Here is a 57,671-nt window from a genome sequence, read left to right on the forward strand (position 1 = left end):
TTCTTTTCATCAACATTATAATTTTTAAGTAAATGTTGCTTCACAAAATTAGAAATGGTAATCACTTTCTCTCCCTTGAACATTATACTATTATAATATTTCTTCAAATCATTAGGAGCCTTATAAATACCATGAAAGGTTGTTAAAAACTTAGTATTCGTCCATTTTGCTGCTAGATATGAACTCCATGCCGGGGCTCTTGACCTTGTATGAACTATATCAACCTTATATTTTTTGATTATTTCGGCTATTAACCTAGCATTACTTAGAATTACAAAAGGGTTTTTACTACTACTATTCATTTGAATATGTAGTATTTCCTCATTATCTAACTCTTTAACTAAAGCACCACCAGCTGAAATTATAATCGGAGTATGACCAAGAACTTTAAGATATTTTGCAACTTCTATAGTCCCTCTTTCAACTCCTCCCGAAACTAGAGCAGGAACTACTTGCAAAATAGTATATTTATTGTATCGTTTACTTGAATTTAATGAAGGCATTATAATTTCATCTGTTTAAATAATTATTTAAAATGCACAAGCTTTATACTAGAACACAAGACAAATTTGTTGTCTATAATAATTATAGAATTGTTAATACAAATATTCCACCTGTAATTTTTTTACACGGCTTAATGTCAGGTATGCATTCATTTAAAGCTCTCTATTTAATAGATTATTGTAAAAAAAACAATTATAATTTTACTATTTTTGATAATTTTGGTCACGGTGATGCTGCGGGACAATTTACAGATCAAACTATTAGTAGTTGGTTAGAAGGAGTAGCTCTAGTTTTAGATGAATTAATTGATGATCAAGCTATAATAGTCGGCTCAAGCTTGGGAGGATGGCTTGCACTTCTTGCAGCTTTAAAGTTTCCAAATAAAGTTAAAGGACTTATCTGTTTAGCCCCTGCAGCTGATTTTACGGAAGATATTTGGCACAATCTATCGCCAACAGATCAATCTAGAATACAAAAAGAAAGTCTGCTAGAAATATCAGGTAGAAGTTGTGAACATAGATATCCTATTAGCTATAAATTAATAGCAGATGCAAAAAAGCATTTACTATTGACAAAGAACGAAATTGATATAAATACTCCGGTGCATTTAATCCATGGCATGTTAGATGAAGATGTACCTTATGATATTTCTCTTAAGCTGTTAGAAAAAATAACAAGTAAACAGATAATACTGAAATTAATTAAAGACGGAAAACATAACCTATCTAGAGAAGAAGATTTGAAAGTGATGACAAATTCTTTAGAGGAATTGATCCATGTCATTACAAGCGACTACAAGGAGCGTGGCAATCTCGTAAGCATGACTCCTGAGATTGCGAACGTACAAAACTTATAGTTTTTCCTCGCAATGACGGACAAGCTTAATACATATATTAAATAAAGAAAAAAATAATTATGTTTAGTAAAATAAATAAAATTCACGATTTTAAAGAAGTTATAAAAGCAATAGAAAAAGCAGATGGAACTTATCTAGTGCTTTTTGATGTTGATGAAGTAATAGTGATGGATTCAGATGAATCTAGATTAACGCATGATTACCGCAAAATATTAGTAAATGACATTGAAAAAAGGCTCTCTCGTAAAGAGTGTGAATTATTAATGAGCGTAGTTCTAAAGGACCGCAAAGCTAGGTTTGTGAATGATGATATTTTAACCATATTTGCTTTACTTCAAGAAAAAAATATTCCAGCAATGGGTCTTACAAAGCTTCCTACCGGTAAATTTGGCGTAATTGAAGATATGATAGAGTGGAGAGTACGAGAACTAACTGCATTAAAATTGAATCTTCAAGAATTATCACCTTTAAATGACGAAGTAATAATAAAAGATTTTAATGCCGGTTATGGTGATCCTATTTTAAAAGATGGGATAATTTACACCGCAGAATATGATAAGGGAGCTGTGCTTGAATATGTGTTGCAAAAAATAAATTATTCTCCGAAATCAATAATATTTGTAGATGATATAGAAGAAAATTTATTATCATTACAAAAGATATGTATTAAACTAAAAATTAATTACCAAGGGTTTGAGTTTATGGGCTCTGCAATAGTCCCTGAACCTGATCTTGACGAACAACTAGAAAAAATTAGATTTGAGATTCTAGAAAAAGAATATAAATGGTTAACGGATCACGAACTTAAAAAATTAAATAAATAATATTAATTATGCCTACAAAACTTATTATCCTTTTTGTCCTATTTTTTTCGCTTTCTACTATTGCAAGTAAAAAAATAGAAGAAAAAATTACAGGAGTAAAAGTTACTAAAGCAGAAACAGCTGAGCTTTATGAAGTCTTTCATATTGTAGGGCGATGCCAAAATAATAATAGCCGTGATTATTATGCTAATGCTGCTGGTACTGTTGAAAAAATTTCAGCTATGCAAGAACAAATAGTTAAAAAAGGTGATATATTACTAGTTATAGATAGAGATGTAGCGGAAACTACTAAATCAAAAGCCGAGGCTTTATTAAATACAAAGCAGGAAGAGTTCAATAGAAAAGATGCTTTATTTGCAAAGAAATATGTAAGTAGCCAAGAACATCAAAAATCGAAAAGCGAGCTTGAAGAGGCTAAATTTAATTAGTCTATCCGCCAAAAACACTTCAAATCCTGATCATTTGTAATGGGATAGAGTTTTGACAACAAATTGCTAAGATTTTCAATAAAAATTAATAAGTTATGTTAATTTTTACTGATACATTTCTGTGTTGGTCTAATTTTGATATGGAGCTATTGTTAACGATTTTTTATCGTTCATCTAGTTTTTGCATGATGATATTTTTGATTTATGTGGAGTTAGACACGATTTGTAAATGATTTGCAATGCATCGTAAATTCAAACCAATAGCAGAGATTATTGGATTGATAATATCTCCTATCATACCTTTCAAGAAGTTTCTACCCATCCGACCATATTGCTTTAACAGGAGTTTCGCACTTAGCAAATAATATGCTAATCTAGAGAAAAATAGTTTTAGATAAAAATGACAAGATCAAAATGTAGCAAAGATTTATATAAATCATTCTTACAAGCAAGTAGTGTAAGATATACTAGCAAAGCATTATCTGAAGTAAGTCCATTAGATCTATCGCACGATAGTGCAAGTCGATGGTTAAAGAGTAAGGATTTTCGCCCTAGCGAAATCTATAGCAAAGTGTCAAAATATATTGATCTGGAAGATCCTTGTTTATTAGTGGGAGATGACACCTTATTGTCAAAGCAATACAGTAAGAGGATCGAGCTTGTAAATTATCAATATTCTGGGGCTGTACATGATGTTATACCTGGTATAGGAATGGTAAACTTACTGCATTACAATACTCAAATTGATCAATCTACTCCTGTAGATTATAGAATATATGATAAAGAAACTGATGGTAAAACAAAGAACGAGCATTTTCGTGATATGCTTACTTTAGCTAAAGAAAGAGGTATCAAGCCTGATGCTATAGTTATGGATGCTTGGTATAGTGGTTTGGATAATTTAAAACATATACGTAATTTAGGTTGGATATGGGTTACCAACCTAAGAAAAAATAGAAAAGTTAATCGTAATGTTAGCTTGGAAACTTTAGAGATTCCCGATGAAGGGCTAAAAATTCACCTACGTGGATACGGTTGGGTTACGGTATTTAGTCTATCCGCCAAAAACACTTCAAATCCTGATCATTTGTAATGGGATAGAGTTTTGACAACAAATTGCTAAGATTTTCAATAAAAATTAATAAGTTATGTTAATTTTTACTGATACATTTCTGTGTTGGTCTAATTTTGATATGGAGCTATTGTTAACGATTTTTTATCGTTCATCTAGTTTTTGCATGATGATATTTTTGATTTATGTGGAGTTAGACACGATTTGTAAATGATTTGCAATGCATCGTAAATTCAAACCAATAGCAGAGATTATTGGATTGATAATATCTCCTATCATACCTTTCAAGAAGTTTCTACCCATCCGACCATATTGCTTTAAGTGACCTATTATTGGTTCTATGGCACTGCGTCTCTTGATCATAGACTTGTCCTCTTGTAACAACTTCTTCCGCGTTTTTGGGGTATATACCTTACTCTTCTCCTTTACATTGCTACCACTATACCCAAGATCAACAAATGATTTCTTTATCTTGATTCCAGTGACACTCTCTACTGCTTCAAAGCTCTGATGCAATGTATGACCATCATAAGGATTATTATGAAACGATTTTGCGGATAAAACAAAATTTCTACGACCACTTACTACTACCGCTACTTTATTGCCAAACTCATATGGCTTGTTGCGTTTTCCCTTTCCTATACACTCTACTTCAGGGGCATGAAAACTATATAATACTTTGTTATCTTCTTTATATTGCTTTTTAGCTTCTCTTTTTAAAACAGATTGGTTATGTATTTGTTTTATTTTTTGCAATACTTCTTGATTTTTGAGAGACAAGTTTAATTGCTTATTTTTGATCTCACGCTCACATACTCTAATCAAACGACCCAGTAATATTTTTAAATGCTTCATTATTTTCCAACGCTTCTTGGCTTTACTATGTTCTTTATATTTCCATAGCTTTACTATATCGCGTTTATAGGTTCTAGCGTATGTTTCATTCAAATGTATACCCAAACTGTTGCAAAGCTTTACTATGCTAAGCCTAGCTTTATCCATTAAATAAACATCGTGTGGGTGTTTGATATTCTTAATTTGTACAGTCGTATCAGCGATGATTAATTCCAAATCTTTTTTTTTAATTGTGTTAGTTTTTATCCCAACCCTGATCAACTCCGATAATATCTCATTATATCCAGCTTCACCTAATACACTACGAAACCGTCGTATACTAGTTTCCGAGATAGCTATGTCTTTTTCTATATATTCCCACCCGCAGAAATACTGCCAATACATATTCTCTTTTAGCTCTTCCTCTGATAATGAATCTGAAAAATTATACATTGCTTGTAGCATCGTTATGCCAAGCATCACTCTATGACATTTTCTATTTCTACCAAATTTCTTAATACAAACATTTTTTGATAACCACTCTTCGAGCCTAGACCAATTTATTAATTCTCTTAATTTATATAGCTTATTATTTGGGTTTAATTCTTCTTTTAATTTATAACCAAACAGTTTCCCTTGTTCTTGCGATTTGATAATGTTGTCTATTGGCATTGACTGAAATCCATAAGGTTTATGACCATATTTTATCATTTTCTTACGGATTGTTGTATTACTTCTTGTCTTAAAACCATATTATCTATAAGGCTTGTAGAGTTTTGGCGGACGGACTATTTAAGTTTGTGGCAAAAAATGGTCGCATTGATTACATAACAACTAATTTAGAGAATCCTACACGTGAGCAAATAGAGAAAATTGTTAAGGCGCGTTGGTCTATAGAAGTTTATCATCGAGAATTGAAACAAACTTGTGGTATTGAATGCTGTCAGGCACGCACGGGTCGAGCTCAAAGAAATCATATTTGCCTTGCTGTATTGGCCTGGCTTGATATGAACAAAAGGAGGATAAATGAAAACATTACTTTATATCAACAAACTTGGGAAGTTATAAAAACATCAATTCAGAACAACATTAAATGGCTTCTAACTAATACACAATTTTGCTAAGTGCGAAACTCCTGTTTAAGTGACCTATTATTGGTTCTATGGCACTGCGTCTCTTGATCATAGACTTGTCCTCTTGTAACAACTTCTTCCGCGTTTTTGGGGTATATACCTTACTCTTCTCCTTTACATTGCTACCACTATACCCAAGATCAACAAATGATTTCTTTATCTTGATTCCAGTGACACTCTCTACTGCTTCAAAGCTCTGATGCAATGTATGACCATCATAAGGATTATTATGAAACGATTTTGCGGATAAAACAAAATTTCTACGACCACTTACTACTACCGCTACTTTATTGCCAAACTCATATGGCTTGTTGCGTTTTCCCTTTCCTATACACTCTACTTCAGGGGCATGAAAACTATATAATACTTTGTTATCTTCTTTATATTGCTTTTTAGCTTCTCTTTTTAAAACAGATTGGTTATGTATTTGTTTTATTTTTTGCAATACTTCTTGATTTTTGAGAGACAAGTTTAATTGCTTATTTTTGATCTCACGCTCACATACTCTAATCAAACGACCCAGTAATATTTTTAAATGCTTCATTATTTTCCAACGCTTCTTGGCTTTACTATGTTCTTTATATTTCCATAGCTTTACTATATCGCGTTTATAGGTTCTAGCGTATGTTTCATTCAAATGTATACCCAAACTGTTGCAAAGCTTTACTATGCTAAGCCTAGCTTTATCCATTAAATAAACATCGTGTGGGTGTTTGATATTCTTAATTTGTACAGTCGTATCAGCGATGATTAATTCCAAATCTTTTTTTTTAATTGTGTTAGTTTTTATCCCAACCCTGATCAACTCCGATAATATCTCATTATATCCAGCTTCACCTAATACACTACGAAACCGTCGTATACTAGTTTCCGAGATAGCTATGTCTTTTTCTATATATTCCCACCCGCAGAAATACTGCCAATACATATTCTCTTTTAGCTCTTCCTCTGATAATGAATCTGAAAAATTATACATTGCTTGTAGCATCGTTATGCCAAGCATCACTCTATGACATTTTCTATTTCTACCAAATTTCTTAATACAGATAGTGGACTGAAAAATCAAGACAAAAAAATGAGTAGTATGTTTTCCTAATTTTTCGATTATCAGGCAGCAATTTGCTGATAATTTTGCATATAATTCAGATATACATTCATAGGCTTTTTATAACCAATACTTGAATGAAATCTGTGATAATTATATTTATTCAGATAATGATCAATCCCCTCTTTTAACTCTTTAACATTGTTAAAATCATTAATAAAGATACAATTATATTTTAAAGTTCTAAAAAACCTTTCTATTACTATATTATCAATACTTCTACCTTGGCCATTCATTGAAATTTGGATATCATGCTCCTTGAGAATATTTATGTGGTCATAACTGGTATATTGGCTACCTTGATCACTATTAAATATCTGTGGAGCGTTATACTTACTGAGAGCTTGTTTCAAGACATCAGTTACAAGAGATGCATCCATAGAATTTGACAGTTTATAGCTCAATATGGCCTTGCTATGCCAATCTATAATAGCTGCCATATACATAAAGCCACCATTAGTTCTAATGTAAGTAATGTCACCACTCCAAACCTCATTCACATTAGGCACATACACTTGCTTTGTTGAGCCAGATTTAGTCCAATATTGATCAAGTAAGTAGCTATAGATCTTATGCTCACTATCGTTTCGAGAAGTAGATTTTTTCTTATGTGGGTAAATAGCTTCTATACCCATCATCCTCATATATTTCAGTACTCGATCTTTACCGACAATAAAACCATCTTCTAGTAACTGTTGATGAATATAGCGATAACCAAATTCAGGATTATCTGTATATATTTCATCTATTCTATTTAAAATACTTAATTTATTTATACTCATCTCCTTGGATTTATAGTAGGCTGTAGATCGACTAATCTTTAATAGTTCACACTGTCTTGATTTTGAGAGTTGATTTAGCTTGGAGTGTACAAGACTCTTTTTATTTGATAAATCCAAGCTTTTGAGCTTTCCCACGGCCCAGTCCCTCTCAACTGTGATTCTACCAAGAGCTTTAGCAAGCTCATCATTTTGCTCTTGTAAATGATTTATTTGTTCTTGATATTCACTCAAAACTTTAGCTGGTTCAAAAGCTAATGCCGCATTACCTAAAAACTGTTTTTTCCAATTTTGAATTGTTTTAACACTTATTGCATATTTTGAAGCTAACTGACCAAGTGTCGACTCCTCTTTTATTAATTCTAATACTATCCCCGTTTTTTCTGAAGCACTGAAAATTTTTACTTTATTTTTCTTCATCTTTCCTCTTAAGTTTATTGCTATTTATTCTAACTTATTGCGGAAACACACTCCTTCATTTTTTTGTCCAATTTTTTTAGTCCATTATAACAAACATTTTTTGATAACCACTCTTCGAGCCTAGACCAATTTATTAATTCTCTTAATTTATATAGCTTATTATTTGGGTTTAATTCTTCTTTTAATTTATAACCAAACAGTTTCCCTTGTTCTTGCGATTTGATAATGTTGTCTATTGGCATTGACTGAAATCCATAAGGTTTATGACCATATTTTATCATTTTCTTACGGATTGTTGTATTACTTCTTGTCTTAAAACCATATTATCTATAAGGCTTGTAGAGTTTTGGCGGACGGACTAATTATACAATGGCTCTTAAAACCTACAATGACATGATAATTACTGCTCCTTTTAATGGTAAAATAGGTGTGATAAAACCTATGGTCGGTGATGGAGTAAAAATAGGTGATTATCTTTTTAGTATTACAGGAGCTGATAAATCACAAAGTGTTTTTATTGAGCTACCGGAATCTTTAAGTGGCAAGGTCCTCGCCAGTACAAAAGCAATAGTTAATGGCAAAATCCATAGTGAGGTTTTTGCTATTTCACACTATTTATCCAATAATGGTACTATAACCGCTAAAATTGCCTTACCAAATAATACAAACATCTTACATAATAGCTATGTGGATGTTAAGTTGATAATCAACCCGCATGAAAATTTAGCTGTACCAGAAAAATCTATACAACGTAATAATCAAGGTAATTTTGTCTATAAAATAGATGGTGATATAGCAAAGCAACTATATGTAAAAACTGGTTTACGAACTAATGGTTTAATCGAGATTATTTCCGATAACATCAAAGACAGCGATATAATCGTTACAGAGGGCATGCCTCAAATAAGCGATGGTGCAAAAGTAAAAATACTTAATGAGTAAATTACTTAGATCTGCTTCTTTTAAGCCATATACTTATTCTAGATATAGTTGCATGCATTCCATTATATTTTATAGAATAAATGGCTAACCTAATTAAACTTGGTATATTAGAAAAACCTAATAGTATTTTTTTTATACCACTAGAGTCGCTCCTTGTAACATTAACATCTTCTTTTAATGATTTTAATGTGGTTATAGCTTTTAACAATAAACCAACAGTTAGGGAGCTATATTTATTTAAATAAGGATGACTAATAATATAAGATGCTGTGTTTATTAAACTTTCTGCATGTTTTCTAGGATTTGACAAAGTATTAGTACTAGTTATTCTTACTTGTGATAATTCTTTATTAATACCACCTATCAGATTCTTACTTGCAATAGAAATCCATACACAAAAATCTTCACCATTTCTAATATTTTCAGGAAATAAATTTCGTCTAAATAAAGAAGTTTTAGCCATAACTGTCGGCACTGCGATTGGACAGTAATTAATAATCTGGGGAAAACATTGTCCAGAAAAAGTACCTGAATCCTCAGAAGAAAGATATTTGAGTTGCTCATCTACTGTTTGATAAGAAGTATGAGAAAATGATTTATCATTTTCTGCCATATACCTTAATTGAGTTTCTATTTTATCCGGCATAAATAAATCATCCGAATCAAGAAAAGCAATATATTCTCCGGTAGCTTTTTCAATTCCAAAATTACGAGCTGAACTAACGCCTTTATTTTCTCTGCGAAAATATTGTATTCTCTTATCTTTTTTACATGTTTCAATCAGTTTTGATACATCATTAGTTGATCCATCATCTATTACGAACACTTCAAAATTTTGATGAGTTTGAATTAGTACACTTTCTATAGCCTCTATAGTCCAATTTATCCTATTATATAAGGGAATAATCACAGTAACTTTTGTATTATTTAAATATTTATTTGCCATCTCTAAAGCTAATTGTTCTGATTTTTTATAGGGAGTACTGTATTTTAAAAAATTTATAGTATCGAATAGAAATGCTGCTATTGAGCCCCCACCCATGGTCAGCATTTCTTGCTCTGTTAATTCTTTTAAAAAACCCGTCCATAACACTTCACATTCTTCTAACTGGTTAGGAGCGATACGACTACTTTGATTTGGATGTTGACGACATTTTACAAGAATTTGAGAATCGAAATGAATTGTTGCTATCCGAAAAATCTTAAAAAATAAATCATAATCCTGAGTATGTTTTAGTGACTCATCAAATAACCCAATTTTTTGAAAATATATAGTCGGTATTAATAAAGTACAACCATATGCTAATCCACGTAAAAGAGCAAATAATGATATATTTAATTTTTCTTTTGGATATTTCTCATCAGGTTTTATAAAACGTAAAGAACGGGATTTGTCATCAATTAGCTCATAACCACCATAAATTATGGTATCTTTATTATCTAATTCATTTAATATATTAATTTGATGTTCAATTTTACTAGGATAATATAGATCATCATGACTAAGCCAAGAAAAATACTCACCTTTCATATTTTTTATGCCGACATTTAAAGCCGAAGCACATCCACCATTTTCTTTAGAAAAATAACGTATTTGATCACCATATGATAATGCGACTTCTTCCGTTTTCCCATTATCTTTTGAGCCATCATTAACAACTATAATTTCAATATTTTTATATGTTTGGGCTAAAGCACTATCTATTGCCTCACGCATATAATTTGCCCCGTTATATACCGGAATAATAATGGAAACTAACGGGAAATATGTATTTTGCTTCATTTAACTCTAATTATCTAATTTCAAAAATTTTAAAAATCTATCTTCCATACATTCTAAAGTAAAATCTTGTAAAAAACAATCATGCCCATTTTTAGCAAATTTTTTATAAGAATCTCTATCGGTTATTGCCTTTTCAAGCTCATATATTATTTTATCAGTAACAAGAGCATTACATAAATACCCTGCATTATTGTTTGCTATGTATTTACTGGGGGAGGAATAGTCAGGAGCATGACAAAAAACTGGTCTACCGGCTGCAAAATATGTAACTAATTTTCCTGGAAAACTAGTAGATGATTCTTTATAAAATTCTTCTGAAAACCAATATGGAAGATATAAAAGATCTGAATCTGATAACAAAGTGATAGCTTCCTCTTGCGGACGCCATCCTAAATATTCAAAATTTTCCGATTTTTGTGTAGAAACTTCAGAACGTCCAATAATACGGACTAAAATACGCTTTTCCCCTATTATCCAATTAGCCTCATTTAACGCATTAATAAAACTCATCCATGCATCTTGAGCATATAACTGCCCTGCTATTGCAATTATAAACACATCTCTATCTTCATGTGAAGCAGTAGCAGGAGGTTTAACTAATTCTTTAGCTAAACTAGCAATTATCGGTATAGTTGGTATATTATATTTAGCTTCATACTCCTTAGACATCCCCCAAGAGGCGGTAGCACAACAAGTACTATATTTGAGTACTTCATCAAATTCTTCTAAGAATCTTTTGCTGGTATATTTATCAATATAATGACTGCGTAACCGCCATTCAAAATGATCCCATACCTGCGTATATAAAGGAACTGAGAGTTTTTTAGCTAAAGGACGTGCTAGCCTAACTATAGTTTGACCTTGCAATATAACCCATATAGTATCAACGTTATGTTTTTTGGCAAAATTAATAATCTTAGGAAGCACAAAATATTTTACTTTTAAGGCACGAAGTAGCTCAATACCATAAGAAATTAAAGTTTTTATTTTCTTTCCTTTAAATCCTGTAACTGATTCGCTAGGTTTGAATAATTTTAAATGAGGAATCTTATCTAATTCTTCTGGTATTTTAAATTCTAAAGACGAATGTGAAACTGTACATATAACAATTTGATTTAGGGGTAGAAATTTTACTAAAGGTTTTAATACCAACCCTGCAGTATAATTATCGCAAGGAGGAATATCGGTTAAAAGTAAAATCTTCATTTATTCAGAACTTCCTTATAAATATCTACTAAGTTCTTTACATGCATATCTTGATTATAGTGTAATTCAGCTGCCTTTCTTCCTTTACTACCTCGTTCTAAACGTTCTCCTTGATTATCAACTAAATGCTTTATTGCATTTGATAAAGCATTGCTATCACGCATTGGAACAGAAATGCCGATATCAGGGGCAAAAGTTACTTCAGGTAATGATGTTTCATCAAAAACTATTATTGGCTTACCGCATGCCATTGCTTCTATTGCCATAACGCCGAATGCTTCTGCAACGGAGGGCATCAAGAAAATATCGGAAGCAGCTACAACATCTCGGAGTAAAACATCATCATTAGTCCAACCATGTTCTATTATTTCAAATCTTCCTCTAAAGCGTTCTAACAAATTATGTCTACCAACTGTTAACAGACATATAGGTTTTGTAGTTTCCAACTTTTCTAACGCATCCATAATATAGCGGTAACCCTTAAAAGGAGTATCTTCTGAGCGGAAACAAATCACTATTTTCTCATCACTAATATTGAAACGCTCTCTTGCTTTTTTAGTATGATCAGAAGAGAAAAATTTTAAATCCAAACCGAAAGGTAAGTGATGAACCTTAACTTCTTTATCAAATAAAGGTGAAGTATCAACCATATTCTTCATCCATTTTGATGCTACAATTAAATTAAAATTGGATTTTTCATAGATTGTTCGTTTGTTATCAAATAAAGATCTACTATTATCTACTCTCATTGGAAATGGGGTTTTAAGATCAGGGCAAACACCGCAATTTTTTTCCCATCCGGTGCAACCCATTGGATAAACGCAACGTCCTGTCATTGCCCAAGGATCGTGCAAAGTCCAAACTGTTGGTTTTAACCTAGTTATTTCAGGTAGGTGATTTATGCTAAAAAACCGAGAATGAATAATATGAAGATGTATAAGATCAGCTTCCTGAAACTCAGGCATCTTTATCATTTGTAAAGCATTACGATATAAAATTGATTGTAAAGATAAAATATTTTCTGCTACATACAAAAAGTTATTTATCATATGATCTTTTTTGCTAAAAGATAACACCTCAGAGTTATTGGTATCTCTTTTCCAAATCAGATGTTTGGAATCTATGCCATATTCTTTTAAAAGGGGTGTAATCGCTAGACCATGAAAACGACTCCCTGGTGATTCATAACCATTTACTTGTAATATCTTCATTTTAAACTTGCTATAAAGTTAATAATATTTTCTAGTAAGATTTCTATCTTTATCAGTAAAATCATGCTTTTTCCATAAAGCTCTATGTGGCTCTTTTATAATATCATTAGCTTCATCACGTGGAGCTTTAGTATAATAATATAATAGATTTACGATATCACCTTCAGGAAAATTTAACGGATCAGGAAGAGCGTGATAACTCTTGTCATGGGTATCAAAGGCAACTAAACGATTAAAAAAGCGGTTCTACTCTTTTTATGCATTTATCACCATTTTCATCATATATACCAAATTCTCCACCCCACCCTTTTTTGCCAGTTAGGATTTAAATATAAAATAACATTCATACGACGATTAAGACCTGTTGCATCATGATAATTTCCATCAACATGCACATCTAACAAACCACCAGGCATTGTTATATTAAGCCCGCCACCAGTAAAATAAGGATCAGGAACAAGTTTCGGAATTTCAAAAAGCTCTGCAAGTGCATAAAGCATATCCGATGACTGAAGTTTTGACAAAAAATTTTTAATGATGCTCCTCGCAGCAGAGCTACGAGGTATCTATCCAAAAAGCTTTAACTGTTTTTGTTGAAATGCTTTATAAGAAGGTTTGCCTGAACCTCGATTCTGTACATAATTACGTAATCAGGAGTTTCGCACTTAGCAAAATTGTGTATTAGTTAGAAGCCATTTAATGTTGTTCTGAATTGATGTTTTTATAACTTCCCAAGTTTGTTGATATAAAGTAATGTTTTCATTTATCCTCCTTTTGTTCATATCAAGCCAGGCCAATACAGCAAGGCAAATATGATTTCTTTGAGCTCGACCCGTGCGTGCCTGACAGCATTCAATACCACAAGTTTGTTTCAATTCTCGATGATAAACTTCTATAGACCAACGCGCCTTAACAATTTTCTCTATTTGCTCACGTGTAGGATTCTCTAAATTAGTTGTTATGTAATCAATGCGACCATTTTTTGCCACAAACTTAAATACCGTAACCCAACCGTATCCACGTAGGTGAATTTTTAGCCCTTCATCGGGAATCTCTAAAGTTTCCAAGCTAACATTACGATTAACTTTTCTATTTTTTCTTAGGTTGGTAACCCATATCCAACCTAAATTACGTATATGTTTTAAATTATCCAAACCACTATACCAAGCATCCATAACTATAGCATCAGGCTTGATACCTCTTTCTTTAGCTAAAGTAAGCATATCACAAAAATGCTCGTTCTTTGTTTTACCATCAGTTTCTTTATCATATATTCTATAATCTACAGGAGTAGATTGATCAATTTGAGTATTGTAATGCAGTAAGTTTACCATTCCTATACCAGGTATAACATCATGTACAGCCCCAGAATATTGATAATTTACAAGCTCGATCCTCTTACTGTATTGCTTTGACAATAAGGTGTCATCTCCCACTAATAAACAAGGATCTTCCAGATCAATATATTTTGACACTTTGCTATAGATTTCGCTAGGGCGAAAATCCTTACTCTTTAACCATCGACTTGCACTATCGTGCGATAGATCTAATGGACTTACTTCAGATAATGCTTTGCTAGTATATCTTACACTACTTGCTTGTAAGAATGATTTATATAAATCTTTGCTACATTTTGATCTTGTCATTTTTATCTAAAACTATTTTTCTCTAGATTAGCATATTATTTGCTAAGTGCGAAACTCCTGGTAATTTCTGCTCATCACCATGTTTACCTACTGTGCTCATAAAATATCCTTTACTCCAAAACTCACTTCCCCATAATTTTTCTTTAAGATTTGGATATTTCTCAAACATTTTCTTAGAAGTAATACTTTTTATGATTTGAGTTATTTTTGTTGGGCTATACATTGGTATTGACTGTAATAAAAAATGTACGTGATCTTTATCTACTCCTATTTCTAAAAATCTAATTTCATAACGATCTTCTATGTGCTCACACATTTTACACAAATAATCATCTAGTTCTTGATTGAATATTACTCTTCTATACTTTGCCGGCGTTACTAAATGATATATTAGTACTGTGACATTATGACTCTTATGTATATAACTGCTTTCTTCCATTCAAGTAGTATATCACGAAGCAGAGCTTCGGGGAATTAAACCCTGAGAGATTAAAAGCTCGATTTCTCTCGCTTTATACTGGATCTAGTTCCCAAGCCACAGGATGACATCGAAGCAATTCTCAAACCACAAAATAAAATTTCAGCAATATCTAATCTTTTTTAGTGCTATCATCCTCTTTCATGCCGTCTTTGAAAGCTTTTAAACCTTTGGCAAGGTCGGACATAACTTGCGGTAATTTACCGGCACCAAATAATACAAAAATAATTAATAGAACTATTAATAAATGGCTGAAGCTCATTCCCATAGTATTTCTTGCTATATAAGTTAAAATTTTATTATATTATATATTATAAATCTAATCCAGAGCAAAAATGTTTACCAAAAAACAATTCTCAGAATTCTTTGTTACTTTCTTTTATATCGGAAAAATAAAATATTGCCCGGGCACTTTCGGCTCTCTTGCTGCTTTTCCTGTATGTTACGCTATAATGTATTTTGTTGTTGATAATAAACTAATTATTCCTTTTGCAAATCTTACGCTTAATGAAGCTCAGCTTGTCAGTGTGGTCATTATAGCCTCTGCTATATGTCTATTACTTCTAATACTTGGTACATATTTTACTAAAATATACTTAAACTATACGGATTCCAAAGACCCAAAAGAGGTAGTAATCGACGAAGTAGTAGGGCAGTTATTAACTGTTATTTTGGTATTTTTCTCAGCAGTTTTTGTTAACGAATCAAACGTGATAAAACATTTAAGTACTTTAAAAGTTAGTATAATATTGCTTTTTATATTACCTTTCTGTTTATTTCGTCTTTTTGATATATTAAAGCCTTGGCCCATTAATTGGCTTGATAAAAATATTAAAGGTAGCCTTGGGGTTATGGTTGATGACCTAGCTGCTGCAATTTTTGCTGCAGTAACACAATATGCGATTGTATTTGTGTTAATTGATAAAACCTGTTGAAGCTTTATGTTAAGTATGTTATAAATGATGCTCCTCGCAGCAGAGCTACGAGGTATCTAAAAAAGTTTTAGTTGTTTCTTATGATATCACGAAGCAGAGCTTCGGGGAATTAAACCCTGAGAGATTAAAAATTGATTATATCTGGCTTAATTAATTATAGAACTTTCCGACACGATTTGTAAATGATTTGCAATGCATCGTAAATTCAAACCAATAGCAGAGATTATTGGATTGATAATATCTCTATCATACCTTTCAAGAAGTTTCTACCCATCCGACCATATTGCTTTAAGTGACCTATTATTGGTTCTATGGCACTGCGTCTCTTGATCATAGACTTGTCCTCTTGTAACAACTTCTTCCGCGTTTTTGGGGTATATACCTTACTCTTCTCCTTTACATTGCTACCACTATACCCAAGATCAACAAATGATTTCTTTATCTTGATTCCAGTGACACTCTCTACTGCTTCAAAGCTCTGATGCAATGTATGACCATCATAAGGATTATTATGAAACGATTTTGCGGATAAAACAAAATTTCTACGACCACTTACTACTACCGCTACTTTATTGCCAAACTCATATGGCTTGTTGCGTTTTCCCTTTCCTATACACTCTACTTCAGGGGCATGAAAACTATATAATACTTTGTTATCTTCTTTATATTGCTTTTTAGCTTCTCTTTTTAAAACAGATTGGTTATGTATTTGTTTTATTTTTTGCAATACTTCTTGATTTTTGAGAGACAAGTTTAATTGCTTATTTTTGATCTCACGCTCACATACTCTAATCAAACGACCCAGTAATATTTTTAAATGCTTCATTATTTTCCAACGCTTCTTGGCTTTACTATGTTCTTTATATTTCCATAGCTTTACTATATCGCGTTTATAGGTTCTAGCGTATGTTTCATTCAAATGTATACCCAAACTGTTGCAAAGCTTTACTATGCTAAGCCTAGCTTTATCCATTAAATAAACCAGGAGTTTCGCACTTAGCAAAATTGTGTATTAGTTAGAAGCCATTTAATGTTGTTCTGAATTGATGTTTTTATAACTTCCCAAGTTTGTTGATATAAAGTAATGTTTTCATTTATCCTCCTTTTGTTCATATCAAGCCAGGCCAATACAGCAAGGCAAATATGATTTCTTTGAGCTCGACCCGTGCGTGCCTGACAGCATTCAATACCACAAGTTTGTTTCAATTCTCGATGATAAACTTCTATAGACCAACGCGCCTTAACAATTTTCTCTATTTGCTCACGTGTAGGATTCTCTAAATTAGTTGTTATGTAATCAATGCGACCATTTTTTGCCACAAACTTAAATACCGTAACCCAACCGTATCCACGTAGGTGAATTTTTAGCCCTTCATCGGGAATCTCTAAAGTTTCCAAGCTAACATTACGATTAACTTTTCTATTTTTTCTTAGGTTGGTAACCCATATCCAACCTAAATTACGTATATGTTTTAAATTATCCAAACCACTATACCAAGCATCCATAACTATAGCATCAGGCTTGATACCTCTTTCTTTAGCTAAAGTAAGCATATCACAAAAATGCTCGTTCTTTGTTTTACCATCAGTTTCTTTATCATATATTCTATAATCTACAGGAGTAGATTGATCAATTTGAGTATTGTAATGCAGTAAGTTTACCATTCCTATACCAGGTATAACATCATGTACAGCCCCAGAATATTGATAATTTACAAGCTCGATCCTCTTACTGTATTGCTTTGACAATAAGGTGTCATCTCCCACTAATAAACAAGGATCTTCCAGATCAATATATTTTGACACTTTGCTATAGATTTCGCTAGGGCGAAAATCCTTACTCTTTAACCATCGACTTGCACTATCGTGCGATAGATCTAATGGACTTACTTCAGATAATGCTTTGCTAGTATATCTTACACTACTTGCTTGTAAGAATGATTTATATAAATCTTTGCTACATTTTGATCTTGTCATTTTTATCTAAAACTATTTTTCTCTAGATTAGCATATTATTTGCTAAGTGCGAAACTCCTGTAAACATCGTGTGGGTGTTTGATATTCTTAATTTGTACAGTCGTATCAGCGATGATTAATTCCAAATCTTTTTTTTTAATTGTGTTAGTTTTTATCCCAACCCTGATCAACTCCGATAATATCTCATTATATCCAGCTTCACCTAATACACTACGAAACCGTCGTATACTAGTTTCCGAGATAGCTATGTCTTTTTCTATATATTCCCACCCGCAGAAATACTGCCAATACATATTCTCTTTTAGCTCTTCCTCTGATAATGAATCTGAAAAATTATACATTGCTTGTAGCATCGTTATGCCAAGCATCACTCTATGACATTTTCTATTTCTACCAAATTTCTTAATACAAACATTTTTTGATAACCACTCTTCGAGCCTAGACCAATTTATTAATTCTCTTAATTTATATAGCTTATTATTTGGGTTTAATTCTTCTTTTAATTTATAACCAAACAGTTTCCCTTGTTCTTGCGATTTGATAATGTTGTCTATTGGCATTGACTGAAATCCATAAGGTTTATGACCATATTTTATCATTTTCTTACGGATTGTTGTATTACTTCTTGTCTTAAAACCATATTATCTATAAGGCTTGTAGAGTTTTGGCGGACGGACTATATAGAGTATCTTCTATCCCTTGTAAATACTTACTTCCAAACCTAGATTAATCCAGAATTCAGGTTACAAATGCGATAGAATCGCTGAATAGCCAATTGAGAAAAGTTACTAAGAATAAACGCATCTTTCCAAATGATGACGCAGTATTTAAGGTTTTATATCTGACAATTGATTATATTACCAAAAAATGGTCTATGCCTATCCCCAATTGGAATGAAGCTATGGCTCATTTTATGATCAAATTTGATGGTAGAATTTAATGGTTCACGAAATTTACACAATTGATGAGACAGAGCCGTTTTTAAAGTCCTTGCAAGGCGATAGATAAAAATATATGACTATTGTCATCAATTCTGCAAGACTTAATTTTCCTATTCTATGCCTTTGCTGATTTGTTGATAATAGACGGTGTTCTATCCATTCTTCATATATTTTACAAAAATTATCTACTAAATAATATACAGTTATGATACATCTTTTCATGTTGAGTTACTGATCTTTTATTAAAAAAATCTATCATAACTCAACATTAATCTCCTTTAAACCCTTTATCTATAAGCTTTCTATCTATCCCTTATCCTAAATTAGCGTTTCAAATATATTTATATCCTTATACTGAATCAGGAGTTTCGCACTTAGCAAATAATATGCTAATCTAGAGAAAAATAGTTTTAGATAAAAATGACAAGATCAAAATGTAGCAAAGATTTATATAAATCATTCTTACAAGCAAGTAGTGTAAGATATACTAGCAAAGCATTATCTGAAGTAAGTCCATTAGATCTATCGCACGATAGTGCAAGTCGATGGTTAAAGAGTAAGGATTTTCGCCCTAGCGAAATCTATAGCAAAGTGTCAAAATATATTGATCTGGAAGATCCTTGTTTATTAGTGGGAGATGACACCTTATTGTCAAAGCAATACAGTAAGAGGATCGAGCTTGTAAATTATCAATATTCTGGGGCTGTACATGATGTTATACCTGGTATAGGAATGGTAAACTTACTGCATTACAATACTCAAATTGATCAATCTACTCCTGTAGATTATAGAATATATGATAAAGAAACTGATGGTAAAACAAAGAACGAGCATTTTTGTGATATGCTTACTTTAGCTAAAGAAAGAGGTATCAAGCCTGATGCTATAGTTATGGATGCTTGGTATAGTGGTTTGGATAATTTAAAACATATACGTAATTTAGGTTGGATATGGGTTACCAACCTAAGAAAAAATAGAAAAGTTAATCGTAATGTTAGCTTGGAAACTTTAGAGATTCCCGATGAAGGGCTAAAAATTCACCTACGTGGATACGGTTGGGTTACGGTATTTAAGTTTGTGGCAAAAAATGGTCGCATTGATTACATAACAACTAATTTAGAGAATCCTACACGTGAGCAAATAGAGAAAATTGTTAAGGCGCGTTGGTCTATAGAAGTTTATCATCGAGAATTGAAACAAACTTGTGGTATTGAATGCTGTCAGGCACGCACGGGTCGAGCTCAAAGAAATCATATTTGCCTTGCTGTATTGGCCTGGCTTGATATGAACAAAAGGAGGATAAATGAAAACATTACTTTATATCAACAAACTTGGGAAGTTATAAAAACATCAATTCAGAACAACATTAAATGGCTTCTAACTAATACACAATTTTGCTAAGTGCGAAACTCCTGTGAATATTAAATGAAATTTTAAAAATATCTTTTGATTGACTATCAGATTTAAACATGATCTACTTATGTGATAAAATTTTAATAAGGCTTATATGATAAGAAACATAATTATTACTATTTCTGCAATATTATTGTTAACCTCAAAAGGCTTTGCAGATGATACTATATCTAATACTTCAAAAAAAGATACCAAAACAGATAGTACAACACAAAAAATTCTAGATGAATTTTATGCCTATGCCGGTACTATTAAACCAGAAATACGTGAAGAAATACAAAAATATAGGATAGAAATAGTTAACATTAATAAAAAGAAACGTGAACTATATGACAAACTTTCTAAAGAAGCACAAAATTTTTTAGCAAAAGAACAAGAATATAAACAAAGATTATCTTCCTCCAGCATGGCTACCGAAGATAGTAAAGATAATAATACTGCAAAAGATAATAAAGATGCTGATAAGAAATAATATTAGCTAATGTAGGTGTATTAGTTGACATTTGATCTTACATTTAATAGGCTCTGTCTCATCAATTGTGTAAATTTCGTGAACCATTAAATTCTACCATCAAATTTGATCATAAAATGAGCCATAGCTTCATTCCAATTGGGGATAGGCATAGGCCATTTTTTGGTAATATAATCAATTGTCAGATATAAAACCTTAAATACTGCGTCATCATTTGGAAAGATGCGTTTATTCTTAGTAACTTTTCTCAATTGGCTATTCAGCGATTCTATCGCATTTGTAGTGTAAATAATCTTACGAATCTCCTTTGGATATTGCAAGAAAATTATCAAATTATCCCAATTATTATACCAAGATTTAGCTATATGCGGATATTGCTTACTCCATTTTTGATCAAATGACTCAAGAGCTAATGCTGCTTCTTTTTCAGTAGCAGAAGTATAGATTAGGGAAAGTTCTATAATTAATTAAGCCAGATATAATCAATTTTTAATCTCTCAGGGTTTAATTCCCCGAAGCTCTGCTTCGTGATATCATAAGAAACAACTAAAACTTTTTTAGATACCTCGTAGCTCTGCTGCGAGGAGCATCATTTAAATATAGATATATCATGGCTCATTTAACGATAGATGAAAGATTTAAAATATACGAAATGAATAAGAGTGGTTATAGCTCGCGATATATAGGGACAAAGATTGGCCGTGATAAAAGCACTATATGTTATGAACTCAAGAGAGTCCGTCCGCCAAAACTCTACAAGCCTTATAGATAATATGGTTTTAAGACAAGAAGTAATACAACAATCCGTAAGAAAATGATAAAATATGGTCATAAACCTTATGGATTTCAGTCAATGCCAATAGACAACATTATCAAATCGCAAGAACAAGGGAAACTGTTTGGTTATAAATTAAAAGAAGAATTAAACCCAAATAATAAGCTATATAAATTAAGAGAATTAATAAATTGGTCTAGGCTCGAAGAGTGGTTATCAAAAAATGTTTGTATTAAGAAATTTGGTAGAAATAGAAAATGTCATAGAGTGATGCTTGGCATAACGATGCTACAAGCAATGTATAATTTTTCAGATTCATTATCAGAGGAAGAGCTAAAAGAGAATATGTATTGGCAGTATTTCTGCGGGTGGGAATATATAGAAAAAGACATAGCTATCTCGGAAACTAGTATACGACGGTTTCGTAGTGTATTAGGTGAAGCTGGATATAATGAGATATTATCGGAGTTGATCAGGGTTGGGATAAAAACTAACACAATTAAAAAAAAAGATTTGGAATTAATCATCGCTGATACGACTGTACAAATTAAGAATATCAAACACCCACACGATGTTTATTTAATGGATAAAGCTAGGCTTAGCATAGTAAAGCTTTGCAACAGTTTGGGTATACATTTGAATGAAACATACGCTAGAACCTATAAACGCGATATAGTAAAGCTATGGAAATATAAAGAACATAGTAAAGCCAAGAAGCGTTGGAAAATAATGAAGCATTTAAAAATATTACTGGGTCGTTTGATTAGAGTATGTGAGCGTGAGATCAAAAATAAGCAATTAAACTTGTCTCTCAAAAATCAAGAAGTATTGCAAAAAATAAAACAAATACATAACCAATCTGTTTTAAAAAGAGAAGCTAAAAAGCAATATAAAGAAGATAACAAAGTATTATATAGTTTTCATGCCCCTGAAGTAGAGTGTATAGGAAAGGGAAAACGCAACAAGCCATATGAGTTTGGCAATAAAGTAGCGGTAGTAGTAAGTGGTCGTAGAAATTTTGTTTTATCCGCAAAATCGTTTCATAATAATCCTTATGATGGTCATACATTGCATCAGAGCTTTGAAGCAGTAGAGAGTGTCACTGGAATCAAGATAAAGAAATCATTTGTTGATCTTGGGTATAGTGGTAGCAATGTAAAGGAGAAGAGTAAGGTATATACCCCAAAAACGCGGAAGAAGTTGTTACAAGAGGACAAGTCTATGATCAAGAGACGCAGTGCCATAGAACCAATAATAGGTCACTTAAAGCAATATGGTCGGATGGGTAGAAACTTCTTGAAAGGTATGATAGGAGATATTATCAATCCAATAATCTCTGCTATTGGTTTGAATTTACGATGCATTGCAAATCATTTACAAATCGTGTCTAACTCCACATAAATCAAAAATATCATCATGCAAAAACTAGATGAACGATAAAAAATCGTTAACAATAGCTCCATATCAAAATTAGACCAACACAGAAATGTATCAGTAAAAATTAACATAACTTATTAATTTTTATTGAAAATCTTAGCAATTTGTTGTCAAAACTCTATCCCATTACAAATGATCAGGATTTGAAGTGTTTTTGGCGGATAGACAAGAGAATGAGGCATAATTATAGACCAGATAGGGCTAACACACTTGCTTGCAGTTTAAGGCAAGGTAAGAGAAAAAGAAAATTAGATATTGATAATAATTTACGAGCAGAAATAATAAAGCAGTTAACACAGGGTATTTCACCAGATATAATTTCAGGTAGACGTAAACTATCACGAGATACTGTCAATATTTCTACAGAGAGTATATACCAGTTTATTTATACATCTCCTATAGCACAAAGGCAAAAATTATATTTATCTTTAGCAAGAAAAAGGAAAAATAGGTTGCATCATGGTACAAGAATCAGAAACAAAAGAATTACAATACCAAATCGAGTTTCCATTACTGAAAGACCAGAGATAAATAGAAAGATAGCAGCAATAGGTCATTTAGAAGGTGATTTAACTTTTAACAAAGGTAATCAAAGTCGTAATATAGGCGCTCTTGTGGATATCAGAACACAAAAAGTGTTTCTCACTTTAAACCGTTCAAAAAGAACACAAGATGTGATTGGTAACATGAATAAAAAACTTAAACAATTGTCGCATATAATCAAAAGCATAACGTTAGATAATGGCAAAGAATTTACCAATCATGAACAACTATTGCCAAAATCTGAACGAAAAGTATATTTTTGCAATCCTTATTCTCCATGGCAAAAACCATTGATAGAGAAGATTAACTCAATGGTGCACAGAGTATACTCTAAATCTTTAGATATATAGCTAACACGGAAATGTTTCTACCACAGATTAGGAAAAACTTAGGCATTGATCAATAATTTTATGTAAACAGTTTTTAAAGTTAGTCCAGCAATGTTTAATAGGATTTAGATCTGGTGAATATGTGAGTAAATACAAAAACTATGGTAAAAACCTTTTCGCGTTAGCTATAAAAAAATTAACAATAAAGCAATTACAAGAAATTGAGGATTTTTTAAATAATTTACCAAGAAAAGTGCTCGGTTATAAAACACCCAATGAGGTATGGGAAGAAAATATAAATCTGGCTTAATTAATACTGGAATTTACCATCTACTTCTCGAAACGATAGTGAGCATAAGATCTATAGCTACTTACTTGATCAATATTGGACTAAATCTGGCTCAACAAAGCAAGTGTATGTGCCTAATGTGAATGAGGTTTGGAGTGGTGACATTACTTACATTAGAACTAATGGTGGCTTTATGTATATGGCAGCTATTATAGATTGGCATAGCAAGGCCATATTGAGCTATAAACTGTCAAATTCTATGGATGCATCTCTTGTAACTGATGTCTTGAAACAAGCTCTCAGTAAGTATAACGCTCCACAGATATTTAATAGTGATCAAGGTAGCCAATATACCAGTTATGACCACATAAATATTCTCAAGGAGCATGATATCCAAATTTCAATGAATGGCAAAGGTAGAAGTATTGATAATATAGTAATAGAAAGGTTTTTTAGAACTTTAAAATATAATTGTATCTTTATTAATGATTTTAACAATGTTAAAGAGTTAAAAGAGGGGATTGATCATTATCTGAATAAATATAATTATCACAGATTTCATTCAAGTATTGGTTATAAAAAGCCTATGAATGTATATCTGAATTATATGCAAAATTATCAGCAAATTGCTGCCTGATAATCGAAAAATTAGGAAAACATACTACTCATTTTTTTGTCTTGATTTTTCATGTATGGACCTCCTGTAGAATGCAAGAAAAAAATAACATCAATAATAAAAACAAACAAATGCAGTCATGTATCCGGCTTATAGCTGATAAATCAACCTAATTTATTCTACAGCCCTGATGGAATTCGCTGGCTTACAAACTATATACTTATCAGTCCATCGGCTTCTAAAAGAGCCACTGAAAAACGCAGTTTTTTTGTAAGCTAAGGTTTGTCTTATTTACCATCAATATTAATTATCTCAAGCATATTTCGGGTTGGAATCTCTTACATATTGTTTTGCTTTTACCTATTCATTATATAAATCACCATTTATTTTACTTATAAGTGCTATGCTACACACTCTTTAGCTACAAACTTTACTCTCTACATAATCATCTCCTGATCTTAGTACAGCAAACACCACTCTTGCCAACTTATTAGCTATGGCAACTGTCGTTTTATTATGGCTACTTCGCTCAGATAAATTAAACATCCATTTCGTAAATTGGCTAAAATCTTTTTTAGATTTCTGTTCTTCCGATGTAAATCTTATCTTGGCATTTAGTACAGCTCTAGCCCCTTGAATTAATAAAGTGCGTAAGTATACATCACCTCGCTTGCTAATTCCCAGCAGCTTATCCTTCCCACCACTTGAATGTTGTCTTGGCACTAATCCTAGCCATGCCGATAATTGCCTGCCATTCTCAAAACTTGTAGCATTACCTATTGATGCTATTAAAGCAGTAGCAGTAATTAAACCAAGACCAGGTATAGCTCTTAATCGTTGATATTGAGTTAGGTTACTTGCTATCATTGTTAATCGTTTTTCTATCTCTTTTATTTTTCTGTTATTATCTAAGAATTCTTCTTTTAGTTCACTAAATGTTTGATAACTTAACTGGCTTAATTTCCCTGCATCTAAAATCTCAATTAATTTTGTGATAACCTTATTAATGCCTTGAGGAACAATAAAACCAAACTCATGTAGTAGCCCCCTAATTTCATTAGCAAGTGCTGTACGATTTTTTACCAATCTCTCTCTTACCCTATGTATTGATAAAATTTCTTGTTGCTCTATAGTTTTAATTGCAACAAATCTCATATTAGGTCTTGTCACGGCTTCACATATCGCTTCAGCATCTGCTTGATCATTTTTATTAGTTTTAACATATGGTTTGACAAATTGCGGTGCCATTAGTTTTACTTCATGCCCTAATTTAGTTATTTCTCTTGCCCAATAACTAGAACCACCACAAGCTTCCATCCCTACTAAACATTGTGGTAAATTAGCCATAAATGTCAAAACCTGATCTCTCATCAATTTTTTCTTTAATACTGTCTTGCCATTTTTATCTACACCATGAATTTGAAAAATTCTTTTTGCAATATCTATACCAATTGTAGTAACCTCCATATGGACCTCCTTAATTGTTGTTTTAATATGTTAAATATTAACCCTAGAAGATTAGCAACTGCTTTTCATTCTCTATATCAGGAGGTCCATACCATTAGTCCACTATCGTCCCTATATATCGCGGCTTTGTTGCATAAATAAGATTTGTAGAGCAAGAGTGGTGATAATCTGGTAAGATGTCCTGAATTAAAAATAATCCAGATTATATGAGATCTCGGAAGAAAGCCCCTTTTAGTAAATCACGCAAGTATTCTAAATATAAAATAACGAATTGGTCAGAATATAATAATTTTTTACGCAATAGGGGTCGCATAGATTTTATGATTGCCAGTGATTTGGCGATTGGCTGGTATGCTGATTACAGAGAGGAAATGAAACGAGGAAGACCTAGACTCTATAGTGATCACGCTATATTACAGTGTTTGAAGATCAGATGCTTATTCGGTCTTAAGTTACGCCAAACCCAAGGCTTTATAAACTGGCTCTTTGAAATATCGGGTTTATCTATTAGATGTCCAGACTATACAACATTAAGTAAGCGTATGAAGTCATTAGATCTTAGGTATTTACATGGAAATCAAGATAAAGAATTTAGTTGTATTTCAATGGATAGTACAGGGATACAAGCCTACACAGGGAACGAATGGCTAGAAAATAAGCATGGTAAGCAATATAAGCGTCGCATATGGAAAAAGCTACATATCGTTATAGAAGATCAAGGTATGATACTTGCCGATAGTACCACAGAGCATACTATAGATGATAGATCACAGATTGGACTACTAATAGCTAATGTCAGAGCCAAGGATTTTCTGGGAGATCGAGGGTATGACGGTGAATCTACATATCAATTGTTTAGAAAGAAGAAGATAAAACCAGTTATTAGACCCCCAAACTCTTCAGTAAAAGTTCAATCGCTTAGGGATAAAACTGAGAGAGATGCAGCTGTTATATATCAACAAAACAAAGGATACCAAGCATGGAGGGTAAAGAATAATTATGGTAGAAGGGAGCGTGTAGAGAACACGTTCTTTCGATTTAAAACTTCTTTTGGTAGTAAGTTTCTATCAAGACATGATCAAAATATGACAAAAGAAATGTCTATTAAATGCCACTTATTAAACAAAATGTTTGAAATTGGTAAACCTATCTCTGTGCCTGTTGGCTAGGCTAGTCCGTCCGCCAAAACTCTACAAGCCTTATAGATAATATGGTTTTAAGACAAGAAGTAATACAACAATCCGTAAGAAAATGATAAAATATGGTCATAAACCTTATGGATTTCAGTCAATGCCAATAGACAACATTATCAAATCGCAAGAACAAGGGAAACTGTTTGGTTATAAATTAAAAGAAGAATTAAACCCAAATAATAAGCTATATAAATTAAGAGAATTAATAAATTGGTCTAGGCTCGAAGAGTGGTTATCAAAAAATGTTTGTATTAAGAAATTTGGTAGAAATAGAAAATGTCATAGAGTGATGCTTGGCATAACGATGCTACAAGCAATGTATAATTTTTCAGATTCATTATCAGAGGAAGAGCTAAAAGAGAATATGTATTGGCAGTATTTCTGCGGGTGGGAATATATAGAAAAAGACATAGCTATCTCGGAAACTAGTATACGACGGTTTCGTAGTGTATTAGGTGAAGCTGGATATAATGAGATATTATCGGAGTTGATCAGGGTTGGGATAAAAACTAACACAATTAAAAAAAAAGATTTGGAATTAATCATCGCTGATACGACTGTACAAATTAAGAATATCAAACACCCACACGATGTTTATTTAATGGATAAAGCTAGGCTTAGCATAGTAAAGCTTTGCAACAGTTTGGGTATACATTTGAATGAAACATACGCTAGAACCTATAAACGCGATATAGTAAAGCTATGGAAATATAAAGAACATAGTAAAGCCAAGAAGCGTTGGAAAATAATGAAGCATTTAAAAATATTACTGGGTCGTTTGATTAGAGTATGTGAGCGTGAGATCAAAAATAAGCAATTAAACTTGTCTCTCAAAAATCAAGAAGTATTGCAAAAAATAAAACAAATACTATAATGGACTAATGGTATGGACCTCCTGATATAGAGAATGAAAAGCAGTTGCTAATCTTCTAGGGTTAATATTTAACATATTAAAACAACAATTAAGGAGGTCCATATGGAGGTTACTACAATTGGTATAGATATTGCAAAAAGAATTTTTCAAATTCATGGTGTAGATAAAAATGGCAAGACAGTATTAAAGAAAAAATTGATGAGAGATCAGGTTTTGACATTTATGGCTAATTTACCACAATGTTTAGTAGGGATGGAAGCTTGTGGTGGTTCTAGTTATTGGGCAAGAGAAATAACTAAATTAGGGCATGAAGTAAAACTAATGGCACCGCAATTTGTCAAACCATATGTTAAAACTAATAAAAATGATCAAGCAGATGCTGAAGCGATATGTGAAGCCGTGACAAGACCTAATATGAGATTTGTTGCAATTAAAACTATAGAGCAACAAGAAATTTTATCAATACATAGGGTAAGAGAGAGATTGGTAAAAAATCGTACAGCACTTGCTAATGAAATTAGGGGGCTACTACATGAGTTTGGTTTTATTGTTCCTCAAGGCATTAATAAGGTTATCACAAAATTAATTGAGATTTTAGATGCAGGGAAATTAAGCCAGTTAAGTTATCAAACATTTAGTGAACTAAAAGAAGAATTCTTAGATAATAACAGAAAAATAAAAGAGATAGAAAAACGATTAACAATGATAGCAAGTAACCTAACTCAATATCAACGATTAAGAGCTATACCTGGTCTTGGTTTAATTACTGCTACTGCTTTAATAGCATCAATAGGTAATGCTACAAGTTTTGAGAATGGCAGGCAATTATCGGCATGGCTAGGATTAGTGCCAAGACAACATTCAAGTGGTGGGAAGGATAAGCTGCTGGGAATTAGCAAGCGAGGTGATGTATACTTACGCACTTTATTAATTCAAGGGGCTAGAGCTGTACTAAATGCCAAGATAAGATTTACATCGGAAGAACAGAAATCTAAAAAAGATTTTAGCCAATTTACGAAATGGATGTTTAATTTATCTGAGCGAAGTAGCCATAATAAAACGACAGTTGCCATAGCTAATAAGTTGGCAAGAGTGGTGTTTGCTGTACTAAGATCAGGAGATGATTATGTAGAGAGTAAAGTTTGTAGCTAAAGAGTGTGTAGCATAGCACTTATAAGTAAAATAAATGGTGATTTATATAATGAATAGGTAAAAGCAAAACAATATGTAAGAGATTCCAACCCGAAATATGCTTGAGATAATTAATATTGATGGTAAATAAGACAAACCTTAGCTTACAAAAAAACTGCGTTTTTCAGTGGCTCTTTTAGAAGCCGATGGACTGATAAGTATATAGTTTGTAAGCCAGCGAATTCCATCAGGGCTGTAGAATAAATTAGGTTGATTTATCAGCTATAAGCCGGATACATGACTGCATTTGTTTGTTTTTATTATTGATGTTATTTTTTTCTTGCATTCTACAGGAGGTCCATACATGAAAAAATTGGACAAAAAAATGAAGGAGTGTGTTTCCGCAATAAGTTAGAATAAATAGCAATAAACTTATAGCTAACGCGGAAAGGTTTTTACCATAGTTTTTGTATTTACTCACATATTCACCAGATCTAAATCCTATTAAACATTGCTGGACTAACTTTAAAAACTGTTTACGTAAAATTATTGATCAATGCCTAAGTTTTTCCTAATCTGTGGTAGAAACATTTCCGTGTTAGCTATAAGAGGAAAGATGAAGAAAAATAAAGTAAAAATTTTCAGTGCTTCAGAAAAAACGGGGATAGTATTAGAATTAATAAAAGAGGAGTCGACACTTGGTCAGTTAGCTTCAAAATATGCAATAAGTGTTAAAACAATTCAAAATTGGAAAAAACAGTTTTTAGGTAATGCGGCATTAGCTTTTGAACCAGCTAAAGTTTTGAGTGAATATCAAGAACAAATAAATCATTTACAAGAGCAAAATGATGAACTTGCTAAAGCTCTTGGTAGAATCACAGTTGAGAGGGACTGGGCCGTGGGAAAGCTCAAAAGCTTGGATTTATCAAATAAAAAGAGTCTTGTACACTCCAAGCTAAATCAACTCTCAAAATCAAGACAGTGTGAACTATTAAAGATTAGTCGATCTACAGCCTACTATAAATCCAAGGAGATGAGTATAAATAAATTAAGTATTTTAAATAGAATAGATGAAATATATACAGATAATCCTGAATTTGGTTATCGCTATATTCATCAACAGTTACTAGAAGATGGGTTTATTGTCGGTAAAGATCGAGTACTGAAATATATGAGGATGATGGGTATAGAAGCTATTTACCCACATAAGAAAAAATCTACTTCTCGAAACGATAGTGAGCATAAGATCTATAGCTACTTACTTGATCAATATTGGACTAAATCTGGCTCAACAAAGCAAGTGTATGTGCCTAATGTGAATGAGGTTTGGAGTGGTGACATTACTTACATTAGAACTAATGGTGGCTTTATGTATATGGCAGCTATTATAGATTGGCATAGCAAGGCCATATTGAGCTATAAACTGTCAAATGCTATGGATGCATCTCTTGTAACTGATGTCTTGAAACAAGCTCTCAGTAAGTATAACGCTCCACAGATATTTAATAGTGATCAAGGTAGCCAATATACCAGTTATGACCACATAAATATTCTCAAGGAGCATGATATCCAAATTTCAATGAATGGCAAAGGTAGAAGTATTGATAATATAGTAATAGAAAGGTTTTTTAGAACTTTAAAATATAATTGTATCTTTATTAATGATTTTAACAATGTTAAAGAGTTAAAAGAGGGGATTGATCATTATCTGAATAAATATAATTATCACAGATTTCATGCAAGTATTGGTTATAAAAAGCCTATGAATGTATATCTGAATTATATGCAAAATTATCAGCAAATGGCTGCCTGATAATCGAAAAATTAGGAAAACATACTACTCATTTTTTTGTCTTGATTTTTCATGTATGGACCTCCTGTAGAATGCAAGAAAAAAATAACATCAATAATAAAAACAAACAAATGCAGTCATGTATCCGGCTTATAGCTGATAAATCAACCTAATTTATTCTACAGCCCTGATGGAATTCGCTGGCTTACAAACTATATACTTATCAGTCCATCGGCTTCTAAAAGAGCCACTGAAAAACGCAGTTTTTTTGTAAGCTAAGGTTTGTCTTATTTACCATCAATATTAATTATCTCAAGCATATTTCGGGTTGGAATCTCTTACATATTGTTTTGCTTTTACCTATTCATTATATAAATCACCATTTATTTTACTTATAAGTGCTATGCTACACACTCTTTAGCTACAAACTTTACTCTCTACATAATCATCTCCTGATCTTAGTACAGCAAACACCACTCTTGCCAACTTATTAGCTATGGCAACTGTCGTTTTATTATGGCTACTTCGCTCAGATAAATTAAACATCCATTTCGTAAATTGGCTAAAATCTTTTTTAGATTTCTGTTCTTCCGATGTAAATCTTATCTTGGCATTTAGTACAGCTCTAGCCCCTTGAATTAATAAAGTGCGTAAGTATACATCACCTCGCTTGCTAATTCCCAGCAGCTTATCCTTCCCACCACTTGAATGTTGTCTTGGCACTAATCCTAGCCATGCCGATAATTGCCTGCCATTCTCAAAACTTGTAGCATTACCTATTGATGCTATTAAAGCAGTAGCAGTAATTAAACCAAGACCAGGTATAGCTCTTAATCGTTGATATTGAGTTAGGTTACTTGCTATCATTGTTAATCGTTTTTCTATCTCTTTTATTTTTCTGTTATTATCTAAGAATTCTTCTTTTAGTTCACTAAATGTTTGATAACTTAACTGGCTTAATTTCCCTGCATCTAAAATCTCAATTAATTTTGTGATAACCTTATTAATGCCTTGAGGAACAATAAAACCAAACTCATGTAGTAGCCCCCTAATTTCATTAGCAAGTGCTGTACGATTTTTTACCAATCTCTCTCTTACCCTATGTATTGATAAAATTTCTTGTTGCTCTATAGTTTTAATTGCAACAAATCTCATATTAGGTCTTGTCACGGCTTCACATATCGCTTCAGCATCTGCTTGATCATTTTTATTAGTTTTAACATATGGTTTGACAAATTGCGGTGCCATTAGTTTTACTTCATGCCCTAATTTAGTTATTTCTCTTGCCCAATAACTAGAACCACCACAAGCTTCCATCCCTACTAAACATTGTGGTAAATTAGCCATAAATGTCAAAACCTGATCTCTCATCAATTTTTTCTTTAATACTGTCTTGCCATTTTTATCTACACCATGAATTTGAAAAATTCTTTTTGCAATATCTATACCAATTGTAGTAACCTCCATATGGACCTCCTTAATTGTTGTTTTAATATGTTAAATATTAACCCTAGAAGATTAGCAACTGCTTTTCATTCTCTATATCAGGAGGTCCATACCATTAGTCCACTATCGATTTAAGAATACGAGTAATAAAAAGTTTAACAGATGGTAAAACAATAACAGGAGTTTCGCACTTAGCAAATAATATGCTAATCTAGAGAAAAATAGTTTTAGATAAAAATGACAAGATCAAAATGTAGCAAAGATTTATATAAATCATTCTTACAAGCAAGTAGTGTAAGATATACTAGCAAAGCATTATCTGAAGTAAGTCCATTAGATCTATCGCACGATATTGCAAGTCGATGGTTAAAGAGTAAGGATTTTCGCCCTAGCGAAATCTATAGCAAAGTGTCAAAATATATTGATCTGGAAGATCCTTGTTTATTAGTGGGAGATGACACCTTATTGTCAAAGCAATACAGTAAGAGGATCGAGCTTGTAAATTATCAATATTCTGGGGCTGTACATGATGTTATACCTGGTATAGGAATGGTAAACTTACTGCATTACAATACTCAAATTGATCAATCTACTCCTGTAGATTATAGAATATATGATAAAGAAACTGATGGTAAAACAAAGAACGAGCATTTTTGTGATATGCTTACTTTAGCTAAAGAAAGAGGTATCAAGCCTGATGCTATAGTTATGGATGCTTGGTATAGTGGTTTGGATAATTTAAAACATATACGTAATTTAGGTTGGATATGGGTTACCAACCTAAGAAAAAATAGAAAAGTTAATCGTAATGTTAGCTTGGAAACTTTAGAGATTCCCGATGAAGGGCTAAAAATTCACCTACGTGGATACGGTTGGGTTACGGTATTTAAGTTTGTGGCAAAAAATGGTCGCATTGATTACATAACAACTAATTTAGAGAATCCTACACGTGAGCAAATAGAGAAAATTGTTAAGGCGCGTTGGTCTATAGAAGTTTATCATCGAGAATTGAAACAAACTTGTGGTATTGAATGCTGTCAGGCACGCACGGGTCGAGCTCAAAGAAATCATATTTGCCTTGCTGTATTGGCCTGGCTTGATATGAACAAAAGGAGGATAAATGAAAACATTACTTTATATCAACAAACTTGGGAAGTTATAAAAACATCAATTCAGAACAACATTAAATGGCTTCTAACTAATACACAATTTTGCTAAGTGCGAAACTCCTGAATAAAAGAGACTGCAGAGATATACTCTATTAGTAGGAAGACTATAATAGAGTGGAAAAAAGTAAAGAAACAAACTGGCGATGTCAAAGCAAAAAGTGGTTATCATACAGGACATCGTAGAATAATTAAGAGACATAGAGGGATTTAAAAAATTTATAGAACTTAATTTTGATAAAACCACCATGGAGCTAGCTAAGAACTGGAGTCAAAAAGTATCCGCAAGTACTATATCAAGATTGCTTAATAAATTAGGTTATAGTTATAAAAAAAACTTTTCTTCATCCCAAAAGGGATATTGGTCTAAGGAATGAGTTTATATTGAAACTAAAAACTATAGATAAACAAGATTTAGTATTTATAGATGAGTCTGGGATAGAAGATAATAGCTGTAGAGAACACGGGTGGAGCATTATCGGTCAAAGATGTTATGGTGAAAAGGTCTATCAACATCAATCACGTATTAGTATGATTGCTGGGCTGTGTGTCAAAGATATGATTGCCCCAATAATATTTGATGGAACATGTAATAAGAACATTTTTGAAACTTATGTACAAGAGATATTGATCAAGGAATTAAAGCCTAGTCAGATAGTCGTAATGGATAATATTAATGTCCCCCTTCGGGGATCAAAAATCCCTCGCCTTTAGGCGAAGGGAAGATATAATGAAATTGCTTTAGCAATGAATTTATATCAAGAAATATGAGAAGTTATAGAAAGAATAGTCATAGTCAGTATGATTTAAAAGTGCATCTTATATGGATACCAAAATATAGGAAGAGAATATTGATAGGCAAAGTATCGGAAAGGACTAGAGATTTACTGAGGCAGATTTGCATGGAACATGAAGTACATATAATTTCAGGGAAAATATCATGTGATCACGTACATATGTTTATCTCATATAAGCCGCAAATATCTCTTAGCAAGTTAGTACAGTATTTAAAAGGCATTAGCTCAAGAATTTTATTGCAAGAATTTACTCATTTACGAAAACAATTTTGGGGCAATCATTTGTGGGCTAGGGGCTATATGGCAGTCAGTTCAGGTAATATAACTGATGAAATGATACAGCACTATATTGATGAACAGGAAGGTGAACCTGTGAATGATGATCGATTTCTAATCGATTCCACTTTATAACCCCTCAGCTTATAGCTGAGGGTTGTTTAGTTTTCATAAAAGTACAAAAGTGAAAACGTTAATTGAATCTGTTGGTTGCAGTATTTTATTTTTACCAACTTATTCTCCTGATTTAAATCCTATTGAGCATTACTGGTTTAAAATCAAGAATGAAATTAGGAAAGTTGCAGGAGATTTTGAAACATTCTATGATGCTGTTTACTATGTTCTTAAAAAAGTCACTACCTTACCGCATTAAGCTATAGTTTTTCAAGACAGGCTCTTAGCAATAGATGTGACAAATCCAAACATAGTGATGGTTAACTTATGTTAAAACAATATATAAAATATATCGTTATACTATTGATGACAATTGGAATCGTAAAGGCTAGCATAGCTGTAAATTATCAAGAGTTAAGTGATGACAATTTACGAGAAGCGTTTTATAGCAAGAGGAATGAAATAAAGGAACTAAGAGCAAAAATAGGAGGTCCAACCGTACGTGAAAATAGACAAACTCAGTCAACGGATATCATGAATAATATTACTGCAATAAGCACACTATTGCAAAAAGAACAAGAACATGGTGTGAACAATTATGATAAAGTATTACAGTATCAGGATCAGATAGCACAATTACATGAAAATCTTAACTATCTTATAAAACAGGATGAGATCTCAATAGAGTATAATAAAAATCTTAATATTTTGCAGAATGAATTTAAGAATATATAGCTAACACGGGAATGTTTCTACCACAGATTAGGAAAAACTTAGGCATTGATCAATAATTTTACGTAAACAGTTTTTAAAGTTAGTCCAGCAATGTTTAATAGGATTTAGATCTGGTGAATATGTGAGTAAATACAAAAACTATGGTAAAAACCTTTCCGCGTTAGCTATAGAATACGAACTCACTGTTCGCCGTAATAATCATAATGTCACTTCTGATACTCAACAAGAGGTTAGTATTGCATTACCATTAGAACGCCATTCCCCAGTAACACTTACACAAAGCTCCAATTCAGATTTGGCGTCTGTATCAGATAATCATAATCTTAATAGTCTAACTCACACTATATCTGAAGTGCATGATGTTGGTCACGTACAAGTATCTAATACACCCTCATCATCAGATCATCATGAAGTAGATAATAATATACGAAGTAGTGCTTCATATACTATAGAAGACCCAAACATACGTCGCTTATTAACTTCCACTCCTAATTCAACAGCAGAATCACCACATAGTATATCTGATATATCTCAAGTGCATAATGTTGATTACGTACAAGTATTCAATACACCCTCATCATCAGATTATTATGAAGTAGATAATAATACACGAAGTAGTGCTTCATATATTATAGAACACCCAAATATACATCACTTATTATATACTTCCACTCTTAATCCAACAGACAAGAAGCTTGAGGGTAATTTAAAGGATGAATTAGCAAGTGCTGATAAGAACAATGATGAGAATACAAAAAATGTCGTGAGAAAATTAGTATTTGATCCTAATGTATTGAAAGAAGAGACTAGTAGTCAACAAAATCATAAATGCTTAAGTATGGCTGATGAATTAGTAGAGGGTTCTTGTTCAAATATTAGAGCAAAAAAAAGATCATTAGAGCATATTAATTTAATAGAGACTAAAGATCAGTCTAGCACAGAAGATTTATTGGTACTAGAAAACGACTTATCTGATGAGATTATAGAAAACTGGGAGTTTGAAGATCAAGAGTTTGCCGAAGAGACCGAGGATACAAATAGAATATCTACAACTGACAGTGAAGAAGTGGCAATAGATGATTCCTCTAAGGATTCACCCACCACATCTATTAATACTGTAATAAACACAGAAGGATTGTCAGAAGGTGTAGATGAGACAAAGCCAGTAGCATTAAACAATGAAATTCATAATATAAATAAGAAGGCTGCAGTTGAAATGCATCATCTGAAGGCAATAATAGATGTAGCAAGTGCAAGTTATGCCATGCCTCATAATATTATCAAGAACAGACTATTGAATGATGATTTTATGCCGATAGCAGCAGGGGATGAGAATAAGCAAGGCAGTACTGGAATATGGACAAGTGCTGGTTACTCTATCTCAAAGCAAGGAAACTTCAGTAATCACTTGCCATATAAAAGCAGAATGGCAGTTATGACTATCGGCGGAGATATAGCGTTAGGAGACAGTAGCATCTTGGGTATTGCTTATAGCAATGCTAAGGCAAATCTGAAGTTTAATAGTTTAAAGGGCAAGAGCCGTATTAACTCGCATATTTTAAGCATCTATTCTCAGCATGGTTTGCAACGCAATTTCTATTTTCAGTTAGTAGGGTCTGCAGCATCAAGCACTATTAAATCTAAGATTGTAGGTGAGAATAAAAAGGAGTTATATGTCGATAATATCATCTTAGAGAGCAATCTAACTTACCGCCATAGCTTTAGTAATGGTATGCAGTTATTACCTACAATAGGCCTGAGATACAACTACTTACGTGGAGGAGTTGATAAAGGACAAAAGCAAGCAGAACAAACAATTCTTGTAAATCACAAGCATGAGAGAATCTTAAGCTCAGACTTTGGTATCAAGGTAATCTTCAATCCTATTGAGTTTGGTTCATCTGTGCAGTTAACCCCAACCATGCATGCATGTTTAGAGAGAAGAATAACGAACGATCGTAAAATATTAATAGCAAGTATTACTCAAGGAGCAGTGATAAAAGGAGACGTGCGTGTTAAACTACCAAGAGCTGTTAGGAATAAATATAATGTAGGAGCCGGGTTAATTGCTCAAAGAAGAAACGTAAAGCTACAATTAGCTTACAATTATAGAACTCAAAAATCCTATAAGGAACATGCATCTGTAATACAACTACAGATTAACCTGTAAAGAAGGTTTTCTCAGAAAGTTTATATGTGTGCAAGAGAAGGTATAATGGACTAATGGTATGGACCTCCTGATATAGAGAATGAAAAGCAGTTGCTAATCTTCTAGGGTTAATATTTAACATATTAAAACAACAATTAAGGAGGTCCATATGGAGGTTACTACAATTGGTATAGATATTGCAAAAAGAATTTTTCAAATTCATGGTGTAGATAAAAATGGCAAGACAGTATTAAAGAAAAAATTGATGAGAGATCAGGTTTTGACATTTATGGCTAATTTACCACAATGTTTAGTAGGGATGGAAGCTTGTGGTGGTTCTAGTTATTGGGCAAGAGAAATAACTAAATTAGGGCATGAAGTAAAACTAATGGCACCGCAATTTGTCAAACCATATGTTAAAACTAATAAAAATGATCAAGCAGATGCTGAAGCGATATGTGAAGCCGTGACAAGACCTAATATGAGATTTGTTGCAATTAAAACTATAGAGCAACAAGAAATTTTATCAATACATAGGGTAAGAGAGAGATTGGTAAAAAATCGTACAGCACTTGCTAATGAAATTAGGGGGCTACTACATGAGTTTGGTTTTATTGTTCCTCAAGGCATTAATAAGGTTATCACAAAATTAATTGAGATTTTAGATGCAGGGAAATTAAGCCAGTTAAGTTATCAAACATTTAGTGAACTAAAAGAAGAATTCTTAGATAATAACAGAAAAATAAAAGAGATAGAAAAACGATTAACAATGATAGCAAGTAACCTAACTCAATATCAACGATTAAGAGCTATACCTGGTCTTGGTTTAATTACTGCTACTGCTTTAATAGCATCAATAGGTAATGCTACAAGTTTTGAGAATGGCAGGCAATTATCGGCATGGCTAGGATTAGTGCCAAGACAACATTCAAGTGGTGGGAAGGATAAGCTGCTGGGAATTAGCAAGCGAGGTGATGTATACTTACGCACTTTATTAATTCAAGGGGCTAGAGCTGTACTAAATGCCAAGATAAGATTTACATCGGAAGAACAGAAATCTAAAAAAGATTTTAGCCAATTTACGAAATGGATGTTTAATTTATCTGAGCGAAGTAGCCATAATAAAACGACAGTTGCCATAGCTAATAAGTTGGCAAGAGTGGTGTTTGCTGTACTAAGATCAGGAGATGATTATGTAGAGAGTAAAGTTTGTAGCTAAAGAGTGTGTAGCATAGCACTTATAAGTAAAATAAATGGTGATTTATATAATGAATAGGTAAAAGCAAAACAATATGTAAGAGATTCCAACCCGAAATATGCTTGAGATAATTAATATTGATGGTAAATAAGACAAACCTTAGCTTACAAAAAAACTGCGTTTTTCAGTGGCTCTTTTAGAAGCCGATGGACTGATAAGTATATAGTTTGTAAGCCAGCGAATTCCATCAGGGCTGTAGAATAAATTAGGTTGATTTATCAGCTATAAGCCGGATACATGACTGCATTTGTTTGTTTTTATTATTGATGTTATTTTTTTCTTGCATTCTACAGGAGGTCCATACATGAAAAAATTGGACAAAAAAATGAAGGAGTGTGTTTCCGCAATAAGTTAGAATAAATAGCAATAAACTTAAGAGGAAAGATGAAGAAAAATAAAGTAAAAATTTTCAGTGCTTCAGAAAAAACGGGGATAGTATTAGAATTAATCTCTCAGGGTTTAATTCCCCGAAGCTCTGCTTCGTGATATCATAAGAAACAACTAAAACTTTTTTAGATACCTCGTAGCTCTGCTGCGAGGAGCATCATTAAAAGAGGAGTCGACACTTGGTCAGTTAGCTTCAAAATATGCAATAAGTGTTAAAACAATTCAAAATTGGAAAAAACAGTTTTTAGGTAATGCGGCATTAGCTTTTGAACCAGCTAAAGTTTTGAGTGAATATCAAGAACAAATAAATCATTTACAAGAGCAAAATGATGAACTTGCTAAAGCTCTTGGTAGAATCACAGTTGAGAGGGACTGGGCCGTGGGAAAGCTCAAAAGCTTGGATTTATCAAATAAAAAGAGTCTTGTACACTCCAAGCTAAATCAACTCTCAAAATCAAGACAGTGTGAACTATTAAAGATTAGTCGATCTACAGCCTACTATAAATCCAAGGAGATGAGTATAAATAAATTAAGTATTTTAAATAGAATAGATGAAATATATACAGATAATCCTGAATTTGGTTATCGCTATATTCATCAACAGTTACTAGAAGATGGTTTTATTGTCGGTAAAGATCGAGTACTGAAATATATGAGGATGATGGGTATAGAAGCTATTTACCCACATAAGGGCTCTGTCTCATCAATTGTGTAAATTTCGTGAACCATTAAATTCTACCATCAAATTTGATCATAAAATGAGCCATAGCTTCATTCCAATTGGGGATAGGCATAGACCATTTTTTGGTAATATAATCAATTGTCAGATATAAAACCTTAAATACTGCGTCATCATTTGGAAAGATGCGTTTATTCTTAGTAACTTTTCTCAATTGGCTATTCAGCGATTCTATCGCATTTGTAGTGTAAATAATCTTACGAATCTCCTTTGGATATTGCAAGAAAATTATCAAATTATCCCAATTATTATACCAAGATTTAGCTATATGCGGATATTGCTTACTCCATTTTTGATCAAATGACTCAAGAGCTAATTCTGCTTCTTTTTCAGTAGCAGAAGTATAGATTAGTTTCAAATCCGCTGCTAATTGCTTTCTATCTTTATATGATACATATTTGAGGCTATTCCTGATCTGATGGACAATACAAATTTGATGTTCAGTTTTCGGATATACTGATGCAATAGCATCAGACATACCAGTTAGATTATCACTACAAGCAATTAAGATATCTTTTACTCCTCGATTCTTCATTTCAGTAAAATTACCAAGCCAAAATTTAGCTCCTTCATTCTCACTTATAGCTAACACGGAAATGTTTCTACCACAGATTAGGAAAAACTTAGGCATTGATCAATAATTTTACGTAAACAGTTTTTAAAGTTAGTCCAGCAATGTTTAATAGGATTTAGATCTGGTGAATATGTGAGTAAATACAAAAACTATGGTAAAAACCTTTCCGCGTTAGCTATATCCATAAGCCTAAAATATCCTTTCTGCCAGATAAATCTATTCCTAAAGCTACATATACTGATTTATTAATAATAAGTTTATCTTGTCTTACTTTCACTACTAAACAGTCAAAATATACTATAGGGTATACTGATTCAAGAGGTCTACTCTGCCAAATCTTGACCTCATCTATTACTTCATCTGTAATCCTGCTGATTAGGCTCTCACTGATCTCAGCTCCATATAATTCTTGCAATTGTGTTTTAATATCAGACACACTCATACCCTTCGCATATAAGGATATTATCTTTTGGTCTAAGCCATCTATTCTTGTTTGTTTCTTTGAGACTATTATAGGTTCAAATTTACCTTGTCTGTCTCTTGGAACATTTAGCTCTATAGTACCATTCTCACTAATCAGATTCTTACTAAAACTACCATTCCTCGCATTCTCAGTTTCAGCTCTATCATACTTGCTATAACCTAAATGTTCTGACATCTCAGCATGCAGTGCTCGCTCTAAAATACCCTTGGTTAATTCCTTAATTAATCCATTCTGACTTAGTACTGTTTTTAAATCTACTCCGCCTTCTATCAGCAAATCTATTGCTTCATTTATTTTTTTATTCTTCTCTATTTGCATTTCTGTTACCTATATTTTTAATTACTTCTAATATAGGCTCAACAAAAATTTACACAATCATTGCAAAAGACTCCACATAAGAAAAAATCTACTTCTCGAAACGATAGTGAGCATAAGATCTATAGCTACTTACTTGATCAATATTGGACTAAATCTGGCTCAACAAAGCAAGTGTATGTGCCTAATGTGAATGAGGTTTGGAGTGGTGACATTACTTACATTAGAACTAATGGTGGCTTTAGGTAAATTCCAGTATTAATTAAGCCAGATTTATATTTTCTTCCCATACCTCATTGGGTGTTTTATAACCGAGCACTTTTCTTGGTAAATTATTTAAAAAATCCTCAATTTCTTGTAATTGCTTTATTGTTAATTTTTTTATATCTAAAGATTTAGAGTATACTCTGTGCACCATTGAGTTAATCTTCTCTATCAATGGTTTTTGCCATGGAGAATAAGGATTGCAAAAATATACTTTTCGTTCAGATTTTGGCAATAGTTGTTCATGATTGGTAAATTCTTTGCCATTATCTAACGTTATGCTTTTGATTATATGCGACAATTGTTTAAGTTTTTTATTCATGTTACCAATCACATCTTGTGTTCTTTTTGAACGGTTTAAAGTGAGAAACACTTTTTGTGTTCTGATATCCACAAGAGCGCCTATATTACGACTTTGATTACCTTTGTTAAAAGTTAAATCACCTTCTAAATGACCTATTGCTGCTATCTTTCTATTTATCTCTGGTCTTTCAGTAATGGAAACTCGATTTGGTATTGTAATTCTTTTGTTTCTGATTCTTGTACCATGATGCAACCTATTTTTCCTTTTTCTTGCTAAAGATAAATATAATTTTTGCCTTTGTGCTATAGGAGATGTATAAATAAACTGGTATATACTCTCTGTAGAAATATTGACAGTATCTCGTGATAGTTTACGTCTACCTGAAATTATATCTGGTGAAATACCCTGTGTTAACTGCTTTATTATTTCTGCTCGTAAATTATTATCAATATCTAATTTTCTTTTTCTCTTACCTTGCCTTAAACTGCAAGCAAGTGTGTTAGCCCTATCTGGTCTATAATTATGCCTCATTCTCTTGAGTTCATAACATATAGTGCTTTTATCACGGCCAATCTTTGTCCCTATATAGCTAACACGGAAATGTTTCTACCACAGATTAGGAAAAACTTAGGCATTGATCAATAATTTTACGTAAACAGTTTTTAAAGTTAGTCCAGCAATGTTTAATAGGATTTAGATCTGGTGAATATGTGAGTAAATACAAAAACTATGGTAAAAACCTTTCCGCGTTAGCTATATATCGCGAGCTATGGCTTTGTTGCATAAATAAAATTTGTAGAGCAAGAGTGGTGATAATCTGGTAAGATGTCCTGAATTAAAAAATAATCCAGATTATATGAGATCTCGGAAGAAAGCCCCTTTTAGTAAATCACGCAAGTATTCTAAATATAAAATAACGAATTGGTCAGAATATAATAATTTTTTACGCAATAGGGGTCGCATAGATTTTATGATTGCCAGTGATTTGGCGATTGGCTGGTATGCTGATTACAGAGAGGAAATGAAACGAGGAAGACCTAGACGCTATAGTGATCACGCTATATTACAGTGTTTGAAGATCAGATGCTTATTCGGTCTTAAGTTACGCCAAACCCAAGGCTTTATAAACTGGCTCTTTGAAATATCGGGTTTATCTATTAGATGTCCAGACTATACAACATTAAGTAAGCGTATGAAGTCATTAGATCTTAGGTATTTACATGGAAATCAAGATAAAGAATTTAGTTGTATTTCAATGGATAGTACAGGGATACAAGCCTACACAGGGAACGAATGGCTAGAAAATAAGCATGGTAAGCAATATAAGCGTCGCATATGGAAAAAGCTACATATCGTTATAGAAGATCAAGGTATGATACTTGCCGATAGTACCACAGAGCATACTATAGATGATAGATCACAGATTGGACTACTAATAGCTAATGTCAGAGCCAAGGATTTTCTGGGAGATCGAGGGTATGACGGTGAATCTACATATCAATTGTTGAGAAAGAAGAAGATAAAACCAGTTATTAGACCCCCAAACTCTTCAGTAAAAGTTCAATCGCTTAGGGATAAAACTGAGAGAGATGCAGCTGTTATATATCAACAAAACAAAGGATACCAAGCATGGAGGGTAAAGAATAATTATGGTAGAAGGGAGCGTGTAGAGAACACGTTCTTTCGATTTAAAACTTCTTTTGGTAGTAAGTTTCTATCAAGACATGATCAAAATATGACAAAAGAAATGTCTATTAAATGCCACTTATTAAACAAAATGTTTGAAATTGGTAAACCTATCTCTGTGCCTGTTGGCTAGGCTAGTCCGTCCGCCAAAACTCTACAAGCCTTATAGATAATATGGTTTTAAGACAAGAAGTAATACAACAATCCGTAAGAAAATGATAAAATATGGTCATAAACCTTATGGATTTCAGTCAATGCCAATAGACAACATTATCAAATCGCAAGAACAAGGGAAACTGTTTGGTTATAAATTAAAAGAAGAATTAAACCCAAATAATAAGCTATATAAATTAAGAGAATTAATAAATTGGTCTAGGCTCGAAGAGTGGTTATCAAAAAATGTTTGTATTAAGAAATTTGGTAGAAATAGAAAATGTCATAGAGTGATGCTTGGCATAACGATGCTACAAGCAATGTATAATTTTTCAGATTCATTATCAGAGGAAGAGCTAAAAGAGAATATGTATTGGCAGTATTTCTGCGGGTGGGAATATATAGAAAAAGACATAGCTATCTCGGAAACTAGTATACGACGGTTTCGTAGTGTATTAGGTGAAGCTGGATATAATGAGATATTATCGGAGTTGATCAGGGTTGGGATAAAAACTAACACAATTAAAAAAAAAGATTTGGAATTAATCATCGCTGATACGACTGTACAAATTAAGAATATCAAACACCCACACGATGTTTATTTAATGGATAAAGCTAGGCTTAGCATAGTAAAGCTTTGCAACAGTTTGGGTATACATTTGAATGAAACATACGCTAGAACCTATAAACGCGATATAGTAAAGCTATGGAAATATAAAGAACATAGTAAAGCCAAGAAGCGTTGGAAAATAATGAAGCATTTAAAAATATTACTGGGTCGTTTGATTAGAGTATGTGAGCGTGAGATCAAAAATAAGCAATTAAACTTGTCTCTCAAAAATCAAGAAGTATTGCAAAAAATAAAACAAATACATAACCAATCTGTTTTAAAAAGAGAAGCTAAAAAGCAATATAAAGAAGATAACAAAGTATTATATAGTTTTCATGCCCCTGAAGTAGAGTGTATAGGAAAGGGAAAACGCAACAAGCCATATGAGTTTGGCAATAAAGTAGCGGTAGTAGTAAGTGGTCGTAGAAATTTTGTTTTATCCGCAAAATCGTTTCATAATAATCCTTATGATGGTCATACATTGCATCAGAGCTTTGAAGCAGTAGAGAGTGTCACTGGAATCAAGATAAAGAAATCATTTGTTGATCTTGGGTATAGTGGTAGCAATGTAAAGGAGAAGAGTAAGGTATATACCCCAAAAACGCGGAAGAAGTTGTTACAAGAGGACAAGTCTATGATCAAGAGACGCAGTGCCATAGAACCAATAATAGGTCACTTAAAGCAATATGGTCGGATGGGTAGAAACTTCTTGAAAGGTATGATAGGAGATATTATCAATCCAATAATCTCTGCTATTGGTTTGAATTTACGATGCATTGCAAATCATTTACAAATCGTGTCTAACTCCACATAAATCAAAAATATCATCATGCAAAAACTAGATGAACGATAAAAAATCGTTAACAATAGCTCCATATCAAAATTAGACCAACACAGAAATGTATCAGTAAAAATTAACATAACTTATTAATTTTTATTGAAAATCTTAGCAATTTGTTGTCAAAACTCTATCCCATTACAAATGATCAGGATTTGAAGTGTTTTTGGCGGATAGACTAGGCTAGCATTGCGGGGTTAGGGGCAGTATATTCAAAAGCTTATTTATGCAACAAAGCCATGGATAGAGAAGATTAACTCAATGGTGCACAGAGTATACTCTAAATCTTTAGATATAAAAAAATTAACAATAAAGCAATTACAAGAAATTGAGGATTTTTTAAATAATTTACCAAGAAAAGTGCTCGGTTATAAAACACCCAATGAGGTATGGGAAGAAAATATAAATCTGGCTTAATTAATACTGGAATTTACCATAGAACTTTCCCTTTCACTGATCTCTGCACCATATAGCTCATGAATCTGAATCTTAATGTCAGAGAGGCTCATCCCTTTAGCATATAAGGATAATATCTTCTGATCTAATCCATCAATCCTAGTCTGACGTTTTGGTACTAGTACAGGAGCAAATTCAGCATTTCTATCACGTGGTACTTCAAGTTCCAATACTCCCCCTTCAGTAATGAGGCTTTTTTTGCCTACACCATTTCTGCTGTTTTCAGTCTCTAGCCTACCATATTTGCTATAACCAAGATGCTCATCCATCTCAGCTTTTAAGGCTCTTTCAAATATATTCTTTGTTAACTGCTTTAACATCCCGTCTTTGGCAAAAAAACTCGTTAAATCAGTATCTTTATCTACTAGCAAATCTACTGTTTGTTTTATCTTCTCTTGGTTAGTGTTACTCATGTTATTCCTGATAAATTATATTATTGTTAATATAACATATCCTAGAAATTTACACACTTAGTGAGACAGCACCTGCTGAGATTTTAAATAACATGCCAAGCAAGATTTTTGGTTATAAAACACCCAATGAAATTTGAGCAGAAAATTTATAGGTTCTGTTCTACTTAGTCCTTGAATTTTCAAAAAGAGGCATCTCTACTATAATCATTGACTTTACGGTTTGAGCTATAATCATGATAGAACTGTTGTTGCGATGTCTGCGTTGATATCGCCGATCACTGCAGATTCATTATCTTCAAAAAATATTCTACAATCTCCCGGTATGTCCTCAGCACCACCAGGGAAAAGCGTAGCATATTTTTGATCAATACGATATAGTAACTCGTTTAACGAGCAAGATTCATGCAACGGTTCTACATTAGGACGCAAAATATAAATACCATCCTTTAGTCTATGCACCTTATCAAGTAGGTTGTAATCATACGTCCCACCGCCTAATATTTTATTTTCTACTGAGTCTATATCTCTATTAAATTGTAAAGTAGTAATATTACTCTTATTATCAGGATTTGATGCAATAATAGCTGTATGGCCTCGCACAAGGTAAATATCACCAGGTTGGATTAATTTTAATTGTTCATCTTTGATATCACCTCTTAAAAAAGTAACGGGATTATAATGATATTCATTGCCTGGGTTAGAATATGCTGCCTTCATAGTGATAGTACTTATACTTTCAACTTGTTCGGTAGTAAGGTATGTTGCTTTACCTACAGATGTCGAACAATCTTCAGCACCAAATAATAATTGCTTTTTAAAATCACGTTGAGCACCATATTGATAATCTCCAAACAGCATCATGCTCTGTGTAGAAGAGAAAGGATAAGAGTACGGTATCAAGTCATCCGGTAAGTGATAGCTAGTATTACGACAAGAGAATGATGTAGCCGCACCAACCATACTGTCTTGCTTTTTATTACAAGTGGCAGCAAGACTCGCAAGCAATACTGAACTGACAGAAGGATTCTCATTACCCCAATATGTCTGTTCACTTGGCGATTGTAAAGTTGGGAGCTCACAAGGGTCAATAGTATTAGTTAATTTATGATAAAATTTACCATCATTTATTTGGCTAACTAACGTCTCCTCTTGACTCTCTGCCCAGTGTTTAGCCATATTAAGTTGTAAGTGAGTTTTATTAGTCTTTATAGGATATCCTATATTACTTAAGTCTTGATCTTTTAAATAGTTATTAATTACTATACTAGTACCATTAAATTCTTTTAAGCTTTGTGTAAACAGTGTGACTAATTCTGCATCTGATATATCAGTATGTTGTTCACGATATTCAAGAATAATCTTTTGTATTTTATCTTGACTATCTTTTGTGTAGAAGTTAAGATTTGATCTTACAGACACTATAAATTTTGCCCCTGATTGTCAGTTAAATTTTGACTGTCAGATACATATTCAAGATACAAGATTTCATTATTCTTTTCAACAGCTAATTTCTTACTATCCTTAAAAGTTTGCATAGGAGTTTTTCCATAACAATATTTACCAGAATGAGGTCTTTCATTATTGAAATACTCTAGCCAGATATCAAGATCTAATTGTAGGTCATCAAGAGCTGTATAAATCTTTTTCCGCATAGCTGTATCAAAGAATTCTTGTTTCATGGTTTTATTAAAACGCTCACACATACCGTTTGTTTGAGGAGAATATGCTTTAGTAGTAGTATGCTCTATACCTTCGATACTTAGAAATAATTCAAAAGCATGATGCTCTATATTCCCCTTATATTCTGACCCACGATCTGTCAGAATACGAAGTATTGGTATCCCTTGAGTCTCATACCATGGTAACACTCGGTCATTAAGCATATCAGCAGCAGTTAAAGCTGTTTTATCAGTATATAGTTTAACATCAGCTACTCTGCTGTAGCTATCAATAAATACCTGAGAATAAACCTTACCTATACCCTTAAAGTTGCCTACATAATATGTATCTTGGCATCCTAGATACCCTGGATGCTGTGTCTCAATTTCTCCATGAGCTTCTTTTTCATTACGACGCTTCTCTAGCACTTGTAATTGTGCCTCAGTAAGCACAATACCATCTTGAGCCATTTTTGCTTCTAATGCTTTAAGTCTTTTACTGATGTTGTTTAAATCATTACGTAACCAAATTGATCTTACTCCCCCAGGTGATACAAGTACACCTGTCTTTTTAAGCTCATTTGATACTCTTAGCTGACCATATGCTGGATATTCTATTGCCATATCTAGTACTGCTTTCTCTACAGCAGGATCAACTCTATTCGCTATTATTGGCTTTCTTCGACTAATTTCATACAACGCTTCTTCGCCACCAGTTTCATACAGTTCTTTAAATCTGTAATAACTATCTCTACTATATCCCATCGCTTTACATGCTGATGATATACTACCAAGGCTCTTAGCTAATTCAAGTAAACCTAATTTTGGTTTTATTATTTTTTGATTTAAGTTCATTCTTTATCTCCATTTAATAATTAATTTATTTTACTAAATGTAAGATATAATCTCAACTATTACAGATTAACACGTACTGATAATATTGTAGGTGCATTCCATTTCCTGATTGGTAACTCTTGTAAATGAACTAATTCTTCAGCTAATTTTTCTTTTCTACAGCTATTGCGCTTTTCTTTAATTTGTGTAAGGAATAATTCATAAGCTTTTAAATCAACAAAATTACGTGATCCACGTAATAGCAGATGTTGATTCACTGCTTGCTTAAATGTATCATGACTTTTTTCAACAGAACCATTTTCATGACTGACGCCTGGATTATTTCGCGATGGTGCAAAATTGTAATAACCAAGCAATTCTTGCCATCTTTCTGTAAATTGTCTACTATTACCACATTGCTTGGTAGCTGCACTTAAATTATCTGTACGATGCTCTGGTAAAACTCCACCTAACTCCCATACAGCTTTTTCAAACCCTGATGCTAATATATCAAAACTTTCACTATGGCATATGCTAAAAGTTTCCCAACATGAATAAGGCAACATAAAATGAAATAGTAAGTGAGGATATGGTTGCCCACCAATACAAATACCCAATTGATTCATATTGGTCCAATCAGACTGACTCTGTTTGCCAGGAAGAATATTTTGTAAAAAGATTACTGTCTTATCCTTACCATGTGCAGCTCTCCATTGTTTTAACCTTTTCTGCAAACAGCGTAATTGCTTCCCATTATAATTCCCATGATACTTTTCTGTCAAATATGCTAATATGGTAGTTGCTTGCAACTCCGGTGCTGATTCTAGCATTGATTCTATTTCATCCCAGTGCTTCACAAATGGATCCTTACGTGTCCTATATTTACGTATTGTGCGTAATTCGCTTGGATACTTATTAATACGTAAATACTTACGTGCCGTTTTTACACTCATACCTGCTTTTGCAGCAGAAATTATCTGATTATATTTTTTGATCTTTTGCATTAAAATACCTACTTGGTTATTTGTACATGTTATCAGTAATTCTCGAATAATATTTAAATATTTAAAAATAAATTTTTATTCGATTTTACTGTCCATAGTTACTTCTTTTTTATAGGTAATTTTAATGTTCGTTGAGGGTAATTCTAATATTCGTTAGTCAATTATCAAAAAAGTTTTAATTATACAATACTTACGCTATGTTATTATAAATAAGCTTAAAAACCCTTGATGTCAAGGTACGTTTTTATAGTGCATCACTTCATAAGATCCCTGAATGCATGGGAATTATGCGACACATAGAGTAAGTCTTGTTATATTCTCTTTACTGCACAGGTATTTCCTTACCATTTTGGTCTTTGAGTTCAATTCTAGGCAAAATAATGGTCAAGATGCCATTTTTTAGCTTAGAAGAAATGGCATTTTGATCAATATCATCATACAGAGAGATAACATAATTAAATTTTTTATTTAAATGATCAGTAGCACTATTTGCTTTAGTATCGTCAATGTTAGCTTCAATAAAAAGCTTATAATTATTTACTTTAAGTTTAATGTTGTCCTTATCATATCCTGGTATTTCTAGGACTAGGATATATTGTTTATCTTGAGTAATTAATTTACTTTTTATAGAACTTGAGTCATAGATAGATAATCTATCATCAAATATGCTATTCCAGTAATAATCAAAGGCAGAGAAAGGACGATTAATAAAATCTAATGGATGACGTAAATAAATAGTATTAGTATAATGATTACTATTTGATGTTTTTTTATCCTCAGCCGCAATGGTTGGATTAGCCAATAAAATAACAGTAATGCAAGTTATTAAAAATTTAATATTGTTGTATAACATAATTACCTTCTTTTACTTCAATTTGACTATATAACATATAAGGTTAATTTATAGAATTGTAACATAATTATATATCTAAACTAGATATAGTTTTAGAATAGAAAAATTCAAGTAATTATTCATGACGCTTATATCCTCCTAGGAATCTAATAAGGTATAAAAATAGGTTAATAAAGTCTAGATATAAGTTAAAAGCAGCTACAATAGACATTTTTTGTGCTAAATGATTGTCAGTATTAGTGAAGTAAAAAGATTTAATTTTTTGAGTATCCCAAGCTATTAGCCCAATGAAGATGATTACTCCTAGAAAAGAAGAAGCAAAATACACAGCAGGACTTTGCAAGAAAAGGTTAACCAGTGCAGTAAGCAGTAATCCAACAAGTCCCATTACAAAGAAAGAACCCCAAGAAGTAAGATCCTTATTAGTGCTATATCCATATAAGCTCATTATACCAAAAACAGCAGCACAAATAAAGAAAGTTCTAGCAATAGAGATAGTAGTGTAAATAAGAAATAGGTACGATAAAGACATGCCTACTAGAGCTGCATATATCCAAAATAAAGTTTGAGCTGATTGGATAGATGGTAAATTCCAGTATTAATTAAGTGTAATAGTTGAGATTATATCTTACATTTAGTAAAATAAATTAATTATTAAATGGAGATAAAGAATGAACTTAAATCAAAAAATAATAAAACCAAAATTAGGTTTACTTGAATTAGCTAAGAGCCTTGGTAGTATATCATCAGCATGTAAAGCGATGGGATATAGTAGAGATAGTTATTACAGATTTAAAGAACTGTATGAAACTGGTGGCGAAGAAGCGTTGTATGAAATTAGTCGAAGAAAGCCAATAATAGCGAATAGAGTTGATCCTGCTGTAGAGAAAGCAGTACTAGATATGGCAATAGAATATCCAGCATATGGTCAGCTAAGAGTATCAAATGAGCTTAAAAAGACAGGTGTACTTGTATCACCTGGGGGAGTAAGATCAATTTGGTTACGTAATGATTTAAACAACATCAGTAAAAGACTTAAAGCATTAGAAGCAAAAATGGCTCAAGATGGTATTGTGCTTACTGAGGCACAATTACAAGTGCTAGAGAAGCGTCGTAATGAAAAAGAAGCTCATGGAGAAATTGAGACACAGCATCCAGGGTATCTAGGATGCCAAGATACATATTATGTAGGCAACTTTAAGGGTATAGGTAAGGTTTATTCTCAGGTATTTATTGATAGCTACAGCAGAGTAGCTGATGTTAAACTATATACTGATAAAACAGCTTTAACTGCTGCTGATATGCTTAATGACCGAGTGTTACCATGGTATGAGACTCAAGGGATACCAATACTTCGTATTCTGACAGATCGTGGGTCAGAATATAAGGGGAATATAGAGCATCATGCTTTTGAATTATTTCTAAGTATCGAAGGTATAGAGCATACTACTACTAAAGCATATTCTCCTCAAACAAACGGTATGTGTGAGCGTTTTAATAAAACCATGAAACAAGAATTCTTTGATACAGCTATGCGGAAAAAGATTTATACAGCTCTTGATGACCTACAATTAGATCTTGATATCTGGCTAGAGTATTTCAATAATGAAAGACCTCATTCTGGTAAATATTGTTATGGAAAAACTCCTATGCAAACTTTTAAGGATAGTAAGAAATTAGCTGTTGAAAAGAATAATGAAATCTTGTATCTTGAATATGTATCTGACAGTCAAAATTTAACTGACAATCAGGGGCAAAATTTATAGTGTCTGTAAGATCAAATCTTAACTTCTACAAATTAAGCCAGATTTATATTTTCTTCCCATACCTCATTGGGTGTTTTATAACCGAGCACTTTTCTTGGTAAATTATTTAAAAAATCCTCAATTTCTTGTAATTGCTTTATTGTTAATTTTTTTATATCTAAAGATTTAGAGTATACTCTGTGCACCATTGAGTTAATCTTCTCTATCAATGGTTTTTGCCATGGAGAATAAGGATTGCAAAAATATACTTTTCGTTCAGATTTTGGCAATAGTTGTTCATGATTGGTAAATTCTTTGCCATTATCTAACGTTATGCTTTTGATTATATGCGACAATTGTTTAAGTTTTTTATTCATGTTACCAATCACATCTTGTGTTCTTTTTGAACGGTTTAAAGTGAGAAACACTTTTTGTGTTCTGATATCCACAAGAGCGCCTATATTACGACTTTGATTACCTTTGTTAAAAGTTAAATCACCTTCTAAATGACCTATTGCTGCTATCTTTCTATTTATCTCTGGTCTTTCAGTAATGGAAACTCGATTTGGTATTGTAATTCTTTTGTTTCTGATTCTTGTACCATGATGCAACCTATTTTTCCTTTTTCTTGCTAAAGATAAATATAATTTTTGCCTTTGTGCTATAGGAGATGTATAAATAAACTGGTATATACTCTCTGTAGAAATATTGACAGTATCTCGTGATAGTTTACGTCTACCTGAAATTATATCTGGTGAAATACCCTGTGTTAACTGCTTTATTATTTCTGCTCGTAAATTATTATCAATATCTAATTTTCTTTTTCTCTTACCTTGCCTTAAACTGCAAGCAAGTGTGTTAGCCCTATCTGGTCTATAATTATGCCTCATTCTCTTGAGTTCATAACATATAGTGCTTTTATCACGGCCAATCTTTGTCCCTATATATCGCGAGCTATAACCACTCTTATTCATTTCGTATATTTTAAATCTTTCATCTATCGTTAAATGAGCCATGATATATCTATATTTAAATGATGCTCCTCGCAGCAGAGCTAAGAGGTATCTAAAAAAGTTTTAGTTGTTTCTTATCAGGAGTTTCGCACTTAGCAAAATTGTGTATTAGTTAGAAGCCATTTAATGTTGTTCTGAATTGATGTTTTTATAACTTCCCAAGTTTGTTGATATAAAGTAATGTTTTCATTTATCCTCCTTTTGTTCATATCAAGCCAGGCCAATACAGCAAGGCAAATATGATTTCTTTGAGCTCGACCCGTGCGTGCCTGACAGCATTCAATACCACAAGTTTGTTTCAATTCTCGATGATAAACTTCTATAGACCAACGCGCCTTAACAATTTTCTCTATTTGCTCACGTGTAGGATTCTCTAAATTAGTTGTTATGTAATCAATGCGACCATTTTTTGCCACAAACTTAAATACCGTAACCCAACCGTATCCACGTAGGTGAATTTTTAGCCCTTCATCGGGAATCTCTAAAGTTTCCAAGCTAACATTACGATTAACTTTTCTATTTTTTCTTAGGTTGGTAACCCATATCCAACCTAAATTACGTATATGTTTTAAATTATCCAAACCACTATACCAAGCATCCATAACTATAGCATCAGGCTTGATACCTCTTTCTTTAGCTAAAGTAAGCATATCACAAAAATGCTCGTTCTTTGTTTTACCATCAGTTTCTTTATCATATATTCTATAATCTACAGGAGTAGATTGATCAATTTGAGTATTGTAATGCAGTAAGTTTACCATTCCTATACCAGGTATAACATCATGTACAGCCCCAGAATATTGATAATTTACAAGCTCGATCCTCTTACTGTATTGCTTTGACAATAAGGTGTCATCTCCTACTAATAAACAAGGATCTTCCAGATCAATATATTTTGACACTTTGCTATAGATTTCGCTAGGGCGAAAATCCTTACTCTTTAACCATCGACTTGCACTATCGTGCGATAGATCTAATGGACTTACTTCAGATAATGCTTTGCTAGTATATCTTACACTACTTGCTTGTAAGAATGATTTATATAAATCTTTGCTACATTTTGATCTTGTCATTTTTATCTAAAACTATTTTTCTCTAGATTAGCATATTATTTGCTAAGTGCGAAACTCCTGCTTATGATATCACGAAGCAGAGCTTCGGGGAATTAAACCCTGAGAGATTAAAAATTGATTATATCTGGCTTAATTAATTATAGAACTTTCCCATCAATCACCTTGTAAAAACTTTAAATATTTTTATATGTCCTATCTACAATTATATAAATCAGACTTTGTAACTCTTCCATCATATACTCGTTTTATAGCTCTAAAACCAAGAGTTCTGAGTTATTTAGTTTTATTGAGTCTTTTGCAATGATTGTGTAAATTTTTGTTGAGCCTATATTAGAAGTAAATTAAAAATATAGGTAACAGAAATGCAAATAGAGAAGAATAAAAAAATAAATGAAGCAATAGATTTGCTGATAGAAGGCGGAGTAGATTTAAAAACAGTACTAAGTCAGAATGGATTAATTAAGGAATTAACCAAGGGTATTTTAGCGCGAGCACTGCATGCTGAGATGTCAGAACATTTAGGTTATAGCAAGTATGATAGAGCTGAAACTGAGAATGCGAGGAATGGTAGTTTTAGTAAGAATCTGATTAGTGAGAATGGTACTATAGAGCTAAATGTTCCAAGAGACAGACAAGGTAAATTTGAACCTATAATAGTCTCAAAGAAACAAACAAGAATAGATGGCTTAGACCAAAAGATAATATCCTTATATGCGAAGGGTATGAGTGTGTCTGATATTAAAACACAATTGCAAGAATTATATGGAGCTGAGATCAGTGAGAGCCTAATCAGCAGGATTACAGATGAAGTAATAGATGAGGTCAAGATTTGGCAGAGTAGACCTCTTGAATCAGTATACCCTATAGTATATTTTGACTGTTTAGTAGTCAAAACTTACGCTATGTTTGATGTAATGCCTATGAATTAAGGGATGTTATAAAGTAATCCGCTATAAAAACATAGCTTTGTAGTAAGGGTTTTTAGCATATTTCCTATAACATAGCGTAAGTTTTGTAGTGAAAGTAAGACAAGAGAAACTTATTATTAATAAATCAGTATATGTAGCTTTAGGAATAGATTTATCTGGCAGAAAGGATATTTTAGGCTTATGGATATGTGAGAATGAAGGAGCTAAATTTTGGCTTGGTAATTTTACTGAAATGAAGAATCGAGGAGTAAAAGATATCTTAATTGCTTGTAGTGATAATCTAACTGGTATGTCTGATGCTATTGCATCAGTATAGCTAACACGGAAATGTTTCTACCACAGATTAGGAAAAACTTAGGCATTGATCAATAATTTTATGTAAACAGTTTTTAAAGTTAGTCCAGCAATGTTTAATAGGATTTAGATCTGGTGAATATGTGAGTAAATACAAAAACTATGGTAAAAACCTTTTCGCGTTAGCTATATAGTCCGTCCGCCAAAACTCTACAAGCCTTATAGATAATATGGTTTTAAGACAAGAAGTAATACAACAATCCGTAAGAAAATGATAAAATATGGTCATAAACCTTATGGATTTCAGTCAATGCCAATAGACAACATTATCAAATCGCAAGAACAAGGGAAACTGTTTGGTTATAAATTAAAAGAAGAATTAAACCCAAATAATAAGCTATATAAATTAAGAGAATTAATAAATTGGTCTAGGCTCGAAGAGTGGTTATCAAAAAATGTTTGTATTAAGAAATTTGGTAGAAATAGAAAATGTCATAGAGTGATGCTTGGCATAACGATGCTACAAGCAATGTATAATTTTTCAGATTCATTATCAGAGGAAGAGCTAAAAGAGAATATGTATTGGCAGTATTTCTGCGGGTGGGAATATATAGAAAAAGACATAGCTATCTCGGAAACTAGTATACGACGGTTTCGTAGTGTATTAGGTGAAGCTGGATATAATGAGATATTATCGGAGTTGATCAGGGTTGGGATAAAAACTAACACAATTAAAAAAAAAGATTTGGAATTAATCATCGCTGATACGACTGTACAAATTAAGAATATCAAACACCCACACGATGTTTATTTAATGGATAAAGCTAGGCTTAGCATAGTAAAGCTTTGCAACAGTTTGGGTATACATTTGAATGAAACATACGCTAGAACCTATAAACGCGATATAGTAAAGCTATGGAAATATAAAGAACATAGTAAAGCCAAGAAGCGTTGGAAAATAATGAAGCATTTAAAAATATTACTGGGTCGTTTGATTAGAGTATGTGAGCGTGAGATCAAAAATAAGCAATTAAACTTGTCTCTCAAAAATCAAGAAGTATTGCAAAAAATAAAACAAATACATAACCAATCTGTTTTAAAAAGAGAAGCTAAAAAGCAATATAAAGAAGATAACAAAGTATTATATAGTTTTCATGCCCCTGAAGTAGAGTGTATAGGAAAGGGAAAACGCAACAAGCCATATGAGTTTGGCAATAAAGTAGCGGTAGTAGTAAGTGGTCGTAGAAATTTTGTTTTATCCGCAAAATCGTTTCATAATAATCCTTATGATGGTCATACATTGCATCAGAGCTTTGAAGCAGTAGAGAGTGTCACTGGAATCAAGATAAAGAAATCATTTGTTGATCTTGGGTATAGTGGTAGCAATGTAAAGGAGAAGAGTAAGGTATATACCCCAAAAACGCGGAAGAAGTTGTTACAAGAGGACAAGTCTATGATCAAGAGACGCAGTGCCATAGAACCAATAATAGGTCACTTAAAGCAATATGGTCGGATGGGTAGAAACTTCTTGAAAGGTATGATAGGAGATATTATCAATCCAATAATCTCTGCTATTGGTTTGAATTTACGATGCATTGCAAATCATTTACAAATCGTGTCTAACTCCACATAAATCAAAAATATCATCATGCAAAAACTAGATGAACGATAAAAAATCGTTAACAATAGCTCCATATCA

The 57,671-nt window shown here is 32.5% G+C and carries 45 protein-coding genes and 22 pseudogenes (1 of these 67 cut by a window edge); 36 read left to right on the top strand and 31 right to left on the bottom strand.

Going from position 1 to position 57,671, the window contains the following annotated elements; all coding sequences use genetic code 11:
* Nucleotides 1-503 carry the start of a glycosyltransferase family 4 protein gene (locus tag AAHI98_RS16105; protein WP_342226476.1) on the bottom strand. 685 nt of this gene lie to the left of the window's left edge, so the window shows 503 of its 1,188 coding nt (coding positions 1-503); it begins with the start codon at nt 501-503; its stop codon lies beyond the left edge, outside the window.
* A 32-nt stretch (nt 504-535) separates the two neighbouring features.
* Between AAHI98_RS16105 and AAHI98_RS16110 the strand changes: the two are divergent.
* The 3 genes and pseudogenes from AAHI98_RS16110 to AAHI98_RS16120 form a co-directional block, all read left to right on the top strand.
* Nucleotides 536-1,335: pseudogene (locus tag AAHI98_RS16110) on the top strand (alpha/beta hydrolase).
* Nucleotides 1,336-1,419: 84 nt separating this feature from the next.
* Nucleotides 1,420-2,184: a DUF2608 domain-containing protein gene (locus AAHI98_RS16115; RefSeq protein ID WP_342226478.1), complete on the top strand. Its 765-nt coding sequence runs from the start codon at nt 1,420-1,422 to the stop codon at nt 2,182-2,184.
* Nucleotides 2,185-2,189: 5 nt separating this feature from the next.
* Nucleotides 2,190-2,609: pseudogene (locus tag AAHI98_RS16120) on the top strand (efflux RND transporter periplasmic adaptor subunit); the annotation flags it as partial.
* A 205-nt stretch (nt 2,610-2,814) separates the two neighbouring features.
* On the opposite strand, the gene AAHI98_RS16125 reads toward AAHI98_RS16120, so the two are convergent.
* Complete coding sequence (locus AAHI98_RS16125; RefSeq protein WP_342226479.1) at nt 2,815-2,973, bottom strand: hypothetical protein; 159 nt, start codon at nt 2,971-2,973, stop codon at nt 2,815-2,817.
* A 39-nt stretch (nt 2,974-3,012) separates the two neighbouring features.
* On the opposite strand from AAHI98_RS16125, the pseudogene AAHI98_RS16130 reads away from it, so the two are divergent.
* A pseudogene (locus tag AAHI98_RS16130) lies at nt 3,013-3,681 on the top strand (transposase); the annotation flags it as partial.
* Between the two features lie 186 nt (nt 3,682-3,867).
* Here AAHI98_RS16130 and AAHI98_RS16135 read toward each other — a convergent pair.
* Nucleotides 3,868-5,229: an IS5 family transposase gene (locus tag AAHI98_RS16135; protein WP_342224717.1), complete on the bottom strand. Its 1,362-nt coding sequence runs from the start codon at nt 5,227-5,229 to the stop codon at nt 3,868-3,870.
* A 77-nt stretch (nt 5,230-5,306) separates the two neighbouring features.
* On the opposite strand from AAHI98_RS16135, the pseudogene AAHI98_RS16140 reads away from it, so the two are divergent.
* A pseudogene (locus AAHI98_RS16140) lies at nt 5,307-5,642 on the top strand (transposase); the annotation flags it as partial.
* On the opposite strand, the gene AAHI98_RS16145 reads toward AAHI98_RS16140, so the two are convergent.
* Genes AAHI98_RS16145 through AAHI98_RS16155 form a run of 3 tightly spaced genes read right to left on the bottom strand, consistent with a single transcriptional unit; the run spans nt 5,623 to nt 8,236 of the window.
* Complete coding sequence (locus AAHI98_RS16145) at nt 5,623-6,717, bottom strand: IS5 family transposase (protein ID WP_342226482.1); 1,095 nt, start codon at nt 6,715-6,717, stop codon at nt 5,623-5,625. The pseudogene AAHI98_RS16140 and the gene AAHI98_RS16145 sit on opposite strands and share 20 nt — an antisense overlap.
* 41 nt (nt 6,718-6,758) lie before the next feature.
* A complete protein-coding gene (locus tag AAHI98_RS16150; RefSeq protein ID WP_342224752.1) occupies nt 6,759-7,955 on the bottom strand; it encodes an IS3 family transposase in 1,197 nt (398 codons plus the stop codon).
* A gap of 29 nt (nt 7,956-7,984) precedes the next feature.
* The gene (locus AAHI98_RS16155) at nt 7,985-8,236 is read right to left on the bottom strand and encodes a hypothetical protein (protein WP_342226483.1); all 252 of its coding nucleotides are present in this window, start codon (nt 8,234-8,236) and stop codon (nt 7,985-7,987) included.
* Between the two features lie 79 nt (nt 8,237-8,315).
* Here AAHI98_RS16155 and AAHI98_RS16160 point away from each other — a divergent pair.
* Nucleotides 8,316-8,897: pseudogene (locus tag AAHI98_RS16160) on the top strand (efflux RND transporter periplasmic adaptor subunit); the annotation flags it as partial.
* Nucleotide 8,898: 1 nt separating this feature from the next.
* On the opposite strand, the gene AAHI98_RS16165 reads toward AAHI98_RS16160, so the two are convergent.
* From AAHI98_RS16165 to tatA, 7 genes and pseudogenes are all read right to left on the bottom strand, one after another.
* Complete coding sequence (locus tag AAHI98_RS16165; protein ID WP_342226484.1) at nt 8,899-10,680, bottom strand: glycosyltransferase family 2 protein; 1,782 nt, start codon at nt 10,678-10,680, stop codon at nt 8,899-8,901.
* A gap of 6 nt (nt 10,681-10,686) precedes the next feature.
* Nucleotides 10,687-11,886 (bottom strand): glycosyltransferase, encoded by a 1,200-nt coding sequence (locus tag AAHI98_RS16170; RefSeq protein ID WP_342226485.1) that lies wholly within the window; start codon nt 11,884-11,886, stop codon nt 10,687-10,689.
* Nucleotides 11,883-13,097, bottom strand: a complete 1,215-nt coding sequence (locus tag AAHI98_RS16175; protein WP_342226486.1) for a glycosyltransferase family 4 protein — start codon at nt 13,095-13,097, stop codon at nt 11,883-11,885. Before AAHI98_RS16175 ends, AAHI98_RS16170 begins: the two co-directional genes overlap by 4 nt.
* A gap of 278 nt (nt 13,098-13,375) precedes the next feature.
* Nucleotides 13,376-13,621, bottom strand: coding sequence for a 2OG-Fe(II) oxygenase (locus tag AAHI98_RS16180; protein WP_342226487.1), 246 nt, complete (start codon nt 13,619-13,621; stop codon nt 13,376-13,378).
* Between the two features lie 141 nt (nt 13,622-13,762).
* Nucleotides 13,763-14,743: an IS701 family transposase gene (locus AAHI98_RS16185; protein ID WP_342224656.1), complete on the bottom strand. Its 981-nt coding sequence runs from the start codon at nt 14,741-14,743 to the stop codon at nt 13,763-13,765.
* A gap of 61 nt (nt 14,744-14,804) precedes the next feature.
* Nucleotides 14,805-15,182: pseudogene (gene tnpA, locus AAHI98_RS16190) on the bottom strand (IS200/IS605 family transposase); the annotation flags it as partial.
* A gap of 151 nt (nt 15,183-15,333) precedes the next feature.
* Nucleotides 15,334-15,489: a twin-arginine translocase TatA gene (tatA, locus tag AAHI98_RS16195; RefSeq protein ID WP_016947907.1), complete on the bottom strand. Its 156-nt coding sequence runs from the start codon at nt 15,487-15,489 to the stop codon at nt 15,334-15,336.
* Between the two features lie 67 nt (nt 15,490-15,556).
* On the opposite strand from tatA, the gene AAHI98_RS16200 reads away from it, so the two are divergent.
* Nucleotides 15,557-16,156: a phosphatidylglycerophosphatase A family protein gene (locus AAHI98_RS16200; RefSeq protein ID WP_342226488.1), complete on the top strand. Its 600-nt coding sequence runs from the start codon at nt 15,557-15,559 to the stop codon at nt 16,154-16,156.
* A gap of 223 nt (nt 16,157-16,379) precedes the next feature.
* Here the strand turns inward: AAHI98_RS16200 and AAHI98_RS16205 are convergent, their stop codons facing one another.
* The 3 genes from AAHI98_RS16205 to AAHI98_RS16215 are packed head-to-tail and all read right to left on the bottom strand — an operon-like array spanning nt 16,380 to nt 18,732.
* Nucleotides 16,380-17,159, bottom strand: a complete 780-nt coding sequence (locus AAHI98_RS16205; protein ID WP_342226489.1) for a hypothetical protein — start codon at nt 17,157-17,159, stop codon at nt 16,380-16,382.
* Nucleotides 17,153-18,133: an IS701 family transposase gene (locus AAHI98_RS16210; RefSeq protein ID WP_342224656.1), complete on the bottom strand. Its 981-nt coding sequence runs from the start codon at nt 18,131-18,133 to the stop codon at nt 17,153-17,155. Before AAHI98_RS16210 ends, AAHI98_RS16205 begins: the two co-directional genes overlap by 7 nt.
* Before the next feature lie 35 nt (nt 18,134-18,168).
* Nucleotides 18,169-18,732 carry a transposase gene (locus AAHI98_RS16215; protein ID WP_342226490.1) on the bottom strand — a complete coding sequence of 188 codons (564 nt, stop codon included), beginning with the start codon at nt 18,730-18,732 and terminating at the stop codon, nt 18,169-18,171.
* Between the two features lie 137 nt (nt 18,733-18,869).
* Here AAHI98_RS16215 and AAHI98_RS16220 point away from each other — a divergent pair.
* A pseudogene (locus AAHI98_RS16220) lies at nt 18,870-19,073 on the top strand (transposase); the annotation flags it as partial.
* 37 nt (nt 19,074-19,110) lie between these two features.
* On the opposite strand, the pseudogene AAHI98_RS18875 reads toward AAHI98_RS16220, so the two are convergent.
* Nucleotides 19,111-19,296 (bottom strand): annotated as a pseudogene (locus AAHI98_RS18875) (IS982 family transposase); the annotation flags it as partial.
* 198 nt (nt 19,297-19,494) lie between these two features.
* Here AAHI98_RS18875 and AAHI98_RS16225 point away from each other — a divergent pair.
* Both AAHI98_RS16225 and AAHI98_RS16230 read left to right on the top strand, forming a co-directional pair.
* Complete coding sequence (locus AAHI98_RS16225; protein ID WP_342224656.1) at nt 19,495-20,475, top strand: IS701 family transposase; 981 nt, start codon at nt 19,495-19,497, stop codon at nt 20,473-20,475.
* A 106-nt stretch (nt 20,476-20,581) separates the two neighbouring features.
* Nucleotides 20,582-20,959 carry a hypothetical protein gene (locus AAHI98_RS16230; RefSeq protein ID WP_342226491.1) on the top strand — a complete coding sequence of 126 codons (378 nt, stop codon included), beginning with the start codon at nt 20,582-20,584 and terminating at the stop codon, nt 20,957-20,959.
* Nucleotides 20,960-21,045: 86 nt separating this feature from the next.
* Here AAHI98_RS16230 and AAHI98_RS16235 read toward each other — a convergent pair.
* A pseudogene (locus tag AAHI98_RS16235) lies at nt 21,046-21,414 on the bottom strand (transposase); the annotation flags it as partial.
* 155 nt (nt 21,415-21,569) lie between these two features.
* Here AAHI98_RS16235 and AAHI98_RS16240 point away from each other — a divergent pair.
* The 5 genes and pseudogenes from AAHI98_RS16240 to AAHI98_RS16260 all read left to right on the top strand — a co-directional run.
* Nucleotides 21,570-21,728: pseudogene (locus AAHI98_RS16240) on the top strand (helix-turn-helix domain-containing protein); the annotation flags it as partial.
* 45 nt (nt 21,729-21,773) lie between these two features.
* Entirely contained in the window at nt 21,774-23,135 is a 1,362-nt protein-coding gene (locus tag AAHI98_RS16245) for an IS5 family transposase (RefSeq protein ID WP_342224717.1), read from the top strand.
* 203 nt (nt 23,136-23,338) lie between these two features.
* Nucleotides 23,339-24,058 (top strand): annotated as a pseudogene (locus AAHI98_RS16250) (IS30 family transposase); the annotation flags it as partial.
* A 172-nt stretch (nt 24,059-24,230) separates the two neighbouring features.
* Nucleotides 24,231-24,353: pseudogene (locus AAHI98_RS16255) on the top strand (IS30 family transposase); the annotation flags it as partial.
* Between the two features lie 22 nt (nt 24,354-24,375).
* Nucleotides 24,376-24,969 (top strand): annotated as a pseudogene (locus AAHI98_RS16260) (IS3 family transposase); the annotation flags it as partial.
* Between the two features lie 396 nt (nt 24,970-25,365).
* Here AAHI98_RS16260 and AAHI98_RS16265 read toward each other — a convergent pair.
* On the bottom strand, nt 25,366-26,415 hold the full coding sequence (locus AAHI98_RS16265) for an IS110 family RNA-guided transposase (RefSeq protein WP_342224642.1): 1,050 nt from the start codon (nt 26,413-26,415) through the stop codon (nt 25,366-25,368).
* A gap of 206 nt (nt 26,416-26,621) precedes the next feature.
* Here AAHI98_RS16265 and AAHI98_RS16270 point away from each other — a divergent pair, with 206 nt between their 5' ends.
* The 4 genes from AAHI98_RS16270 (at nt 26,622) to AAHI98_RS16285 (ending at nt 31,426) form a co-directional block, all read left to right on the top strand.
* Nucleotides 26,622-27,584 carry an IS5 family transposase gene (locus tag AAHI98_RS16270; RefSeq protein ID WP_342226495.1) on the top strand — a complete coding sequence of 321 codons (963 nt, stop codon included), beginning with the start codon at nt 26,622-26,624 and terminating at the stop codon, nt 27,582-27,584.
* An 82-nt stretch (nt 27,585-27,666) separates the two neighbouring features.
* Nucleotides 27,667-28,482: a transposase gene (locus AAHI98_RS16275; protein ID WP_342226496.1), complete on the top strand. Its 816-nt coding sequence runs from the start codon at nt 27,667-27,669 to the stop codon at nt 28,480-28,482.
* A gap of 102 nt (nt 28,483-28,584) precedes the next feature.
* Nucleotides 28,585-29,634: an IS110 family RNA-guided transposase gene (locus AAHI98_RS16280; RefSeq protein ID WP_342224642.1), complete on the top strand. Its 1,050-nt coding sequence runs from the start codon at nt 28,585-28,587 to the stop codon at nt 29,632-29,634.
* 595 nt (nt 29,635-30,229) lie between these two features.
* Nucleotides 30,230-31,426, top strand: a complete 1,197-nt coding sequence (locus AAHI98_RS16285) for an IS3 family transposase (protein WP_342225039.1) — start codon at nt 30,230-30,232, stop codon at nt 31,424-31,426.
* Between the two features lie 396 nt (nt 31,427-31,822).
* Here the strand turns inward: AAHI98_RS16285 and AAHI98_RS16290 are convergent, their stop codons facing one another.
* Nucleotides 31,823-32,872: an IS110 family RNA-guided transposase gene (locus AAHI98_RS16290; RefSeq protein ID WP_342224642.1), complete on the bottom strand. Its 1,050-nt coding sequence runs from the start codon at nt 32,870-32,872 to the stop codon at nt 31,823-31,825.
* Nucleotides 32,873-33,088: 216 nt separating this feature from the next.
* On the opposite strand from AAHI98_RS16290, the gene AAHI98_RS16295 reads away from it, so the two are divergent.
* The 8 genes and pseudogenes from AAHI98_RS16295 to AAHI98_RS16330 all read left to right on the top strand — a co-directional run bounded on the left by AAHI98_RS16295 (nt 33,089) and on the right by AAHI98_RS16330 (nt 40,448).
* Entirely contained in the window at nt 33,089-34,069 is a 981-nt protein-coding gene (locus AAHI98_RS16295; RefSeq protein WP_342225040.1) for an IS701 family transposase, read from the top strand.
* Nucleotides 34,070-34,401: 332 nt separating this feature from the next.
* A complete protein-coding gene (locus tag AAHI98_RS16300) occupies nt 34,402-34,731 on the top strand; it encodes a transposase (protein WP_342225041.1) in 330 nt (109 codons plus the stop codon).
* A gap of 53 nt (nt 34,732-34,784) precedes the next feature.
* Entirely contained in the window at nt 34,785-35,225 is a 441-nt protein-coding gene (tnpA, locus tag AAHI98_RS16305; protein WP_095568239.1) for an IS200/IS605 family transposase, read from the top strand.
* Between the two features lie 28 nt (nt 35,226-35,253).
* Nucleotides 35,254-35,463 (top strand): annotated as a pseudogene (locus AAHI98_RS16310) (transposase); the annotation flags it as partial.
* A gap of 68 nt (nt 35,464-35,531) precedes the next feature.
* The gene (locus AAHI98_RS16315; RefSeq protein WP_342226497.1) at nt 35,532-35,939 is read left to right on the top strand and encodes a hypothetical protein; all 408 of its coding nucleotides are present in this window, start codon (nt 35,532-35,534) and stop codon (nt 35,937-35,939) included.
* A 121-nt stretch (nt 35,940-36,060) separates the two neighbouring features.
* Entirely contained in the window at nt 36,061-38,109 is a 2,049-nt protein-coding gene (locus tag AAHI98_RS16320; RefSeq protein WP_342226498.1) for an autotransporter outer membrane beta-barrel domain-containing protein, read from the top strand.
* Between the two features lie 148 nt (nt 38,110-38,257).
* Entirely contained in the window at nt 38,258-39,307 is a 1,050-nt protein-coding gene (locus AAHI98_RS16325) for an IS110 family RNA-guided transposase (RefSeq protein ID WP_342224642.1), read from the top strand.
* 709 nt (nt 39,308-40,016) lie between these two features.
* A complete protein-coding gene (locus AAHI98_RS16330) occupies nt 40,017-40,448 on the top strand; it encodes an IS3 family transposase (RefSeq protein WP_342225043.1) in 432 nt (143 codons plus the stop codon).
* A gap of 13 nt (nt 40,449-40,461) precedes the next feature.
* Here AAHI98_RS16330 and AAHI98_RS16335 read toward each other — a convergent pair.
* Together AAHI98_RS16335 and AAHI98_RS16340 are read right to left on the bottom strand one after the other, a co-directional pair.
* A pseudogene (locus AAHI98_RS16335) lies at nt 40,462-41,061 on the bottom strand (IS256 family transposase); the annotation flags it as partial.
* Nucleotides 41,062-41,227: 166 nt separating this feature from the next.
* Nucleotides 41,228-41,848, bottom strand: a pseudogene (locus AAHI98_RS16340) (IS256 family transposase); the annotation flags it as partial.
* Nucleotides 41,849-41,908: 60 nt separating this feature from the next.
* Here AAHI98_RS16340 and AAHI98_RS16345 point away from each other — a divergent pair.
* Nucleotides 41,909-42,094, top strand: a complete 186-nt coding sequence (locus AAHI98_RS16345) for a hypothetical protein (RefSeq protein ID WP_342225046.1) — start codon at nt 41,909-41,911, stop codon at nt 42,092-42,094.
* 13 nt (nt 42,095-42,107) lie between these two features.
* Here AAHI98_RS16345 and AAHI98_RS16350 read toward each other — a convergent pair.
* Nucleotides 42,108-43,001: pseudogene (locus AAHI98_RS16350) on the bottom strand (IS30 family transposase); the annotation flags it as partial.
* A 268-nt stretch (nt 43,002-43,269) separates the two neighbouring features.
* Here AAHI98_RS16350 and AAHI98_RS16355 point away from each other — a divergent pair.
* The 3 genes and pseudogenes from AAHI98_RS16355 to AAHI98_RS16365 form a co-directional block, all read left to right on the top strand.
* Nucleotides 43,270-44,232: an IS5 family transposase gene (locus tag AAHI98_RS16355; RefSeq protein WP_342224734.1), complete on the top strand. Its 963-nt coding sequence runs from the start codon at nt 43,270-43,272 to the stop codon at nt 44,230-44,232.
* A gap of 82 nt (nt 44,233-44,314) precedes the next feature.
* A complete protein-coding gene (locus tag AAHI98_RS16360) occupies nt 44,315-45,676 on the top strand; it encodes an IS5 family transposase (protein WP_342224717.1) in 1,362 nt (453 codons plus the stop codon).
* A 258-nt stretch (nt 45,677-45,934) separates the two neighbouring features.
* A pseudogene (locus tag AAHI98_RS16365) lies at nt 45,935-46,117 on the top strand (IS30 family transposase); the annotation flags it as partial.
* On the opposite strand, the gene AAHI98_RS16370 reads toward AAHI98_RS16365, so the two are convergent.
* The 6 genes and pseudogenes from AAHI98_RS16370 to AAHI98_RS16395 form a co-directional block, all read right to left on the bottom strand.
* Complete coding sequence (locus tag AAHI98_RS16370) at nt 46,114-46,569, bottom strand: transposase (RefSeq protein WP_342225980.1); 456 nt, start codon at nt 46,567-46,569, stop codon at nt 46,114-46,116. The pseudogene AAHI98_RS16365 and the gene AAHI98_RS16370 sit on opposite strands and share 4 nt — an antisense overlap.
* A gap of 231 nt (nt 46,570-46,800) precedes the next feature.
* On the bottom strand, nt 46,801-47,988 hold the full coding sequence (locus tag AAHI98_RS16375; protein WP_342225979.1) for an RP439 family protein: 1,188 nt from the start codon (nt 47,986-47,988) through the stop codon (nt 46,801-46,803).
* The gene (locus AAHI98_RS16380; RefSeq protein ID WP_342224693.1) at nt 47,988-49,082 is read right to left on the bottom strand and encodes an IS481 family transposase; all 1,095 of its coding nucleotides are present in this window, start codon (nt 49,080-49,082) and stop codon (nt 47,988-47,990) included. The genes AAHI98_RS16375 and AAHI98_RS16380 overlap by 1 nt, the downstream gene beginning before the upstream one ends.
* Nucleotides 49,083-49,141: 59 nt before the next feature.
* The gene (gene istA, locus AAHI98_RS16385; protein WP_342225978.1) at nt 49,142-50,065 is read right to left on the bottom strand and encodes an IS21 family transposase; all 924 of its coding nucleotides are present in this window, start codon (nt 50,063-50,065) and stop codon (nt 49,142-49,144) included.
* 322 nt (nt 50,066-50,387) lie between these two features.
* Entirely contained in the window at nt 50,388-50,918 is a 531-nt protein-coding gene (locus AAHI98_RS16390) for an Hsp20/alpha crystallin family protein (protein WP_342225551.1), read from the bottom strand.
* A 115-nt stretch (nt 50,919-51,033) separates the two neighbouring features.
* Nucleotides 51,034-51,489: pseudogene (locus AAHI98_RS16395) on the bottom strand (Bax inhibitor-1/YccA family protein); the annotation flags it as partial.
* Between the two features lie 100 nt (nt 51,490-51,589).
* On the opposite strand from AAHI98_RS16395, the gene AAHI98_RS16400 reads away from it, so the two are divergent.
* Nucleotides 51,590-52,684: an IS481 family transposase gene (locus tag AAHI98_RS16400; protein WP_342224693.1), complete on the top strand. Its 1,095-nt coding sequence runs from the start codon at nt 51,590-51,592 to the stop codon at nt 52,682-52,684.
* A 32-nt stretch (nt 52,685-52,716) separates the two neighbouring features.
* Here AAHI98_RS16400 and AAHI98_RS16405 read toward each other — a convergent pair whose 3' ends face one another.
* Complete coding sequence (locus tag AAHI98_RS16405) at nt 52,717-53,679, bottom strand: IS30 family transposase (protein ID WP_342224646.1); 963 nt, start codon at nt 53,677-53,679, stop codon at nt 52,717-52,719.
* An 89-nt stretch (nt 53,680-53,768) separates the two neighbouring features.
* Complete coding sequence (locus AAHI98_RS16410; RefSeq protein ID WP_342224656.1) at nt 53,769-54,749, bottom strand: IS701 family transposase; 981 nt, start codon at nt 54,747-54,749, stop codon at nt 53,769-53,771.
* A gap of 136 nt (nt 54,750-54,885) precedes the next feature.
* Here AAHI98_RS16410 and AAHI98_RS16415 point away from each other — a divergent pair.
* The 4 genes and pseudogenes from AAHI98_RS16415 to AAHI98_RS16430 all read left to right on the top strand — a co-directional run.
* Nucleotides 54,886-55,038: pseudogene (locus AAHI98_RS16415) on the top strand (IS982 family transposase); the annotation flags it as partial.
* Nucleotides 55,039-55,117: 79 nt separating this feature from the next.
* Nucleotides 55,118-55,633: pseudogene (locus AAHI98_RS16420) on the top strand (transposase); the annotation flags it as partial.
* A 130-nt stretch (nt 55,634-55,763) separates the two neighbouring features.
* A pseudogene (locus AAHI98_RS16425) lies at nt 55,764-55,991 on the top strand (transposase); the annotation flags it as partial.
* A gap of 252 nt (nt 55,992-56,243) precedes the next feature.
* On the top strand, nt 56,244-57,605 hold the full coding sequence (locus AAHI98_RS16430; protein ID WP_342224717.1) for an IS5 family transposase: 1,362 nt from the start codon (nt 56,244-56,246) through the stop codon (nt 57,603-57,605).
* Nucleotides 57,606-57,671: the final 66 nt, after the last annotated feature.

Source organism: Rickettsia endosymbiont of Urophora cardui, from assembly GCF_964030725.1.
GTDB lineage: Bacteria > Pseudomonadota > Alphaproteobacteria > Rickettsiales > Rickettsiaceae > Rickettsia.

Excerpts from the sequence above, each read along its gene's own strand:
- AAHI98_RS16115 (WP_342226478.1), top strand. The coding sequence starts at position 1,420 with ATGTTTAGTAAAATAAATAAAATTCACGATTTTAAAGAAGTTATAAAA.
- AAHI98_RS16135 (WP_342224717.1), bottom strand. The coding sequence starts at position 5,229 with ATGATAAAATATGGTCATAAACCTTATGGATTTCAGTCAATGCCAATA.
- AAHI98_RS16150 (WP_342224752.1), bottom strand. The coding sequence starts at position 7,955 with ATGAAGAAAAATAAAGTAAAAATTTTCAGTGCTTCAGAAAAAACGGGG.
- AAHI98_RS16155 (WP_342226483.1), bottom strand. The coding sequence starts at position 8,236 with ATGATAAAATATGGTCATAAACCTTATGGATTTCAGTCAATGCCAATA.
- AAHI98_RS16165 (WP_342226484.1), bottom strand. The coding sequence starts at position 10,680 with ATGAAGCAAAATACATATTTCCCGTTAGTTTCCATTATTATTCCGGTA.
- AAHI98_RS16170 (WP_342226485.1), bottom strand. The coding sequence starts at position 11,886 with ATGAAGATTTTACTTTTAACCGATATTCCTCCTTGCGATAATTATACT.
- AAHI98_RS16175 (WP_342226486.1), bottom strand. The coding sequence starts at position 13,097 with ATGAAGATATTACAAGTAAATGGTTATGAATCACCAGGGAGTCGTTTT.
- AAHI98_RS16185 (WP_342224656.1), bottom strand. The coding sequence starts at position 14,743 with ATGACAAGATCAAAATGTAGCAAAGATTTATATAAATCATTCTTACAA.
- tatA (WP_016947907.1), bottom strand. The coding sequence starts at position 15,489 with ATGGGAATGAGCTTCAGCCATTTATTAATAGTTCTATTAATTATTTTT.
- AAHI98_RS16200 (WP_342226488.1), top strand. The coding sequence starts at position 15,557 with ATGTTTACCAAAAAACAATTCTCAGAATTCTTTGTTACTTTCTTTTAT.
- AAHI98_RS16210 (WP_342224656.1), bottom strand. The coding sequence starts at position 18,133 with ATGACAAGATCAAAATGTAGCAAAGATTTATATAAATCATTCTTACAA.
- AAHI98_RS16215 (WP_342226490.1), bottom strand. The coding sequence starts at position 18,732 with ATGATAAAATATGGTCATAAACCTTATGGATTTCAGTCAATGCCAATA.
- AAHI98_RS16225 (WP_342224656.1), top strand. The coding sequence starts at position 19,495 with ATGACAAGATCAAAATGTAGCAAAGATTTATATAAATCATTCTTACAA.
- AAHI98_RS16230 (WP_342226491.1), top strand. The coding sequence starts at position 20,582 with ATGATAAGAAACATAATTATTACTATTTCTGCAATATTATTGTTAACC.
- AAHI98_RS16245 (WP_342224717.1), top strand. The coding sequence starts at position 21,774 with ATGATAAAATATGGTCATAAACCTTATGGATTTCAGTCAATGCCAATA.
- AAHI98_RS16265 (WP_342224642.1), bottom strand. The coding sequence starts at position 26,415 with ATGGAGGTTACTACAATTGGTATAGATATTGCAAAAAGAATTTTTCAA.
- AAHI98_RS16270 (WP_342226495.1), top strand. The coding sequence starts at position 26,622 with ATGAGATCTCGGAAGAAAGCCCCTTTTAGTAAATCACGCAAGTATTCT.
- AAHI98_RS16275 (WP_342226496.1), top strand. The coding sequence starts at position 27,667 with ATGATAAAATATGGTCATAAACCTTATGGATTTCAGTCAATGCCAATA.
- AAHI98_RS16280 (WP_342224642.1), top strand. The coding sequence starts at position 28,585 with ATGGAGGTTACTACAATTGGTATAGATATTGCAAAAAGAATTTTTCAA.
- AAHI98_RS16285 (WP_342225039.1), top strand. The coding sequence starts at position 30,230 with ATGAAGAAAAATAAAGTAAAAATTTTCAGTGCTTCAGAAAAAACGGGG.
- AAHI98_RS16290 (WP_342224642.1), bottom strand. The coding sequence starts at position 32,872 with ATGGAGGTTACTACAATTGGTATAGATATTGCAAAAAGAATTTTTCAA.
- AAHI98_RS16295 (WP_342225040.1), top strand. The coding sequence starts at position 33,089 with ATGACAAGATCAAAATGTAGCAAAGATTTATATAAATCATTCTTACAA.
- tnpA (WP_095568239.1), top strand. The coding sequence starts at position 34,785 with ATGAGAAGTTATAGAAAGAATAGTCATAGTCAGTATGATTTAAAAGTG.
- AAHI98_RS16315 (WP_342226497.1), top strand. The coding sequence starts at position 35,532 with ATGTTAAAACAATATATAAAATATATCGTTATACTATTGATGACAATT.
- AAHI98_RS16325 (WP_342224642.1), top strand. The coding sequence starts at position 38,258 with ATGGAGGTTACTACAATTGGTATAGATATTGCAAAAAGAATTTTTCAA.
- AAHI98_RS16355 (WP_342224734.1), top strand. The coding sequence starts at position 43,270 with ATGAGATCTCGGAAGAAAGCCCCTTTTAGTAAATCACGCAAGTATTCT.
- AAHI98_RS16360 (WP_342224717.1), top strand. The coding sequence starts at position 44,315 with ATGATAAAATATGGTCATAAACCTTATGGATTTCAGTCAATGCCAATA.
- AAHI98_RS16370 (WP_342225980.1), bottom strand. The coding sequence starts at position 46,569 with ATGAGTAACACTAACCAAGAGAAGATAAAACAAACAGTAGATTTGCTA.
- AAHI98_RS16380 (WP_342224693.1), bottom strand. The coding sequence starts at position 49,082 with ATGAACTTAAATCAAAAAATAATAAAACCAAAATTAGGTTTACTTGAA.
- istA (WP_342225978.1), bottom strand. The coding sequence starts at position 50,065 with ATGCAAAAGATCAAAAAATATAATCAGATAATTTCTGCTGCAAAAGCA.
- AAHI98_RS16390 (WP_342225551.1), bottom strand. The coding sequence starts at position 50,918 with ATGTTATACAACAATATTAAATTTTTAATAACTTGCATTACTGTTATT.
- AAHI98_RS16400 (WP_342224693.1), top strand. The coding sequence starts at position 51,590 with ATGAACTTAAATCAAAAAATAATAAAACCAAAATTAGGTTTACTTGAA.
- AAHI98_RS16405 (WP_342224646.1), bottom strand. The coding sequence starts at position 53,679 with ATGGCTCATTTAACGATAGATGAAAGATTTAAAATATACGAAATGAAT.
- AAHI98_RS16410 (WP_342224656.1), bottom strand. The coding sequence starts at position 54,749 with ATGACAAGATCAAAATGTAGCAAAGATTTATATAAATCATTCTTACAA.
- AAHI98_RS16430 (WP_342224717.1), top strand. The coding sequence starts at position 56,244 with ATGATAAAATATGGTCATAAACCTTATGGATTTCAGTCAATGCCAATA.